Origin of the sequence: Rhodoferax fermentans (genome assembly GCF_002017865.1) — a bacterium.
Taxonomy (GTDB): Bacteria; Pseudomonadota; Gammaproteobacteria; order Burkholderiales; family Burkholderiaceae_C; genus Rhodoferax; species Rhodoferax fermentans.
The window spans coordinates 1,709,541-1,764,980 of record NZ_MTJN01000002.1; the positions used below are offsets into that span (position 1 = coordinate 1,709,541).

At 60.0% G+C, this 55,440-nt stretch carries 63 protein-coding genes and 1 tRNA gene (2 of these 64 running past the window's edge); 18 read left to right on the plus strand and 46 right to left on the minus strand.

What is annotated here, in order from left to right; translation table 11 throughout:
* The 5 genes from RF819_RS08145 to RF819_RS08165 all read right to left on the minus strand — a co-directional run.
* Positions 1–276 carry the beginning of a KilA-N domain-containing protein gene (locus RF819_RS08145; RefSeq protein ID WP_078364527.1) on the minus strand. Its footprint begins 567 nt before the window's first position, so 276 of the gene's 843 nt are visible here — the first part of the coding sequence; it begins with the start codon at positions 274–276; the stop codon falls past the left edge of the window.
* Positions 273–3,263 (minus strand): SNF2-related protein, encoded by a 2,991-nt coding sequence (locus RF819_RS08150; RefSeq protein ID WP_420853871.1) that lies wholly within the window; start codon positions 3,261–3,263, stop codon positions 273–275. Before RF819_RS08150 ends, RF819_RS08145 begins: the two co-directional genes overlap by 4 nt.
* A complete protein-coding gene (gene mads1 / locus RF819_RS08155) occupies positions 3,263–3,475 on the minus strand; it encodes a methylation-associated defense system helix-turn-helix domain-containing protein MAD1 (RefSeq protein WP_242472796.1) in 213 nt (70 codons plus the stop codon). The genes RF819_RS08150 and mads1 overlap by 1 nt, the downstream gene beginning before the upstream one ends.
* A gap of 194 nt (positions 3,476–3,669) precedes the next feature.
* Positions 3,670–4,410 carry an alpha/beta fold hydrolase gene (locus RF819_RS08160; protein ID WP_244899946.1) on the minus strand — a complete coding sequence of 247 codons (741 nt, stop codon included), beginning with the start codon at positions 4,408–4,410 and terminating at the stop codon, positions 3,670–3,672.
* Between the two features lie 66 nt (positions 4,411–4,476).
* Entirely contained in the window at positions 4,477–5,058 is a 582-nt protein-coding gene (locus RF819_RS08165; RefSeq protein WP_078364530.1) for a hypothetical protein, read from the minus strand.
* A 111-nt stretch (positions 5,059–5,169) separates the two neighbouring features.
* On the opposite strand from RF819_RS08165, the gene RF819_RS08170 reads away from it, so the two are divergent.
* A complete protein-coding gene (locus tag RF819_RS08170; protein ID WP_078364531.1) occupies positions 5,170–5,460 on the plus strand; it encodes a helix-turn-helix domain-containing protein in 291 nt (96 codons plus the stop codon).
* 6 nt (positions 5,461–5,466) lie between these two features.
* Here RF819_RS08170 and RF819_RS08175 read toward each other — a convergent pair whose 3' ends face one another.
* The 3 genes from RF819_RS08175 to RF819_RS08185 all read right to left on the minus strand — a co-directional run bounded on the left by RF819_RS08175 (position 5,467) and on the right by RF819_RS08185 (position 7,282).
* The gene (locus RF819_RS08175) at positions 5,467–6,288 is read right to left on the minus strand and encodes a hypothetical protein (RefSeq protein ID WP_078364532.1); all 822 of its coding nucleotides are present in this window, start codon (positions 6,286–6,288) and stop codon (positions 5,467–5,469) included.
* 3 nt (positions 6,289–6,291) lie between these two features.
* On the minus strand, positions 6,292–6,780 hold the full coding sequence (locus RF819_RS08180) for a hypothetical protein (protein WP_078364533.1): 489 nt from the start codon (positions 6,778–6,780) through the stop codon (positions 6,292–6,294).
* A gap of 412 nt (positions 6,781–7,192) precedes the next feature.
* Positions 7,193–7,282 (minus strand) — tRNA-Ser (locus RF819_RS08185).
* A gap of 119 nt (positions 7,283–7,401) precedes the next feature.
* Here RF819_RS08185 and RF819_RS08190 point away from each other — a divergent pair.
* Positions 7,402–7,785: a PilZ domain-containing protein gene (locus RF819_RS08190; RefSeq protein ID WP_158081247.1), complete on the plus strand. Its 384-nt coding sequence runs from the start codon at positions 7,402–7,404 to the stop codon at positions 7,783–7,785.
* Between the two features lie 24 nt (positions 7,786–7,809).
* Here RF819_RS08190 and RF819_RS08195 read toward each other — a convergent pair whose 3' ends face one another.
* From RF819_RS08195 to RF819_RS08210, 4 genes are read right to left on the minus strand one after another with little or no spacing between them, the layout of a single operon-like run.
* Positions 7,810–9,042 carry a hypothetical protein gene (locus RF819_RS08195; RefSeq protein ID WP_242472793.1) on the minus strand — a complete coding sequence of 411 codons (1,233 nt, stop codon included), beginning with the start codon at positions 9,040–9,042 and terminating at the stop codon, positions 7,810–7,812.
* 36 nt (positions 9,043–9,078) lie between these two features.
* Positions 9,079–9,822: a hypothetical protein gene (locus RF819_RS08200; RefSeq protein WP_078364536.1), complete on the minus strand. Its 744-nt coding sequence runs from the start codon at positions 9,820–9,822 to the stop codon at positions 9,079–9,081.
* Position 9,823: 1 nt separating this feature from the next.
* A complete protein-coding gene (locus RF819_RS08205; RefSeq protein WP_078366845.1) occupies positions 9,824–10,408 on the minus strand; it encodes a hypothetical protein in 585 nt (194 codons plus the stop codon).
* 25 nt (positions 10,409–10,433) lie between these two features.
* Positions 10,434–10,715: a DnaJ domain-containing protein gene (locus tag RF819_RS08210; RefSeq protein ID WP_078364537.1), complete on the minus strand. Its 282-nt coding sequence runs from the start codon at positions 10,713–10,715 to the stop codon at positions 10,434–10,436.
* Between the two features lie 408 nt (positions 10,716–11,123).
* Between RF819_RS08210 and RF819_RS08215 the strand changes: the two genes are divergently transcribed.
* Complete coding sequence (locus RF819_RS08215; protein ID WP_158081248.1) at positions 11,124–14,144, plus strand: EAL domain-containing protein; 3,021 nt, start codon at positions 11,124–11,126, stop codon at positions 14,142–14,144.
* A gap of 60 nt (positions 14,145–14,204) precedes the next feature.
* Here the strand turns inward: RF819_RS08215 and RF819_RS08220 are convergent, their stop codons facing one another.
* The 16 genes from RF819_RS08220 to RF819_RS08295 all read right to left on the minus strand — a co-directional run bounded on the left by RF819_RS08220 (position 14,205) and on the right by RF819_RS08295 (position 27,556).
* Positions 14,205–15,476 carry an FIST signal transduction protein gene (locus RF819_RS08220; protein WP_078364539.1) on the minus strand — a complete coding sequence of 424 codons (1,272 nt, stop codon included), beginning with the start codon at positions 15,474–15,476 and terminating at the stop codon, positions 14,205–14,207.
* Between the two features lie 43 nt (positions 15,477–15,519).
* Positions 15,520–16,263, minus strand: coding sequence for a PhaM family polyhydroxyalkanoate granule multifunctional regulatory protein (locus RF819_RS08225; protein ID WP_078364540.1), 744 nt, complete (start codon positions 16,261–16,263; stop codon positions 15,520–15,522).
* Positions 16,264–16,344: 81 nt separating this feature from the next.
* Entirely contained in the window at positions 16,345–16,974 is a 630-nt protein-coding gene (locus tag RF819_RS08230; RefSeq protein WP_143541639.1) for a cyclic nucleotide-binding domain-containing protein, read from the minus strand.
* Positions 16,975–17,012: 38 nt separating this feature from the next.
* Positions 17,013–17,807, minus strand: coding sequence for an ABC transporter ATP-binding protein (locus RF819_RS08235; RefSeq protein ID WP_078364542.1), 795 nt, complete (start codon positions 17,805–17,807; stop codon positions 17,013–17,015).
* A 4-nt stretch (positions 17,808–17,811) separates the two neighbouring features.
* Complete coding sequence (locus RF819_RS08240) at positions 17,812–18,876, minus strand: FecCD family ABC transporter permease (RefSeq protein WP_244899883.1); 1,065 nt, start codon at positions 18,874–18,876, stop codon at positions 17,812–17,814.
* A complete protein-coding gene (locus RF819_RS08245; protein WP_078364543.1) occupies positions 18,873–19,994 on the minus strand; it encodes an ABC transporter substrate-binding protein in 1,122 nt (373 codons plus the stop codon). The genes RF819_RS08240 and RF819_RS08245 overlap by 4 nt, the downstream gene beginning before the upstream one ends.
* A gap of 130 nt (positions 19,995–20,124) precedes the next feature.
* The gene (locus RF819_RS08250; RefSeq protein ID WP_143541640.1) at positions 20,125–20,646 is read right to left on the minus strand and encodes a copper chaperone PCu(A)C; all 522 of its coding nucleotides are present in this window, start codon (positions 20,644–20,646) and stop codon (positions 20,125–20,127) included.
* A 53-nt stretch (positions 20,647–20,699) separates the two neighbouring features.
* Positions 20,700–21,155 carry a DUF2946 family protein gene (locus tag RF819_RS08255; RefSeq protein ID WP_078364545.1) on the minus strand — a complete coding sequence of 152 codons (456 nt, stop codon included), beginning with the start codon at positions 21,153–21,155 and terminating at the stop codon, positions 20,700–20,702.
* Positions 21,156–21,183: 28 nt separating this feature from the next.
* Positions 21,184–21,681: a copper chaperone PCu(A)C gene (locus tag RF819_RS08260; RefSeq protein WP_078364546.1), complete on the minus strand. Its 498-nt coding sequence runs from the start codon at positions 21,679–21,681 to the stop codon at positions 21,184–21,186.
* Positions 21,682–21,852: 171 nt separating this feature from the next.
* Positions 21,853–22,218 (minus strand): DUF2946 family protein, encoded by a 366-nt coding sequence (locus RF819_RS08265; protein ID WP_143541641.1) that lies wholly within the window; start codon positions 22,216–22,218, stop codon positions 21,853–21,855.
* 64 nt (positions 22,219–22,282) lie between these two features.
* Positions 22,283–23,068: an amino acid ABC transporter ATP-binding protein gene (locus tag RF819_RS08270; RefSeq protein ID WP_078364547.1), complete on the minus strand. Its 786-nt coding sequence runs from the start codon at positions 23,066–23,068 to the stop codon at positions 22,283–22,285.
* A gap of 15 nt (positions 23,069–23,083) precedes the next feature.
* Complete coding sequence (locus RF819_RS08275) at positions 23,084–23,740, minus strand: amino acid ABC transporter permease (RefSeq protein ID WP_078364548.1); 657 nt, start codon at positions 23,738–23,740, stop codon at positions 23,084–23,086.
* A gap of 49 nt (positions 23,741–23,789) precedes the next feature.
* Positions 23,790–24,635 (minus strand): transporter substrate-binding domain-containing protein, encoded by an 846-nt coding sequence (locus RF819_RS08280; protein WP_078364549.1) that lies wholly within the window; start codon positions 24,633–24,635, stop codon positions 23,790–23,792.
* A gap of 41 nt (positions 24,636–24,676) precedes the next feature.
* Complete coding sequence (locus tag RF819_RS08285; RefSeq protein WP_078364550.1) at positions 24,677–26,002, minus strand: NAD(P)/FAD-dependent oxidoreductase; 1,326 nt, start codon at positions 26,000–26,002, stop codon at positions 24,677–24,679.
* Positions 25,999–26,289 carry a 2Fe-2S iron-sulfur cluster-binding protein gene (locus tag RF819_RS08290; protein WP_200224136.1) on the minus strand — a complete coding sequence of 97 codons (291 nt, stop codon included), beginning with the start codon at positions 26,287–26,289 and terminating at the stop codon, positions 25,999–26,001. Before RF819_RS08290 ends, RF819_RS08285 begins: the two co-directional genes overlap by 4 nt.
* An 82-nt stretch (positions 26,290–26,371) precedes the next feature.
* On the minus strand, positions 26,372–27,556 hold the full coding sequence (locus tag RF819_RS08295) for an NAD(P)/FAD-dependent oxidoreductase (protein ID WP_078364551.1): 1,185 nt from the start codon (positions 27,554–27,556) through the stop codon (positions 26,372–26,374).
* 90 nt (positions 27,557–27,646) lie between these two features.
* Between RF819_RS08295 and RF819_RS08300 the strand changes: the two genes are divergently transcribed.
* The 6 genes from RF819_RS08300 to RF819_RS08325 all read left to right on the plus strand — a co-directional run bounded on the left by RF819_RS08300 (position 27,647) and on the right by RF819_RS08325 (position 32,606).
* Positions 27,647–28,060: a VOC family protein gene (locus tag RF819_RS08300; protein ID WP_078364552.1), complete on the plus strand. Its 414-nt coding sequence runs from the start codon at positions 27,647–27,649 to the stop codon at positions 28,058–28,060.
* Entirely contained in the window at positions 28,057–28,659 is a 603-nt protein-coding gene (locus RF819_RS08305; RefSeq protein ID WP_078364553.1) for a MarC family protein, read from the plus strand. Before RF819_RS08300 ends, RF819_RS08305 begins: the two co-directional genes overlap by 4 nt.
* 28 nt (positions 28,660–28,687) lie before the next feature.
* Entirely contained in the window at positions 28,688–29,764 is a 1,077-nt protein-coding gene (locus RF819_RS08310) for a DUF3108 domain-containing protein (RefSeq protein ID WP_078364554.1), read from the plus strand.
* 81 nt (positions 29,765–29,845) lie between these two features.
* Entirely contained in the window at positions 29,846–30,154 is a 309-nt protein-coding gene (locus RF819_RS08315; RefSeq protein ID WP_078364555.1) for a BTH_I0359 family protein, read from the plus strand.
* 138 nt (positions 30,155–30,292) lie between these two features.
* The gene (purU, locus tag RF819_RS08320; protein WP_078364556.1) at positions 30,293–31,141 is read left to right on the plus strand and encodes a formyltetrahydrofolate deformylase; all 849 of its coding nucleotides are present in this window, start codon (positions 30,293–30,295) and stop codon (positions 31,139–31,141) included.
* Positions 31,142–31,247: 106 nt separating this feature from the next.
* Positions 31,248–32,606, plus strand: coding sequence for an esterase-like activity of phytase family protein (locus tag RF819_RS08325; RefSeq protein ID WP_078364557.1), 1,359 nt, complete (start codon positions 31,248–31,250; stop codon positions 32,604–32,606).
* Positions 32,607–32,695: 89 nt separating this feature from the next.
* Here the strand turns inward: RF819_RS08325 and asd are convergent, their stop codons facing one another.
* Entirely contained in the window at positions 32,696–33,559 is an 864-nt protein-coding gene (gene asd / locus RF819_RS08330; protein WP_078364558.1) for an archaetidylserine decarboxylase, read from the minus strand.
* A gap of 131 nt (positions 33,560–33,690) precedes the next feature.
* Here asd and RF819_RS08335 point away from each other — a divergent pair, with 131 nt between their 5' ends.
* The 8 genes from RF819_RS08335 to RF819_RS08370 all read left to right on the plus strand — a co-directional run bounded on the left by RF819_RS08335 (position 33,691) and on the right by RF819_RS08370 (position 45,253).
* Complete coding sequence (locus RF819_RS08335; RefSeq protein WP_078366849.1) at positions 33,691–35,175, plus strand: carboxypeptidase M32; 1,485 nt, start codon at positions 33,691–33,693, stop codon at positions 35,173–35,175.
* 114 nt (positions 35,176–35,289) lie between these two features.
* The gene (locus RF819_RS08340) at positions 35,290–35,820 is read left to right on the plus strand and encodes a putative pterin-binding protein (RefSeq protein WP_242472791.1); all 531 of its coding nucleotides are present in this window, start codon (positions 35,290–35,292) and stop codon (positions 35,818–35,820) included.
* Between the two features lie 15 nt (positions 35,821–35,835).
* Positions 35,836–40,332 (plus strand): response regulator, encoded by a 4,497-nt coding sequence (locus RF819_RS08345; RefSeq protein WP_078364559.1) that lies wholly within the window; start codon positions 35,836–35,838, stop codon positions 40,330–40,332.
* Between the two features lie 16 nt (positions 40,333–40,348).
* Positions 40,349–41,572 (plus strand): response regulator, encoded by a 1,224-nt coding sequence (locus RF819_RS08350; RefSeq protein WP_078364560.1) that lies wholly within the window; start codon positions 40,349–40,351, stop codon positions 41,570–41,572.
* Between the two features lie 52 nt (positions 41,573–41,624).
* Positions 41,625–42,512: a LysR substrate-binding domain-containing protein gene (locus RF819_RS08355; protein WP_078364561.1), complete on the plus strand. Its 888-nt coding sequence runs from the start codon at positions 41,625–41,627 to the stop codon at positions 42,510–42,512.
* Between the two features lie 163 nt (positions 42,513–42,675).
* Positions 42,676–44,178 (plus strand): FAD-linked oxidase C-terminal domain-containing protein, encoded by a 1,503-nt coding sequence (locus tag RF819_RS08360; RefSeq protein ID WP_078364562.1) that lies wholly within the window; start codon positions 42,676–42,678, stop codon positions 44,176–44,178.
* Positions 44,179–44,187: 9 nt separating this feature from the next.
* Positions 44,188–44,535, plus strand: coding sequence for a CidA/LrgA family protein (locus tag RF819_RS08365; RefSeq protein ID WP_078364563.1), 348 nt, complete (start codon positions 44,188–44,190; stop codon positions 44,533–44,535).
* Positions 44,528–45,253 (plus strand): LrgB family protein, encoded by a 726-nt coding sequence (locus RF819_RS08370; protein WP_078364564.1) that lies wholly within the window; start codon positions 44,528–44,530, stop codon positions 45,251–45,253. Before RF819_RS08365 ends, RF819_RS08370 begins: the two co-directional genes overlap by 8 nt.
* 3 nt (positions 45,254–45,256) lie before the next feature.
* Here RF819_RS08370 and ptsP read toward each other — a convergent pair whose 3' ends face one another.
* From ptsP to RF819_RS08395, 5 genes are all read right to left on the minus strand, one after another.
* Positions 45,257–47,035, minus strand: coding sequence for a phosphoenolpyruvate--protein phosphotransferase (gene ptsP, locus RF819_RS08375; RefSeq protein ID WP_078364565.1), 1,779 nt, complete (start codon positions 47,033–47,035; stop codon positions 45,257–45,259).
* A 20-nt stretch (positions 47,036–47,055) separates the two neighbouring features.
* Positions 47,056–47,325 (minus strand): HPr family phosphocarrier protein, encoded by a 270-nt coding sequence (locus RF819_RS08380; protein ID WP_078364566.1) that lies wholly within the window; start codon positions 47,323–47,325, stop codon positions 47,056–47,058.
* The gene (locus tag RF819_RS08385; RefSeq protein ID WP_078364567.1) at positions 47,294–47,740 is read right to left on the minus strand and encodes a PTS sugar transporter subunit IIA; all 447 of its coding nucleotides are present in this window, start codon (positions 47,738–47,740) and stop codon (positions 47,294–47,296) included. The genes RF819_RS08380 and RF819_RS08385 overlap by 32 nt, the downstream gene beginning before the upstream one ends.
* A 111-nt stretch (positions 47,741–47,851) precedes the next feature.
* Entirely contained in the window at positions 47,852–48,556 is a 705-nt protein-coding gene (locus RF819_RS08390) for a DUF4197 domain-containing protein (protein ID WP_078364568.1), read from the minus strand.
* A 90-nt stretch (positions 48,557–48,646) separates the two neighbouring features.
* Positions 48,647–49,099: a c-type cytochrome gene (locus tag RF819_RS08395; RefSeq protein WP_078364569.1), complete on the minus strand. Its 453-nt coding sequence runs from the start codon at positions 49,097–49,099 to the stop codon at positions 48,647–48,649.
* 86 nt (positions 49,100–49,185) lie between these two features.
* Here RF819_RS08395 and RF819_RS08400 point away from each other — a divergent pair, with 86 nt between their 5' ends.
* Entirely contained in the window at positions 49,186–49,857 is a 672-nt protein-coding gene (locus tag RF819_RS08400; protein ID WP_078364570.1) for a cytochrome b/b6 domain-containing protein, read from the plus strand.
* 133 nt (positions 49,858–49,990) lie between these two features.
* Here RF819_RS08400 and rpsQ read toward each other — a convergent pair whose 3' ends face one another.
* The 12 genes from rpsQ to tuf form a co-directional block, all read right to left on the minus strand.
* Positions 49,991–50,260 carry a 30S ribosomal protein S17 gene (rpsQ, locus tag RF819_RS08405; protein WP_078364571.1) on the minus strand — a complete coding sequence of 90 codons (270 nt, stop codon included), beginning with the start codon at positions 50,258–50,260 and terminating at the stop codon, positions 49,991–49,993.
* Positions 50,261–50,270: 10 nt separating this feature from the next.
* Positions 50,271–50,477, minus strand: a complete 207-nt coding sequence (gene rpmC / locus RF819_RS08410; protein ID WP_078364572.1) for a 50S ribosomal protein L29 — start codon at positions 50,475–50,477, stop codon at positions 50,271–50,273.
* A 15-nt stretch (positions 50,478–50,492) separates the two neighbouring features.
* The gene (rplP, locus tag RF819_RS08415; RefSeq protein WP_078364573.1) at positions 50,493–50,909 is read right to left on the minus strand and encodes a 50S ribosomal protein L16; all 417 of its coding nucleotides are present in this window, start codon (positions 50,907–50,909) and stop codon (positions 50,493–50,495) included.
* Between the two features lie 2 nt (positions 50,910–50,911).
* On the minus strand, positions 50,912–51,802 hold the full coding sequence (rpsC, locus tag RF819_RS08420; protein WP_078364574.1) for a 30S ribosomal protein S3: 891 nt from the start codon (positions 51,800–51,802) through the stop codon (positions 50,912–50,914).
* A gap of 16 nt (positions 51,803–51,818) precedes the next feature.
* The gene (gene rplV, locus RF819_RS08425; protein ID WP_075585605.1) at positions 51,819–52,148 is read right to left on the minus strand and encodes a 50S ribosomal protein L22; all 330 of its coding nucleotides are present in this window, start codon (positions 52,146–52,148) and stop codon (positions 51,819–51,821) included.
* Between the two features lie 10 nt (positions 52,149–52,158).
* Complete coding sequence (gene rpsS, locus RF819_RS08430) at positions 52,159–52,437, minus strand: 30S ribosomal protein S19 (protein ID WP_078364575.1); 279 nt, start codon at positions 52,435–52,437, stop codon at positions 52,159–52,161.
* Between the two features lie 10 nt (positions 52,438–52,447).
* Entirely contained in the window at positions 52,448–53,272 is an 825-nt protein-coding gene (rplB, locus tag RF819_RS08435) for a 50S ribosomal protein L2 (RefSeq protein WP_078364576.1), read from the minus strand.
* A gap of 2 nt (positions 53,273–53,274) precedes the next feature.
* Positions 53,275–53,604, minus strand: coding sequence for a 50S ribosomal protein L23 (rplW, locus tag RF819_RS08440; protein ID WP_078364577.1), 330 nt, complete (start codon positions 53,602–53,604; stop codon positions 53,275–53,277).
* A complete protein-coding gene (rplD, locus tag RF819_RS08445) occupies positions 53,601–54,221 on the minus strand; it encodes a 50S ribosomal protein L4 (RefSeq protein ID WP_078364578.1) in 621 nt (206 codons plus the stop codon). Before rplD ends, rplW begins: the two co-directional genes overlap by 4 nt.
* Complete coding sequence (rplC, locus tag RF819_RS08450; RefSeq protein ID WP_078366851.1) at positions 54,221–54,901, minus strand: 50S ribosomal protein L3; 681 nt, start codon at positions 54,899–54,901, stop codon at positions 54,221–54,223. Before rplC ends, rplD begins: the two co-directional genes overlap by 1 nt.
* 176 nt (positions 54,902–55,077) lie before the next feature.
* On the minus strand, positions 55,078–55,392 hold the full coding sequence (gene rpsJ / locus RF819_RS08455) for a 30S ribosomal protein S10 (RefSeq protein WP_028250951.1): 315 nt from the start codon (positions 55,390–55,392) through the stop codon (positions 55,078–55,080).
* Between the two features lie 12 nt (positions 55,393–55,404).
* Positions 55,405–55,440 carry the end of an elongation factor Tu gene (tuf, locus tag RF819_RS08460; RefSeq protein WP_078364579.1) on the minus strand. 1,155 nt of this gene lie beyond the right edge of the window, so only the last 36 of its 1,191 coding nucleotides appear in the window; its start codon lies beyond the right edge, outside the window; it ends in the stop codon at positions 55,405–55,407.

The window sequence follows — 55,440 nt, forward strand, 5'->3', positions numbered from 1 at the left end:
GGTGGCCTCGATCCACTTCTTGGCCGACAGGAAGAAGCTGTTGCGCCCAGCCTCATTTTTAATTCCCTCGAATTCGAGGGAATTAAATCCTGGGTTGTTGAGCTGCTCCCACACGCCCAAGAACAACACGGTGTCCTTGTTTTTGAGCCATTGCTCAATCAAGGCGCTGCCTCCGTCAAAGTTCCTCACCATGTCGGTGAGCGAGATGTAGTCCTGCTCGTGCCGGGTGGCGATGGTGACTTCGGCCCCTTTGACGTTGATAATGCGATTCTTCATGACACCTCCCATTCCGCAGCGAACAGCCGGGTAGCAATCACACGCTGCTTCAGTTGCTTTTCCAGTTCGTCGATCAGGCCGTCGCGCTTGGCTTGGATTTCGTCCTGGCGGTCGAAGAGTTCGCGCCGCCTGCGGTCACGCAAGGCTTCAAGATCGCGCTGATCTTTCTGCGCCACCAGCTTCTCGGCCAAGGTAGCAGCCCCTTTGCTCAGGGTGCGCGTTTCCTTGATACGGCGGTCGAGTTCCTTGATTTCGCGCTCAAGGCCGACCTTCAGGTCATCGGCCCATGTGTCGAGCTTGTCAGTCTCCTGCGTGAATGCAGCCAGGTTGCGCATCTCTAGCCCAGAGAGGACGATGGTCTTTTGCCGGTTGATTTCCTGTTCAAGCACAGGCGACAAAGGCACATAGGCGGCATTGAAATCTAGGCCCGGCTGTTCCACGCCAGCAACCGTATCGGCATTGGGCAGCGTGCTTGCCAGAGGCAAAGCATTGGCGACAGCAGGGATGGAAAGCAGCTTTTCGACCGTTTCTGCGTCATGGACTGCCCCCGTGTCGTCCTGCGCAGCCAACAGCAAATGGTCTTCTTTCGCACCCAGGGACTCAACAGTGAGAAGACTCACGGCCACGGTGCCGTAGCGGCCCACCAGTTGCTTGACCACTGCGACATGGGCACCGTAGCTGTTGTAGTGCATGCGGAGCTTTGCCGGGAAGAGCGGCAGGCCTTTGGCGTAGTCAAGCAGCGTTTGCGCCAACGGGTGTTGCAGCCGGTAGATGTGCGCTTCTTCGGTGCGACGCGGCAGTTCGTAGCGACCAAGCTGGATTTCCTGCCTTGCAGCATCACCGACAAATGACGGCGTGCTGTCCAGTTGGAAACCAGTCCCGTCTTCGTCGAAGCGGGCGCTTGCCCCCAGCGCGGCCTGTGTGAAGCGCATCAGCATGCGTTCGAGCTTGCCCAGCGAAGCGCGGGCGGCTTGATCGCGAAGGCGCAGCCGTTCCTGCACGTCTACGTCAAAGTTTTCAAGCAGCGCCTTGCGGGCGTTCAGCATGGCATCGCTGATCTCGCCAGCAAGATCGTCCTGCAACTGCTGGAAGGCCGATTGAATTTGCTCGGGGTGGCGGCAGGTTTGGTAAATCTCGGCGATGCGACGCTCGAAATCGACACCCGACTCAACTGCGCCAAGCACTTCATCGCTGGCCCCAAATACGCCATCGAACAGCCTGAACTTCAACGCCAGAAGTTCATACACGCGCCGGTCGGCCTCGTTTTCCTTGTTGAGGAAGTTCACCACCACCACGTCATGCTTCTGGCCGTAGCGGTGGCAACGTCCGATGCGCTGCTCCACCCGCTGTGGATTCCAAGGCAGGTCGTAGTTGATGACCATAGAGCAGAACTGAAGGTTGATGCCTTCCGCCCCGGCTTCCGTGGCAATCATGATGCTGCCTTGCTCTTTGAAGTACTCCACCAACGCGGCACGGGTATCGGCTGAACGTGACCCGCTGATGCGGTCTGTGCCCGCGTGCTTTTTCATCCAAGCGGCGTAAACCTCCTTGGAGCGAGCATCGTTGTTGGTTCCGTTGAACAGAACGACGCCCGGTGCGTAGGGCGTTTTTGCCAGCAAGCCGAGCAAGTAATCTTGCGTGCGACGCGATTCTGTGAAGATGATGGCTTTCTGGGCCGCGCCAAGCTCCAGCAACTTCTCGAATGCCACCTTGAGGGCTTGCAGCAAGGCCGAGCCCTTGGCGTTTTCGGTGATCGAAACGGCAAGGTCGCGGAACGACTCAAGCTCGATGATTTCAGCCTTGATGGCCAGAATTTCCTGTTCGGTCTTGGTTTTCTTTCCAGCTTGAGCTTCCTGCTCTTCGATGCGGTCGATTTCCTCGGCAATCTCGTCCAAGCCTTCAAAGTCCTGGTCAAGCTCCTCAGTCAGATCAAGGCTGGCCGACTTCTCGTCCAACGTCTGCCGCAGGCGTTTGGCGAGTGATTCCAGCGCCCCGGCAATGGCAAACGTGCTGGAGGCCAGCAGCTTGCGCAGCACCAGCGTAATGAGCTGCCGCTGGCTGTTGGGCAGTGCAAACAGAGAGTCGCGCTGGAGGTATTCCGACACGAGGTTGTAGAGGTCGGTTTCATCGGCACCCGGCACAAATTCCTGGAGCAGTGGAATCCGCTTGGTGTACTTGACGTAGGCCTCGACCTGACGCCGCAAGGTGCGTTTGCAGACCGGTTCGATACGACGCTTGAGGGCGTCGAAGCTGGCGGCATCCTTGATCGAGCCGAATTGACTGCGGAAGCTGTCCAGATCGCCGAAGACCTTTTCATCGACGAAGCTCACAAGGCCATACAACTCCAGCAGGGAGTTTTGCAGCGGCGTGGCAGTCAGAAGCACCTTCGGAGCAGAGACCAACGCATCCTTCAGCGTGCGGGCTGTTTTGTTGTCGGGCTTGTAGACGTTGCGCAATCGGTGCGCTTCGTCGATCACCACCAAGTCCCACGGCACGGCCTGAACTTCCTTGGCCTTGCCGCTGGCGAACTGGTAGGACGTGATGAGCACGCTAGGCGCTTCAAAGGGGTTGCTGGCACCGTCCTTGATGGCTTGCTTGTAAGACTTGGCCTCAAGCACTTCCGCCGAGATTCCGAACTTATCGGCCAGTTCTTGGTGCCACTGCTTGCGAAGATTGGCGGGAGCGATCACGAGGATACGGCGCTTGCGCTCAGCCCATCGTTGGGCGATGAGCAACCCAGCCTCGATGGTCTTACCAAGGCCAACTTCGTCGGCAAGGATAGAACCCTTGGACAGCGGGTTGCTCGTGGCGAAAAGTGCCGCATCAACTTGGTGTGGGTTCAGGTCAACTTGCGCGTCCAGCAACGCACCGGCCATGCGATCCATGGAATCCGAAGCGGCACGGCGGGTGAGTTGGTGCGCAAAGTAGGCGAGCTGGTGAGAGCTGTACGCTGGAGCGATGTCCTGAGCAGGCTGAATCGGTGGCATCAAACCTCGTCTCCCGTCTTGTTGTCGTTGGCACCACCAGACCTCACCCAAGCATCAACCTCTTCCCGTTGAAACTTCCAAGGACGACCGACGCGATGGGCTGGCATACCCTTCTTCGCAATCCACGCGTAGACGGTGTCTTTGCTCACGCCGAGATATTCGGCGATCTCTTCAACCGACAACCAACGGTCTGTCATGGCGGGCTTGTCCATCTTCTTTGTTATGCAGCTTGGTTACGCGCATGACCCCATGCATCGAAACACAAAATAACCAGGATAGTACTGAATAGTGATGAATAGGATTGATTATGACCGGAATTCTCGTAGTCATGACAAGCATGCCCCCTCCAAAAGACAGAGCCGACACGCTCCTCGCATAAAAGTGGGCGTGTCGGCTTGCAGTGGGCTCAGTTAGTAGGGGTGTCGATCCAGTCGGAGATCGCATGAACGGCTTCTTTCTCCATGCCAATAAAGCCGTGCCAGTGCTGGCCCGCACACACATCGCCTGTGGGGTTGGCCCCGCCGTCCACCACCATCAGCTTTTTGATCGGGGCGTTGATTAGCCCCTTGAGGATGTACGGCACTTCGCTGGCCTGACAGTGCTTGCAAGCATCCTTGGCATGGTGATAGACCAACACTGGAATCTTGATGGCTTTGAGGTCTTGGCGTGGTACAGCCCCCGGCGTGGCATAGCGGACGACGCTGGAGGTAAGCACCAGCCCGGCGATGGTCGGATCGGGCACATTGATCGCCATTGCGGTTGCAGACACCGTGCCGCGACTGGTGCCCACGATCCACACCGGCAGGCCGCTCTTCTGCTTCACGGACTCCAGCACCTTGGCAACGTCTGTCATATGTTTGGATTCGGTTCGCTCCGTCCAACCCAGCTCTTCCATGTCGTTGGGGCGACCGAAGATCGCGACATTGAAACCGTTGGCCAAGAAGTACGGTGCGGAGCGCACCAGGAAGTTGCCGCCAGTGGCCTTGCCGTCTTCGAACTTGCCAAAGCCCCCGCCGCCGCCTGGGAACAAAAACACGGTGGCTTTGGCGTCGGGTGCAGCCTCCCAGAACAACGTGGTCACGACACCATCGCGGGTCGGAACCTTGAACAATGATCCCTCTGCATGCGCGGCACAGGCGGCAAGCACGAGTGCCAATAGAACCAAGCATCTGCTAAGCATGTGTGTCCTCCCTTTCGATTCGACGTCAAAGGGCTACTCAAGCTCAGCCAGCATCTTTACTCTGGTACGCGACTTCAGCAGATAGATGCATTCATCGCGTCGGCGCTTGTCGCTGAACCGTAGCGAGTAGGAGCCGAACTCCCCGGCGATGTGCAGCTTGTTGCCGTCTTCGCGGGTGAGCTGGGCAATCTCTGCGAGCGGTACGGTTCTGAGTGCTGGGAAGAACGTCGGAAAGGTGATGGCACCTGCTTGCTGATCCACCACCACACCCAGCAGGCAAGCGGCCTGCGCAGCCAGTAGACGCTTGATGAGCAGCCAGACGGCGTAAGCCGCCAGCGCCGCGACTGGGGTGAATGCCGCGTGCCCTCGGAATGCCCACGCGGCAAATGCATAGAGGCCCCACAACGCAAACACGATGCCGAGTGTCGAGATCGCCAAAATGGGTGTCTGGGCCTCAAGGTCGTCAATGCGCTTGACCTGCGCGCCAGACAGGAACTGTTTCTTCAAGGCGCGGTACTGGAAATACGATAACAAGGCGGTCGCTGCTAATGCTGGGGCCAGCATCCCCACCAAGTCTGCGTTTTCGCGGGCTTCTTTTTCTGATCGCTTGGACACTTGAACTTCCTTCTGAAATAAACACTATCCGTTTGGTTGATGGCGCGAGTTTGCCAGAAACAAACTGATAGTTTGTGGACTGATAGAGTGTGAGTAGCAAAACTACCCGGCATGACCCGGGTACTTGTTAACAAACCGCAGCCGCTCGAAGCACGCTTCGCGCAAGAGCGCGACCGGGTGCAAGCAGTGTTTGGTTCCCGGCTGCGGGACTTCCGCGTGGCCAAGCAGTTGACGCTGGAAATGCTGGCCGAACGGGCCGACCTGCACGCCAACTACGTGGGTGCCGTGGAAAGAGGTGAGCGCAACCTGAGCCTGTACAACATCTGGCGGCTGGCTCATGGCCTGGGGCTGGATGCAGCAGACCTGATGCAGGAACTGCCTGCACGTAAGGGCAAGCACTGAAGATCGTCAGTTCCGGCTTTCCTGTCGTAGTTCCTCTGCCACCTCTTCGATCACGCCAGCAGGTATGCCCTGCACTTGCACGGGGTAACGCAGCTCGATCAATCGCCGCCGGTAGCTTGGTGGACACTGTTTGAAGTAGGCCCGTAAGGCATTGCGCCAAGTGTGGCGGAAGAAGCCTTGGGGGTCGGCGGACTCCCGGTTGGCCCGAAGCACCTGAATCGGCCAGACCTTGGCGCTTTCCCACAGTACCCCGTCCACCACGAACTTGCGCAGGCGCAAAGGGTGCAGCCAACCGAAGTCTTCCTCCGGCCCCATGATCTCAACGCGGTTCAGCGAGTAGCCAACTTCGACCGGAGCGAACTGGAGGCTGGCATCCATGTCGGGGCGGTACTGCAAGCGAAAGCACCTACCGGTGCGAAAGCGAAATTCCAATTGCCAAGGCCCGCTATCGCCGTCTCGCACCATCTGCGGCGCTTCGGCCAGTGCCTCTCCTGGCGTAGGCAGAACCGGACTGGCGCAGTGCGACCAGTGGGCACCGCCCGTGAGTGGCAACCAGTACTCCAAGTCCTCGGCTTCGCACAGGCTGGCCCGAAAAGGCAGTTCGGCAGTCCCGCCACCGTGCAAACCAATCTTGCTGCCTTGCGGGTTACCCAGGTGGCGGACTGGTGAATGGCACAGCAGTGCATGCCGGTTGCATCCAAGAACGATGGCACCGAACAAGGGTGCTGGGTCTTCGGTCGGCGGCAGCGCGGCCGCCCACGGTTCACAAACGCGAAAGGCCACGACGGTCTGGCCTGCCAGTGCGGGAAACAGAAAGGGGCCGCGCATGGCTTACTTCCCTGCGGTCTTCTGCATCTGCGTTACGCCGATGTACCAGCTTGGGATCAGTCCAGCCAGGTCAGTGGTAGCCGCAGGTTTGCCCGACGCAGAGTCCACGCAATAGGCTTGGATGGTTTTTCCGTCTGTTGAGCGCATGCGATGAAAGACCACACACCGTCCCACCTCCCAGTCAGCGTCGTAATCCACCATGGCAATCGCCACATCGGGCAAGTCCTTGAAATCTTTGGCCTCCTTCCAAACCGTCGCAACGAGACCATACGCGGCCAAAATTTTGGCGATCAGGTCGCCGTCGATATAGGGGTAGTACGGCCCTGCTTTGGGCACGCCCAGCGTTTCCGCCTGTTTACGGATGTCGTCCAACGTCTTGCCGTTGCCGACAAGGGAGGCGATGACGCAGTACACATCTGCATGCCGGTCTTCGCCTGCTGCGACGCGCTTGAAGTGGGGTTGAAAATTTGAGGAGGTAAGTGCTGTAGCCATGGATTGGTTCCTTGAAAGGTTGAAATCAACGCGCAGGGCAAAGCCAGCCCGAGTTGCCGATGGGCTCAGAGGTTCATGAATCAGGGGAGATTGGGCTTTGCGGCAGTGGGCTGGTGTCTGCCCTACGCGCTGGTCGGCGGCAAGCCTGCACTGAGTTGTGCTGTTGCCGTGACGTTTTCAGTGTAAGCGCCTACCAACAACCAACGCGAACACAATAACTTTGCCAGACAGCACGTCTTGCCAAGTGCCTCCGTGCAGAAGGCATCAGGAGGTTTGCAATCCAGAAAGAAAAACGCCACAGGGTTTGTACCGCTGTGGCGTTTGATAGTAGCTTTGATATTTGCTTGTTGATATGCGGGCTGCTAAAATGCGGTAAATCCCTTAAAAATCAACAACTTATCAAGTTGTGTTCTGGCGGAAGCTGTGAGATTCGAACTCACGGATGTCGTAAAACATCGCCGGTTTTCAAGACCGGTGCCTTAAACCGCTCGGCCAAGCTTCCATGCCTGAATTGTAGCTTGAGGTGCCGGGCAACTCCGTTGTAGAGTTGTCAACTTGGTCCTGCCTTATGATTTGCCCGGTGCGACACCCCCGGCTCTTGCCATGCTTCAAGGAAACCACATGAAAGCCTTCCCTGCCGAAAGTCACCGCCTGTTTTCGCGCATCCCCTTCAGTGCGGCTGTGACACTGCACCTGCCTGGCAAAACGCTGGAGGTCAGCTTGCTGGACCTGGCACTCAAAGGCGCCTTGGTGCAAACCGATGTGCCTGAAGACGTTCAGCTTCAGGCGCCGTGTCGCCTGTTGTTGCCACTGTCCAACGACGGTGAGACGATTGAGATGGCAGGCACGGTGGCCCATTTGAAAGGCTGTCACATCGGCATGCGCTGTGAGCACATTGACCTGACCAGCCTGACCTTGTTGCGTCGCCTGCTGGAGCTCAACACCGGGGACGCCGATTTGATGGACCGCGAACTGTCCCACCTTTTCTCCAGTCGGCAGGCCTGAGCCAAGCCAAGTAACGGCGCACGATCAGGCGAGGTTACATTCCCGCCGCAACAAAGACAGCGCGTCACTGAGCTTGCTGTCGTGGTCACTCAACAGGGTGGATTGCGCTTCGGCCACAAAGTCCGACCACAGCCGGGTGTAGTCGTCCTGATGCTGCTCCGGCGCGTGTTCCTGCACAAACTGCGTCGCCTTCTCCGGGAAAAAGCCGCTTTTGCGCATCTTGCGGATCAGGGTGGCGGCTGACTTGTCGGTCAACAAGGTTTTGGGCGGACTGCCAGCTGCCACACACACACACAGGGTCAGCAGGGTGCCGTCGTCACCATGGCCCTGGGTCAGCTTGTCCCAGGCCGCTGAACGCGCACGGTCATGCTGGCTGACTTCACTCAAGGCATCTTCAATCCAGAAGTAGCGCCCCATGAATGCGGGCGTCTGGTCAAACAGCTTGCGCACGCCCAAACGTGCATCGAGCAATTTGGGCAAATCAGACACCACACTGTCACGCACAGAGGCCACTACCTCGCAGTACTCGGCAGGCAGGTTCTTGGGCAATACCAAGGATAAAGTGACTGCAGCCCCTTCCTTACGCCGCAACATTGCTATCATTTTCTCGAACATCGGCCAATCAGGCAGCTCCTTGCGCCGCGTAGCGGCCACCAGCAGGGCGGTACGGATCACTGCCTCGGCATCGGGCTCGTAGTCTTGCAACTCATCAGCGGCCAGCCCCAACTGGTCCGCCATCCACAAGGCGGCGTCCACCACCCGCGCCACACGTTGACGCGCCGCCAGTTCGACTTGAACCTCGGCAAAACTTGCCAAGGACCAGCGCGCCAGTTGCGGGATGTGTCGGTCCGAAAAACCACCACGTTCGTTCATGCCGAAGTGGGTGTTTTGCGGCATCACGATCATCGCCTTGAGCAGGTCCGAGCCCGCTTTGGAGCGCGACAGGAACGAGTGTTCACGCAACAAGGTGGCCGCCACACGCAGGTCACCCTCGCTGGCCAACTGCAGGTGCAGGCTGACCAGATTGACGATGCGGTCACGTGCTTTTTCAAGTTCGGGGCGCAGGAACTCGCTGCCAAAGTAGCGGGCGATCTGCACCATGCCTTTGGGCGCTTCCTCACGGATGGCGTCGAGTTTGGCGGCATCGATCAGCCCATGCTGGACACCGTACAACAGCGCCTTCTCGAAAAAAGGGCGCCCGTCAAACAACGAAACGGCACCAGAAACGTCAGCGGCAGATGGGGTGGTGGTTGGCATGTTTGGCTGGGCGGGCATCAAGGCCGGCCCACAAGGCTAGATGGCGGATTCTTCGTCTGACTCGCGCGCTGCGGGTGTGGCTTTGCCCAGGTCGGTGTCACGGGTCTCCACCTTGCCATCGTCCTCGGGCAGGTCTTCGGCATCCAGCCCCAGCTCAAAAGCCCGCGCTTTGGCACGCAACACCAGCAGCATTTCAATGAACAGGTCGGGCAACTCGTGGCGCAGCAGCCAGGCCAGTTGCATCCAGTCCTGGTCAGCCACCTCGTCTTGGTCCACACGCGGGCGCGCCCACGCGTTGGCGCGCAGGTCGTCTTCGGAGACCATGTCGCCGTCATCCTCGACGGTGTCAAACACACCGGCACGGGCGAAAGCCTCCACACGGCTCCACTTTTCCTCAAAGTAGTCGGCCAGTGCCTCGCTGCCACCTTCCAGGTCACCAATCGCGGTCAAAAACGCCAGCGGGTCGGCACCATCACGGAAGATCACCGAGTTCATCATGCCGCGCAAATGGCCACGGGTCAGGTCGCGGTACTGCTTTTCAATGACCACGGCGCGGGCAAACTGCTCGGGCGTGAGCATCAGGTTGATGATGGATGACTTGGAGTTGTCGTACTCGCGGATCACCGCCAACACGTCTTTGGGAGGCAGCTCGGCGAGCACCTCCATCAGCGCGCCATCGCCCTGGGTATCGGCCAGTTCAACCAGCGCCGACTCGGCGCCCACGATGTCACCGGCGGCAATCAGGGATTGGGTTTTTTCGATCAGGGCCAAATGTTTCATGTCACTCCTTGCGGTCAAAACCCTGGCCTTCGAGCCAGTCAGCGCTGGCTTCGTCGTGGTCCTGGTCGGTCCTGTGGGCGTGGTCATCATCCGCGTCAAAGTCGTGACCATGGTCCAGATGGCGGGCCTGCGAACGGCTGCCGTGGTCGGTGTGTTCCGCGGGCTCCTCGTCGTTGGCATGGTCTTGCTGGTGCGGCGACGGCCTCTGGTACAGGTACTCCAGCGTGGCAGCCACCGTCATGAACCAATCACCCATCGGCTGCTTGAGCAACACGTCGGCCAGCTTGCTGGCCCACGGCGCCATCTGAACCGCATCCGCCAGACTGTCCCAGTCGGGGAACTCGTCGGACTCCAGGGTCAGCACATGTTCCATGACGGCTGGCAGCTTGAACTGGAAGCCACCATGAAAAACCACCGCCACCATTTCAGGTGCGGTTTCCATCATCTGGCTTAAAAAAGTGAGCTGGCTGCGCTTTTCCTGCAAGCGCTGGCGCAGCACATCCTTGCCCTCGGAGTCCGAGGTCAGGTCATCAATCTCCGCCTGGTAGGCGTTGTGCAAAGCACGAAAAAATGCAGACATGCTCATCGCAGTTCCTTCCAAACGGCCGGCCTCAAACCAGGCGGCCAAAATAGTCAAGCCAGATCGCGCGTGCCGTCTCCAGAGGGTTGTCTAGCAGGTTGCGCTGGCGATTGTCATCATAGGCTTTGCGCCGGTCCGGGTCCGACAGCACCTCATACGCCTCTTGCACCGCACGAAACCGCGCCGGCGCTTGGGGCGAGTCGTTGCGATCGGGGTGATGCACGGACGCCTGCTGGCGAAAAGCCTTCTTGATATCGGCAAGTGAGGCCGAGCTGGGCAAACCCAAGGCGGCGTAATGGTCTTTATGCTGCATGAGGCATGTTGCGTAAGTGGCGCGTGGGGTAGCCCCCGTTAGCCGGGGTACGGTGCTGGGCGCGACCTGCGGGTCTGAACCCAAACCCACCCATCGCATAACTCATTGATAACAAGGCTTTCAGAAGCCGCCTGGACACTTGTATACCCGTGTTTTGCAGGGCTTCCTCAGGGGATGAATTATGCACCACGCCTTCTTCACCAGCGATGACACCTGACGCAGAGGAAGCGCAGATGCCCCTTCGCTGGTCAGCTTGCGTCTTGTCGGCTGCAACCGATGCAACACGCACCCACAGCGCTGTGGCATCATGCACCGCACTCATGCAACACTGCCTGTGTCAGTGTCAGTACACGTCACAACCCGAACTTGCGAGGGCTGCCATCCGTGAGACAACACCGGACCATCTGGATGAGAAGACTGTTAGCGCTGGGCGCGGTTGTCTGCAACATGTTTGTTGCCCCGGCTTTGGCCGCAGGTACCCAGAGCAGTTTTCTGACGGCGCAGGAGCTTGAGTGGATCGATAGCCATCGCGATCAAATCCGTATCGCGCCAGAGGAAAACTACCCCCCTTTCAGCTTCTTGGAGTCGCAGGCTTGGCATGGCATCTCGGCGGACATGCTTGCGTTGCTTCAGAAGCGGCTGGGCACCCGTTTTCAGATCCTGCCAGCGCAAAACCTGCAAACCATTCTGGCGGGAGTTCAGCAGGGCCAGTCGGATGTGGTGACATCGCTGAAAGCAACCCCAGAACGCGCACAGTATCTGAATTTCACCCAGCCCTACCTCAGCGTTCCCACCGCGATCATCGTCAAGGCTGGCTTTCCACAAGGGGAATGGCCCGCCAGCTTTGTGAACAAACGCGTCGCGGTCGGCAAGGGTTATGGCGTCCAGAAATACCTGGAGAGCAAGTTCCCGACGATCCAGCTGACCCTGGTTCCCGATGACCTGGATGGCATGCGCAAACTGTCCTTTGGGGAGGTCGATGCGGTCATCATGGATGTGGCCAGCGCCTCTTTCTTTATTGAGCGCGAGAAGATTGCCAACCTTCGGCTGTTTGCCGCTTTTGATTTCACCTATGAGCTGAGCTTTGGTGTTCGCAAGGATTTGCCGGTTCTGCGCGATATTCTGTCCAAAGCACTGGCCTCGATCCCAGACCAGGAACGCCAGGCCGTGCTGGACCAATGGATCAGCATTCGGCCAGAGCCCTTGGCTGTGATTCAGGCCTGGATGCGCCGCTGGTTGTGGGTGGTCATCGCTGTGCTGGCGGCGCTGGTCGTGATCGGTGTCATCGCTTGGCGAGCCCAGCGCCAGCGCCGATTGATAGAGCAACAGGTGTCGCGGTACTCACGTAGCCTGCTCGAAGCCAGTCTGGACCCTCTGGTCACCATCAGTGCCGAAGGCAAGATCACCGACGTCAACACCGCAACCGAGCGCGTCACCGGGCTGGCCCGTGCGGAACTGGTCGGCAGTGATTTTGCGGACTATTTCACCGACCCGGTCCATGCCCGCGAAGGCTACCAGCAGGTCTTTGCCAAAGGTTTTGTCACCGACTATCCGCTGGTTGTCCGCCACATCAGCGGCAAACGCACGGATGTGCTCTACAACGCCAGCCTTTACCGCGACGAGCAGGGCAAGGTGCTGGGTGTGTTTGCCGCTGCGCGCGATGTGACCGAACAAAAAAAGGCCGAAAGTGCCATGCAGGCAGCCAGTGTTTTCACCTATGCCCGAGAGGGCATCATGATCACCAAGGCAGATGGCACCATTTTGAACGTCAATGGCGCGTTCACCCGCATCACAGGTTATGAGCGAGATGAGGTCTTGGGCAAGAACCCGAGTCTGTTGAGCTCGAAGCGCCAGAACAAAGCGTTTTATGTCGCCATGTGGAAAGACCTTCGCAGCAAAGGTCACTGGTATGGAGAACTCTGGAACCGCCGCAAAAGCGGCCAGCTCTACCTGGAAGCGCTGACGGTGACGGCCGTGCTGGGCACGGACGGATGTATTGAACACTACGTGGCCTTGTTCACAGACGTGACCGCCATCCGAGAGCACCAGAGTCAGCTGGAACACATGGCGCATTTTGATGCCCTCACCAACCTGCCCAATCGTTTGCTGCTGTCAGATCGTCTGAACCAAGGTCTGGCGCAAACCGAGCGCCGCGGCAAGATGATGGCGATCGGCTACCTTGACCTGGACGGTTTCAAAACCATCAACGACCAGTATGGTCATGAAGCCGGTGACCAGTTGTTGATACAAGTCGCTGATCGCATGAAGCAGGTCTTGCGCGAAGAGGACACGCTGGCCCGACTGGGTGGTGATGAGTTTGTGGCGGTGATGGCAGACCTCACACACGGCGAAGCCAGCCTGCCCATGTTGCGTCGACTGCTGGATGCGGCCTCACAAACACTCGTGGTTGCGGGTCAAAAACTCCAGGTGTCTGCCAGCATCGGCGTCACCTTTTACCCCCAAGCGCAGCCCATCGATGCCGACCAGTTGTTGCGCCAAGCCGATCAAGCGATGTACCAGGCCAAGCTGGCAGGAAAAAACCGCATCCATGTCTTTGATGCTGTTCTGGACAATGGCATCCGTCTGCGCAACGAAAGCCTGGAACGCATCAGTGCAGCGTTAAATGACCGTGAGTTTGTCTTGTATTACCAACCCAAGGTCAATATGCGAACCGGCACCGTGGTGGGTGTTGAAGCCCTGATACGTTGGCAACACCCCGAGCGGGGTCTGTTGGCACCCGCCGAGTTTCTGCCCTTGGTGGACGACCACCCGCTGTCGATCGACTTGGGAGAGTGGGTGATTAACACCGCATTGACCCAGATCGACGCTTGGCGGGCCCTTGGCCTGGATATGGCGGTCAGCGTCAACATCGGAGCGTGCCAGCTACAGCGACCCGACTTTGTGATGCGCCTGCGGGATATCTTGGCACACCACCCCTTGGTAAATCCATCTCACCTTGAACTGGAGATCCTCGAGACCAGCGCGCTGGCAGATATCAAACAGATCTCCGACCTGATTGAGGCCTGCGCACAGTTCAAAGTCGGTTTTGCCCTGGACGACTTTGGCACAGGTTACTCATCACTCACCTATTTGCGACGCTTGCCCGTCAAAATGATCAAGATCGATCAGAGTTTTGTGCGCAACATGCTCGAAGACCCGGAGGATCTGCCGATTTTGCAGAGTGTGATCAGCTTGGCTTCTGCCTTTAAACGCGAGGTGATTGCCGAGGGCGTGGAGACTGTCGGGCAGGGCAGCATGCTGATGATGCTGGGTTGTGACCTGGCACAGGGTTATGGCATTGCACGACCAATGCCCGCCAGCGATTTGCCGACCTGGGTGAGGTCCTGGAAACCCGACCCCGCCTGGTACAGCGCTTCGGGGCAGCATCCAGCCAGGGACAGTGTGAGGCTTGTGCATCCCGCAGTCTGACCCAGCGTGAACCACTGAAAGCGCTTTGGAGTTCACCCACCAAAGGGCAAGAGACAGACCTCACGTAAAAACGGTGAGCACCCCGGTGTAGCCATACAAATGGTTGCGGGCGATTTCGCCACCGGCAAAAAACCCCACCAGCGGCACGTCACCCAACGCGTGGCGGATGATCTGCAGCTCCGCACTCGGGCCGCCAAAATGTTCGCCGCCACGCCCGGAGCAACTCACATAAATCGCCCCGGCGATGCCACGTGCCGGATGGGGTGCGGCCTCGGCCTCACTCGCGGCCAGCGCGGTGGCGGACTCCAGCGCCAGCTCCTGCGGCTCCAGCTCCTCACGGATTTCAGCGCAAACCCGCCGCAGGTCGGCACGGGCGGCCTGCACATTGCGCTGGCAAAACGCCAGCTCCATACCTTCTTTGACCGGGGACGCCAGCGCAATGCCCAGACGCGCCGGGTCCAGGCCAATGATGTGGCGCACCAGCACATCGCTGCCAAAGTTGCCGGTGCGGGTGATGGTGGGGGCGTCGCCCGCCACACCGGCCTGTGCACCCCGTTCGGTCAGGCCCGCTAGCGTGGCACGCACCGCGTGCAGGGCCTCACGCGGTTTGTCGAGCGACACATCCAGCTCACGCAGCAGCACCTCCAGCGCGGGTTCACCGTCGAGCCCCAGCACCACGTTGTGCTGCGCGGCGGTGATCTGGTGCGCACCCGCCAGCGGCAGGCAGCCCTGGGTGACACGCGACACCAGGTTGATTCCCGGCCCAAAAGCCACACCACTGAGGCCCCCACTGAACACCCCGCTGGCGGCGCCCTGGCCCTTGACGTTGCCGTCCCCCGCCACCGCAAACTGCACCGTCTTGCCGCGACTGCTGGACAAACCACCAAACAGGTAACCCGAATCGGTGCGGGCCGCCATCTCGTCCACCAGTTCGGTCATGTCCACCGTGTGCGGATCGGCATGCACCAGGGCGGTATGTGCCTCAAACGCCATGCCCAGCGGCGCCACCCCCGAGAACACCCGGTATTGGTCACTGGGCAGCTCACACAACATGACCGCCATCGCGGGCTCGTCAAAGTACTCGACGTTGTTGGAGGCAATGCCCACCCCCACAGTGCCGGACCAGTCGGTCACCTCCGGCAACTCAGCACTCAGGTAGGCCAGGATCTCCTGCGCCTGCGGCACATAGGGGTCGGTGATGTAGAGCAGCGCCAGTGTCGGGTTGGCGGCGTAGCCATGCAAGCTCATCTGGGCGCGCAACTGCGCCAGCACCAGACCGGCGGCCATGTCCCAGCGCGGATGGGTGGCGTGTGCGTAAGGGAAAAGTTTCATGTCAGGGCCCGCAGGCTTTCAAATGGAAGGTTGGGCTGAAGTCTCACCGTCTGCGCACACCACGGGCGCTGGCCTCAGCGGTTTTCTTGGCGGCGACTTTGGCTGGGGCCTTGGCAGCAACCCGTTTGGCTACTGCCTTTTTGGCGGGTGGACTCACCACCGACGCTTTGCTGACCTGTTTTGCCACCCCCTTGGCGGCACCCTTGACCAGCTTCTTGCCAACGTCCTTGGCGCTGGCTTTGCCGACCTCGGCCATGGCGCTGGCGGCAATCGCCTGGAACTGGTGGGTCAGTGAATTCCACAACTGCAGCGGATCGACCAAGCCAGCCACCGCAGCGGCCGCAGCGGGTTTCGCGACGTCGCCCACCTTTCTGGCCATGTCCTCGGTTTTGCCCGCCACATCACTCACGGTTTGCACGGTCGCGGCAGCGGTGTCGCTGACTTTCTGCAGGCCCGAGGCCACGGTATCGGCGGCCTTGAGCTTGAAAGCGTTGGCCACATCGGTCATGTTGAAATTCATGCCCTTCAAGGTGGCAAGGGTCATTTTTTGCACCTCCAGCGCCTGCACGGTGGCGGCCAGAGCCTTGGAGTTCTGGTCCAGCCAGAAGTGCACCGCCTTGAGTTCGGAGATGCGTTTGTCGAGCTCTTCCACACTGAGGGTGGGCGCAATCCAGTTGGCCATGTTGGGCATCTGCGGAATGGCCTGCGAGGTGCTTTTGGCCAAGTTTTGCAAAAAGTCAAAGCCCGGAACAAACTGGCCAAATCCGGTGCTGGATGTGTCGCTCATGAAAGTCTCCTTGGTGGGTGCTGGGGTGGCCACAGCTTACCCCAATGCGGCCCAACCCAGTGACTGATCTGGGCACCTGGTCTAGGTGCCCGGCGCCAGCACCGTGGACAGGCCGGCCACCGCCTCCACCCCAAGCGCCACGGACCCACGCAACCGCGCTTTCTGGGGCCGACGCTCGGCCAGAAAGTCACCGCTGCGCATGCTGGTGAAGGCACGCGAGGCGGTCTCGGGGGCGATGTCCAGAATCGCGCTCAGGTCAGACAGATGCGGCACTGCAAAGTTCTGGGTGGCCAAGCCCTCATCCACCCCCTCAGCCACACCGCTTTGGGCAAAAATCAGCAGCAAGGCCTGAATACGCCGCGCCGCCGGACCGCTGCGCAGGCTGACCACCTCGCGGCAACGCTGGTGTGCCACCACCACGGTTTCCATCAGGATCTGCATCATCGCGTCGCCACTGGCGTCCACCGGTGTCAGACGGGCCGCGATCACCGCGCGCAGACGCAGGCTGTCGTTGCTGCCAACCCAACGCTCCACCCCCACCACATCACCGGGCAGCGCCAAGCGGACAAAACGCGCGGGCTCGCCTTTGGGTGCGCTGTCCACCCGCAACACACCTGAGACCACGCGCCAGGGCAGGCGCAGCTCATCAGGCACCAGCGCCTCGCGCGCTGCCAAGTTGCGGATGGGTGTGTCGGGAAGCTGCTTGTTCATGCCGTCCTCCATGGATTAAATCGACCTCTAGCCCTTACTCATAAAGCACACCTAGCTATGTCATCCATAGCATTTATGTGCTTCGGCACAGCCCGCTTGGGTACCAGCACACCGGTGCCATCTGCACAGCGCAGCGCCTCGGTCTCCACCCCAAAAGCCTGCGCCACATGGGCCACGGTGAGCACCTGGGCTGGGCTGCCACAGGCCAGCAGTTGGCCGTCTTTGAGCAGGACCACGTCGTCACAAAAGCGGGCAGCGGCATTGAGATCGTGCAACACCAGCAGCGTGGTCAGCATCTGCTGGCGGGTGGTCTGGTACACCACCTCCAGCACCTCCAGCTGGTGGCAGATATCAAGCGCGCTGATGGGTTCATCAAGCAACAGCAGCTTGGGCTGCGACACCAGCGCCTGAGCCAGAAACACCATTTGCCGCTGACCTCCGCTGAGTTCACGCACATCACGCCCGGCCAGCTCCTCGATACCCAGGCGCTGCAACACCTGGCGCACTGCGGCCAGGTCGTCAGGCTGCACCTTCAGGCGCAGCTGCTGCAAACGTCCAAGCAGCACCACCTCCAGCACACTGAGCGCCGCCAGGCTCAGCTGGTCCTGCGGCATGTAGGCAATGGATCCTGATGGCCGCTGTGCGCTGCCGTTGAACAGCAGCTGGCCGCTGGCCTTGACCTGTCCGGCGACCGCCTTGACCAGGGTGGACTTGCCCGATCCATTCGGCCCGACGATGCCCAGCACCCGACCCGGCTGCGCGCACAAATCAATCGGGTGCAACACCACACGTGAGCCATACGCAACGCTGAGAGATTGAAGGGAAATGTTCATGGCCTCACCAGTAACTCTTGCGGTTGCGCAAGACCATCCAGATAAAAAACGGCACACCAATCAAGGAGGTGACGATGCCGATCGGGAAAATCGCGCCCGGTGAAATGGTCTTGCTGGCCACCGAGGCCAGCGACAACAGCACAGCACCCAGCAAGCCCGAAGCGGGCAAAAAACCACGCTGGTCTTCACCAATGAGCATGCGCGCCAGATGCGGCGCCACCAGGCCGACAAAACCGATGGTGCCGACAAAAGCCACAGCGACACCGGTCAAGGCAGAAATCAGCACAAAGCTGCGGATGCGCAAGGCGCTGACATTGACGCCCAGCGCAGCCGCCCGGGCATCGCCCAGTTTGAGCGCGGTCAGGCCCCAGACATCCCGCGCCAGCCAGGGCACACACACGACCAGCACCGTCAGCATGGCCCAGAATTTGGGCCAGGTGGACTTTTGCAGGCTGCCAAACAACCAGAACACCACCTGCTGCAGCGACTCGGGTGAGGCCACCATCTGCAACAGGCTGGACAAGCCCTGAAACAAAAACAGCAGTGCAATCCCCGCCAGCACCAGACCTTCGGCAGACGCTTTGCGAGCGCCACCTATCCAGTACACCCCGGCACAGGCCACACCGGCGAACAAGATCGCATTGGAGGCAATGGCGTAGTTGTCAGGCACCGGCAGACTGATCCCCAGCACAATCACCAGTGAAGCGCCAAACCCGGCCCCGGCCGAGATGCCCAGCGTGTAGCTCGACGCCAGCGGGTTGTTCAAAATGGCCTGCATGATGGCACCCGACAAGCCCAGTGCGGCTCCAACCGCGATTGCCATCAGGGCCACCGGCAAACGGATCGACCAGACGATGGCCTGCACCGAGCTGTCGGCGGGGTAACCAAACACCGCGCATGCCACTTCCCCCACGGGCAGCATGGCCGGCCCGGTGGCGGCATCAAGCAGCACCCCCAGCAGCAACAGACCCAGCGCCATCAGCAGCACCAGCGCACGGCGTGCCATGCTGCGCCGGTATTCGGTGCTCACGGCATCCGCTGCCAGGGCGGGACAGATCACGGCACTCACGGCTTGAGCGGTAGCATCCAGGTACCGGCATAAGCGACTGGCAGGTACTTGGCGTGGTAGGCCTTGAACGAGGCCTCGGGGTCCACATCCTTGAAGGCGTCCGGGTACAGGCGCTTGGCGATGTACTGCATAGCGACAAAGTCAAACAAGGTGCGGCACAGGCCGTGTTCAATCGCATGCACCTCACCGTTTTTGACCGCCTTGATGTTGGCCCAGGCCGGGCGCTGGGCGTAGGGCAACAGGGTCTGACGGGTCATCTCGGGCGTGGCTTCGTACCCGGTTTTGACCGCCTTGGGTTTGTTGACCCAGCTGGAGCCCGCGATGAAGATCAAGTCGGGGTTGTCGGCAATCACCGCCTCGGGATTCAACGGGCCCCAGGGGCCGGGCAATTTGCCATCGGCCACATTGACCGCACCCAGAGTGGTCAACATCTTGCCCCACATGGTGCCGCTGTAGCTGTTGCCCACGGTGTCGGTGCCAGCCTGACCCAGCTCGACATAGACCTTTTTGTGGGATGGGCCACCGGCCTTGGCGATACGGGAGAGCACACCGTTGTACTCACGCTCGTAGAGTTTGGCCAGTTCCTCGGCACGGACCTCGGTGCCCATCACCTTGCCGATGGCGCGGGTGGAACTCAGGTGGCGCTCCAGCAGCTGGGCGTTGTAGTCGATCACCACAATCGGGATACCTGCGGCCTCGATCTGCTCACGTGCGGTCTGCAGTGACTTGTAGGTCCACTCGGCGATGAACAACACATCGGGCTTGAGCGCGATGACTTTCTCTGCGCTGAAGGTGCCATCGTCCGAGTGCCCGATATCAGGCATGGCCTGCAGGTTCGGAATGACCGCAGCGTAGCGGCTGAAGATCACCGGACGCCAGCCCTCAAACGGTGCGCGGGAAATGCCCACCACCTTGGCCCAGTTGTCCTTACCCGCCACGGCGGTGAACTCCTCAAAGTTGAAATTCAGCGCAACCCGCTGGACAGGGCTGCTGACCTTGACCTTGCGGCCAAGGGCATCGGTGACCTCCACCGTGGCCGGCCAGGCACACAGGGCAAAAACGGCCAGCCACACACCCAACAGGCGGCGCAGCACAGACTTGGTGACAAAAAAACGCATGGGTTCTCCAGGCTAAAAAATGCAACGTTGGCCATGGCAGCGCTGAAACTGCGCGCCGCCGCTTGGCAGGAAATAAAACTTGTCCAACAGGCTCTCGACACCCAAGTCGAGCCGTATCAGGGGGGCACGCTCAGTGTTCGGCATGGCTGACGGACAGAGCACGCGGGGTCTGCACCCACACCTGCACGGTCTGGCTGCCCGCGTGTTCAAAGTCCAGAGTGACATCAAAGCGGTCGCCCTCTTTGAGCGGCGACTTGAGGTCGAGCAGTGTGAGTTGGTAGTCACCGGTATGGCGCAGCCGGATGGTGGTTTTGGCGGGAAGCTCGATGGCCGAAACCGCTTCGGCGCGCAGGCCCTGGGCCTCGGGGATCAGGCGCGCCAACACCACCCGGGCGGCCTGGGGTGTGCTGGCGCCCAACAGACGGTCAGGCTGCGCACCCTTGTTCTGGATGCCCCGATAGTAGACCTGGCCCTGCGCTGCGCCCGGCACACTGGGCACCGCATAGGGGTGATCGATCAGCAAGTTACCTTTGCTGACACCATGCGCTGACACCCACAAGGGCAAGACAAGCAGCAGCGAGACCATCCAGCGGCGCCAACCCGTGGACCGCAGAGAAGAAGGCGCCCCCTGAAGGCGCAAAACTGACACCATGACACTCTCCTGACTAACCAATAAATATGCCTTCAGACCTTATCAGGACTGGATCAAGCACTATGAAATTGGATATTCAGGAAAGCAGGTGGACCGCGCGGTGGCGGTGTAACAACAAACGATAAAAGTGAAGCAAATAGCTGCCGACTTTGCGCTGGCACGGCCTGCCCAGCTAACACCAAGGGCACGAACGGGAGCGGTGGCGGGGTGCTGAGGCGCTCGGCGGACAACAAACAGAACGGGCAGTGCTTCATCAGCCCTTGGGCAGAGGCCGGGTCACCTGACGTGTCTGCTGTGCGCAAAGCCCCATCGGCCTGTGCTTGCTCCAGCACCACCCAGCGTTGTCCGGTGGTGGTGCAGATCTCCACCAGCGCCGCATCACCACGTGCCCACACCAGGGCATGCGACAGCGTCGGAACCAGCGCACCCAGCAAGGCAATCCACAGCGCCAGCCACACCACCCGAGGGCGGCGTAACGCGATCAGCAGCGGGCTGGGCACGGCGAACATGGTCAGTGGCAGGGGTGCTCAGACGGAATCAGGGCTTGGCAGCGGGCATGCCGTGTTTGGCATGGTCCATCCCAGCCATACCATCCGGCGCGGTGGTGGCCACCGGCAGCTTGAGTTCGAGCTTGCTCTCGACACCTTTGGCGTCTTTGAAGATGAGTGTCACAGGCACCGTGCTGTCTTTGACCAGTTGCTCTTTGAGGTCCATCAGCATGACGTGGTAGCCACCGGGTTTGAGCGCCACCGCCTTGCCTGCGGGCAGATCCAGGCCACCCTTGACCTCGTTCATCTTCATCACACCACCGTCCATTTTCATCTCGTGCACCTGTGCCACACCGGCCACAGGCGAGGCTGCGCCCACCAACTTGGCACCGTCTTTGGCAGTGAGGGTCATGAACGCACCGGAGGCCATCTGGCCTTTGACGGTGGCGCGCGCCCAGGCGTTCTGGACCTCGACGGCGCCCTCAGCAACCGCACTCAACGCCACACTGGCCAACACAGCAGCCATCATCAGAGACTTCAACTTCATGGGATTTCCTTCAGGTTAAGAATGGCACGCTGTGCCGGGAGACAAAGGCGTTTCAGCCGATGCAAACCACACCAAAGCCAGCCTGTGGGGCTGGGGTGTTTTGCGCAAATACTGATTAAATCAGCCTCTAGCCCTTATGCATAAAGGGCCGATAGCTATAGATGGGATAGCTTAGAGCAAGCTGGGCGGGCCACGCGAGGGTGGCGGTGCGGCCGTGAGCGCAGCAAGGCGCGCCGCAGGAATGCTTTGCAGCACCCGGCCCAGCGGCAAAAGTGGCTCAAACACCAGGCTGACAAAGCTGGTTGGCAAACCACCTGTCATACACAGCGGGCAGTGCGCCTGGTCTACCGGGCTGGTGGTCACCGAGCCGTCGTCATGCAACACCACCTTGGCCATGCCGGTCGAGGTGCAGATCAGCAGCTCCTGCTGCGGGTCCACCAGGGGGGATGCCACCGCCACACCCAACGTCAAGGCAAACCACAGCAGCGCCAGTTTGGCGAGCCAGGGGGTGTTGCGCAGGAAGTGCAGAAGGGACATGGTGGCGGATGATAACTTGACCTCAGTCAAGCTCGGCCAGCCATGAGCGATAGCTTGACCTCCGTCAAACCTGGGCGCCCGCGTGGTAACGCGCAAAAAACTGCTGGGTGGCGCTGTGCTGCGGGTTGTCGATCACCTCTTTGGCCGGGCCACTCTCCAACACCACACCGTCGCGCATAAAAACCACCTGGTCAGCCACCTCGCGGGCAAACGCCATTTCATGGGTCACCAGCACCATGGTCATGCCATCAAGCGCCAGTTCGCGGATCACACCCAGCACCTCGCCCACTAACTCAGGGTCGAGCGCCGAGGTCACCTCGTCAAACAACATCACCTGGGGCTGCATGGCCAGGGCGCGGGCAATCGCCACGCGCTGTTTTTGGCCGCCAGAGAGTTGCTCGGGGCGCTGGTCCACCTTGTCTTGCAGGCCCACTTTGGCCAGCAGCGCCTGCGCCCGTTCACGCGCCTGGGCCTTGGGCAAACGCAGCACGGTCAACGGGCCTTCCATCACGTTCTGCAGCACCGTCATGTGCGGAAACAGGTTGAAATGCTGGAACACCATGCCGGTGTTGGCCCGAAAACGTGCCAGCGCCCGGTCGCCGGGCAGGCGGGTGGCATCACCCGAATAGTGCATCTCGTGGCTACCGACCCGGATGCTGCCTTTGTCGGGAATGGTCAGCAGGTTGATACAACGCAGCAGCGTGGATTTGCCCGAACCAGAGGGGCCCAACAGCGCCACCACCGCCCCTTTGTTGATGTGCATATGGATGTCTTTGAGGACCATGTGGTCCCCAAAACTTTTCTGTAACCCGTGGATGTCGATCATGGCGTGGCGTCTGGCGTGTTTCATTGTCAGGTGGGTGGCTTACTTGGCGCGTTGCGACTCCAGCCGACGCACCAGCTTGCTCGCGGGCAACAAAATGGCGATGTACATCAGGGCAATCAGGGTGTAGGCCTCCAGCGGGCGATAGGTTTCGTGCGCCACCGCCTGGCCCTGGTACACCAGATCGGGCAGCGCCAGCACAGAAAGCAGCGAGGTGTTCTTGAGCTGCATGATCGACTGGTTCATCAGCGGTGGGGTCATACGCCGCAAGGCTTGTGGCAATACCACCCGGCGCATCACCTGAAACCGGGTCATGCCCAGCGCCCGTGCGGCATCACTCTGGCCCGCGTCGATCGAGACAATACCGCCCCGGATGATCTCGGAATAAAACGCCCCGCCGTAGAGTGACAACGCCAGGACCGCCGCCACCGAGGCCGTCATGGCCACCCCGATCAACACCGGCAGCGCGTAATAAAACCAGATGATCAACACCAGCACCGGCGTTGCGCGAAACAGCTCCACATACCATGTCAAAGGCAGCGCAAGCAAGCGGGTTTTGGCCAGGCCCCCGATGCCCGCGATCAGCCCGACCGCCATACCCAACACAATACACAGCAGGCTGTAGCCCACGGTGACCATCAGGCCGTTGGCAAACAGCTGGCGGTATTGCCAGAGGTAGCCAAAGTTCCACTCGTACATGCCCTCTCCTTGGTTCAGCGCTGTCTCAAACTTGCCATCAGGGTGCGCCTCAGAACCTCACGATGGCCGGAATCTCTTCACGTTTGATGTTCATGAGTTTGTCCAGATTGCCCAACACGATGGGGTTGATGGCATCGGTGCGACGCAACTCGGCGATCCACTCGTCCACATAGGCGCGCCAGCGCTGGTCTGGCTCCATCCGCAGACCCGCGTTGGTGGAGGTGCTCTTAACAGGTTCAGGCACCACCACCTGGCCAATACCCGGGTTCTTTTTGACAATCCCGGCCGACAGCGTTACCACCAGCGGCTGCACATCGGCACGCCCGGTTTGCACTGCCAGCGTGGCATCGGCCGACTTCTCAAAACGCAGGATCTTGGCCTTGGTGTACATCGTGGTCACCAGGTTGTCGTAGGACGAGCCCACATCCACCGCAATGGTCACCGCCGGTGTGTCCATCTCGGCCCAGGTTTTGGGACTGAAGCCCTTTTTGGCGATCAGGCTGTAGGCGTTGTTGAACAGCGGCTGAGAAAAAGCGATGACTTTCTCGCGCTGCGGCGTCGGGTTCAGACCAAAAAAGATATCGATCTTGTTGGACTGCAGGTCCAGCACCGCGTTGCCCCAGGTGGTCTCGGAAATCTCCAGCTTGGCCCCCAGTTTGGTCGCCAGGTTTTTGGCCAGGTCAATCATGATGCCGCTCCACTCCCCGGTGCCCAGGTCTTTCTGGTAGTTGGGGGCACCACCCGCCACAGCCGCAATGCGCAGGGTTTTGCTGTTGATGATGCGATCCCAGGTGGACAAATCAGCGCCTGCTTGCGCCCAGGCGGGTGCACTCAGCGCGGCCACGGTCAGTGCGGCGGCAGCCAGAACAAGTCGGCGGTGTGGGTGGGTTGTCATCACTTTTCTCCTTCAAAAAAAAGGCAGCTCCGTGCCGGGGGTCAAACAGATTCGTTGTCGGTATAGGCTGCCAGTGCGGTCAAGGCCACCGGGCGCATCGGCCAGCGTGGCACCTCACCGTTGAGCGCACCGGGCTCAAACAGCACCCCGTGCTCTTGTGCCAAGGCGCTGACAGCGTGGGTGCAATACCTTCCCTGGCAGTTGCCCATGCCAAACCGCCCGACCAAACGCAGTTCATGCGCAGACGCAGCCAGCGGCAGGCGTTCAAAATCAGCACGGCGCAAGCCCTCACAACGGCACACCACGGTGTTGGCCGTGGGCACGGAAGGGGGTGTCTGGAACAGCTGGGCCAAGGCGTTTTGCGTTCGCCGGGCGGCAGCGATGGCCTGGTCGAGTTGGGCGTTTTCTGCGCCGGGCTGCCCCAGGGACCGCAGCACCTGCCAGGCAGCGCGGCGACCATCGTCCACCGCCGCGGCCGCACCCAGCACCTCGCGGCAATCCCCGGCGTGCACGATACAGCCCGACTCGTTGTGGCCCGCCTTGGGCAGGCCGGTGGTGTTGGGGCGAAGACCATCGTGCAATGCCAGGTGCTGCACCTGAAACTGGCGTCGAATGCCGCTGTGGTGTTGCCCGGTGACCAGCAGCTGATCAGCCTCTGTGGTGACCGACACCACCTGCCAGCCCATCAGGTAGGGCACACGGGCGCGCCACAGCTCCCGGGCGTACAGCGCAGCTTCTTGCACCTGGGGCCAGCTGCGCAGCGCCTGGATCACCGCGCGGCCCTGCCACCACATCGCGGCCAGCGGCTGGGCATGTTCCAGTACCGCCAAAGGTGGGTTACCCGCCGCAGCCAGTTGGGCTGCCAGCGCCAGCAGCAGCGGGCCACTGCCCGCCAGCACCACCGAGCCAGTTGGCACGCGGCCCGTTTCCTTGAACTGCACCTGCATGCCACCCACCGTGACCACCCCCGGCAGCTCCCAGCCTTCACGCGGGGTCACCTGCTCGACCGCACCTACCGCCAGAATCACCGCCTTGGGCCGCACACTCTGCACCCGCCCCAGCGGCCGGTTGTCGATTAAAAAACGACCATCGCGGTCTACACCGATCAGCACCGATTGCATCTGGTGGGTGATATGTGCCCCTGCCTGCGCCACGGCTTGCATCAAGGCATCGCGTCGGCGGCGCTGGTGTTCTGGCATCACCCACTGGCTGGGGCCGGTACCCACATGGCGCCGGAAAATGGCCCCGCCAACTTGGTCGCGCTGCTCCACCAACAAACTGCTCACGCCATGGCGCGCCAGCTCAGTCGCCGCAGACAACCCCGCCGGGCCAGCCCCCACAACCAGGACATCGGGCAACTGGGTCATGACGTACCCCAAGGCGGGCTGCCCGCCTGCAAAGCGGGCGTCAGGCGCATACCCGGCTGCGCGGGCGTTAAACAAGCCTCCACCGGACTGCCACCGTCCACACACACCAGACAGGCCTGGCAATTGCCGATGCCGCAAAAATAGCGCCCCTGCAGACCACCCACAGCCGCGCCCAGCCGAAACACACCGCTACGCAGCAAGGCAGCGGCAATGCTTTCACCCGGGTCAAACGGAATGACCAATTGGTTCCAGAAAAACGTAGAGGGCTGCGTGTTTTGCATTTTCATTTGCACAAATGTATTTACAAGGATAACAGCTTGCGCATGCCCGTCATCAGGCCAAACCCTTGGGTGGCGCCGGGGCGCCTGCTCAGCTCAGGTCGGCCAGGGGCAAATCACCAAAGCGACCAGGGTCCAAGGCTGAGACATCAAGCTCCCCCACGTCTTCATCGAGCACCATCCTGGCCAGCGCAGAACCCATCACCGGCGCCAGGCAGATGCCATCCCCCTCCATGCCGGTGGCAATGAACAGGCCAGTCAGCGTGGGATGCCGCCCGACAATCGGCAGACCATCCTGGGTACCAATGCGAATGCCGGCAAAAGTGCGGATCACCCGCCTTTGGGCCAGCGCGGGCACCACCGCCAGAGCCTCTCGCAACAAGCTCGAGACGGTATGGATGTCGGTCTGGCGGTCGGCAAACCCGGTCTCGCGGCTGCTGCCAATCAGAAACTGGCCAGTCTCCAGCGGGTCAATCACCAGGCTGGCGCTGCGTTGGCCCAGCACCATCCGTCGTTTGGCCGCCAGGTACCCGGCAGACATCAAAGGCCCGGGCAAAGCCGGGCCCAACAAGGATGCGCGGTCGGTCACGATGAGTTGCCCCTTGCGCGGGATCAACACCTTGTCCAAGCCCACCAAGGCCCCTGTTCCGAGGCCTGCAGCGGCCACCACCATATCGGCTACCAACGCACCATTGGGTGTCACAACACCCACCACGCGCTCACCCGACAGGAGCAAGCGTTGCACCGGGGTAAAACGGTGAATGCTCGCGTTGGCCACGTGCAGCAAGCGATCCACCACACGGTACCCCAGCGCATGCCCATCGTCAGGCACCTTCATGCCCGCCAGCACATGGCGCCCCAGGCCCGGCACCCGTTGCATCAGCTCGGCATGTGTCAGCGGCAGAATGCGCTCACCCAGGTCCATCAAATCGGCACCCTGCTGGGCAATCACGGCCACTTCTTCGTCCGTTCGCGCAAACAGATAGGTGGGACGGGTGTGGTAGATATCGGTCAAGACACCCTGCTGCACCCACTGGTGATAGAGGGCACGCGACGCCTGGGCCAAGCTCATCATGGGGCCCGGGCGTTTGCTGGCCACCGACACCGCACCATCCGACGCGCCCGAAGCCCCTGCTGCGGGGGTATGCGCATCCAGCACCGTGACCCGTGCGCCAAAGCGGCTCAGGAAGAAGGCAATCGATGCGCCCACAATCCCCGCGCCGATGACGATGACATGCGGCGCACGCACAGAGCGGTGAACGTCAGCGTGAAACAAAGTGTTTGAAACCCTTGGCCATGACCAAGCTTAACCGCTGACGCCGCAGCCCGCGCCAGGAAACAAGCATGCCCTGATATCCTGTCGGCCATGAACAGCCTCTTTCACCTTGCCTTCAACGTCAACGACCTGGACCAGACGCGCGCCTTTTACGGCGGTGTGCTGGGCTGCCGCGAGGGCCGCAGCACCAGCACCTGGGTCGATTTCGACTTCTTTGGTCACCAGCTCTCGATGCATCTGGGCGAGCCGTTCAAGACGGCGGCCACAGGACATGTGGGTGAGCATTTGGTGCCGATGCCGCACTTTGGTGTGATCCTGGCCTTGCCCGACTGGCAGGCGTTGGCCGAGCGGCTGCAGGCTGCCCAACTTGACTTCATCCTGGCGCCGCAACTGCGTTTTGCCGGACAGCCCGGCGAGCAGTGGACCATGTTTTTCTGCGACCCGTTTGGCAACCCGATCGAGGTCAAGGGTTTTGCCTCGCTGGACACGGTCTACGCTGCATGAACTACACCTTTGTCTCGGCCACCATCCTGCTGATCCTGATCACCGATCCGATCGGCAACATCCCGATATTTGCCAATGCGCTGAAAAACGTCGCGCCCGAGCGCCGCGCACGGGTCATCCTGCGCGAGATCCTGATCGCCTTTGTGCTGCTGCTGAGTTTCATGTTCATCGGCGACAGTTTTCTGCGGGTGATGAACCTGAGCGAACTGTCCTTGCAGATTGGTGGTGGCGTGATCCTGTTCCTGATCGCGCTGCGCATGATTTTTCCGCCACCCAAGGTGGAGGGCGCCGAGCCGCAGGGTGAACCGCTGATCGTGCCGCTGGCCATCCCTGCCATCGCGGGGCCCTCTGCGCTGGCCACGGTGCTGCTGCTGGTGTCGCAGGCGCCCGAAAAACGCCTGGAGTGGATAGCCGCACTGTGTGTCACCATGACCGTGAGCGCGGTGGTGCTGGTGCTGGCCGAGCGCATCCAGCGTGTGGCAGGTGACCGCTTTGTGGTGGCGCTGGAGCGGCTGATGGGCCTGGTGCTGGTGGCGGTGTCGATCGAGATGCTGCTGCGTGGTGTGCGCACCTTCGCCAAACAGCTGGCAGGCGCCTGAAGCCCAACGCGGATAATCTCAGCGCATCATGCCCGCCCGCTCTGCCATCCAACGCTGGTTGTTGCTGACAGCCGCTGTTGTGCTGGCCCATCTGGCACTGATGGGTCTGGTCTCTGACACCCTGACACCACTGGACCAGGCCGCTCGCGCAGAAAACACGTTTGTGACGCGCACGGTGACCGAGTCCATACCCCTGCAGCCAATGGCTCCCACACCAGTGCAAGCAAGCAAGTCCAAGCCTCAAGCTAAAGCCCGGGTGGCACCGGCGCCTCCACCCCCGCCAGTCAGCTCAGAGTCCGTCATATCGGATACCAGTAACACGGAACTCACGCCCCCCGAAGCTTTGGCGCCAGCCCCGCAGGTGGCAGCCGCAGAACCAGAACCACCTGCGTCAGCGCCTGAATCGATGCCGCAACCCGACACCGCGCCCCCTTCTGCTGCCAAACCGCTGCAGTTCAATCCAGAGCGCCTGAGCGGATCCAAGCGGCTGACCTACACCCTGATGACCAGCAAATTCCCGTTCAGTCTGAATGCCGAGTTGCTGTGGCGCAACCTGGGCGACCACTACAGCGCACGGCTGCGTTACAGCGCCTTTGGCCGGTCACGCATGCAAACCAGCCAAGGGCAGATCACCAGCACCGGGCTGGCGCCAGACCGCTTTGCCGACAAATACCGCAGCGAACTCGCCACCCATTTCAACCGGACACAAGGCACGATCAGCTTCAGCGCCAACACGCCGGAGGCACCCTTGCTGGCTGGCGCACAAGACCGACTGAGTGTGTTGGTGCAACTGGGCGCCTTGGTGGCCAGTGACCCGGCGCACTTTGAACCCGGCACCACCCTGAGCCTGCAGACCGCCGGGCCACGCAATGCCATGGTCTGGCTGTTCACGGTGATGCCAACCGAGGCACTCGAACTGCCGGGGGGCTCACTCCAGACCGTGAAACTGGAGCGCCAGCCGCGTGAGCCCTATGAGCAAAAGATTGAGGTCTGGCTGGCACCCCAGCTGGACTACCTGCCAGCACGCATCCGCGTTACCGATGCCAATGGCGAAAGCGCTGACCAGCAATGGCGATCCACCGAATTGGCGACTGAAGCTGACTGATCAGGCCCAACGCGCTGGGGCTTGAAAAGCCGGGTTTGACACCCAACTGCAGCAACACCTTGAATCAAGCATAATTTGTCCATGCACACCCTTTACGACTCTGACACCTTTTCTGTGACACACATGCTGGCCAATGCCGTGGCCGCTGACGTGCCCACAGACGGCTTGGGGGAAGGTGAGCAACTGCTGATCGTGCCAAGACTGGCTCGCCACGGCTTCGAGATCGTGGACAAACGCAACGGCAAAGAGGTGTACCTCGACGGCTCCTGGGCCGAGCTGTTTCAACAGCATATTTCAGCCTGGCAGCTCAAGACTCCGACCCAGGAAGAAGTCGAAGACACACTTGAGCAATACGCCGAGCTGGCACAAAACCCGGTCATCTTGCATTGATGTCTCCGTCACACGGCGACTTGGTGCGTTCGCTGCTGGCAAATCCGGTCTGCTGATACCTTGTGAAGCCATCTTGGGGCTGACGGGGGCAAACCGTTGGGCAGCCACCCCTTGTTGGCCTGCGACAATATCGCCCCTATGAACCCCGTCTACATCCTCACCCTCTCCTGCCCGGACCGCCTTGGTCTGGTGCACGCGGTCTCCGGCTTTTTGCTGGAACGCAGCGGCAACATCGAAGAAGCCGCCCAGTACAACGACCAGAGCACTGGCTTGTTTTTCATGCGGGTGCAGTTTGCCTGCGCCAAACTCAGCTTTAGCGAGCTCAAGACCCAACTGACCGATTTTGCGGCACCATTTGAGATGCAGTGGCGATTACACGCGCAGGCCGAGCCGATGCGCACAGTGATCATGGTCAGCAAAGAAGGCCATTGCCTCAACGACCTGCTGTTTCGCTGGAAGAGTGGCCTGCTGCCGCTGGACATCCGCGCCATCATCTCCAACCACCGCGAGTTCTACCAGCTGGCGGCCAGTTACAACGTGCCGTTTCATCACCTGCCGGTCACCGCAGCCACCAAGGCGCAGGTCGAGGCCAAGCAGCTGGAGATCATTCAGAACGAAGATGCCGAACTGGTGGTGCTGGCGCGTTACATGCAGATCCTCAGCAACGATCTGTGCCGCGCTTTGTCTGGCCGCGCGATCAATATCCACCACTCGTTCCTGCCCAGTTTCAAAGGGGCCAAACCCTACTACCAGGCGCATGACCGCGGTGTGAAGCTGATTGGTGCCACAGCCCACTATGTGACCGCCGACCTGGACGAAGGTCCGATCATCGAGCAGGATGTGGCCCGTGTTGACCACAGCAAAACCGTGGAAGATTTGACTGCATTGGGCCGCGACACCGAGAGCCAGGTGCTGGCCCGTGCCGTCAAATGGCACAGCGAACACCGGGTGCTGCTCAACGGCCACAAAACCGTGATTTTCAAATAGTTGTGCGCTGTGGTTCAGGCCTGCGCCTCAGCGCCAGGCCTGTTTCACGCAACTGTCATGGCGGGCCGCCATAGTGGCGTTTTCATCAACGATGTCAACATCACCTATGACACCCACCACCAAACTTGGTTTGAACCTGGCTGCTGCCACACTGCTCACACTCCCGCTCTCGACGTGGGCACAACAGGCCTACCCGGCCACCCTGTCAGGTCATGCGGTGCTACCCGCAGCCAGTTTTGTTGCAGCCCCCAAGGACGCACCAACCGACCTGCTAACCAGCGGCAAATTCACCACTGGCGCCCGGGTGGACAAACTGGCCAGTATTGAAGGCCTCTCAGCGGGCCGCCCAACCGGCATCTCTCTGCCTTTCAAGGGCCAGCCGCTACAAGGGCATTCGGGCATCAAACACATGCCAGACGGCAGCTTCTGGATCCTGACGGACAACGGCGCCGGTTCCAAGGCCAACTCGCCTGACTTTGCGCTGTACCTGAACCACTACAAAGTGGACTTCAAAACAGGTCAATTCAAGCGCCTCGACACCATCTTCCTGCACGACCCGGACAAAAAAGTACCGTTTCGCATCGTGCACGAAGGCTCCAAGGCGCGTTACCTGACCGGCTCGGACTTCGACACCGAAAGTTTCCAGTTTGCGGGCGGCGCCTTGTGGATTGGTGACGAGCTGGGCCCGTTCCTGATCAAGGCCGACCTGAAAGGCAAAGTGCTGGCAGTGTTTGAAACCCAGGTTGATGGCAAAGTGGTGCGTTCCCCCGACCATCCCGCAGTCACCACACCCGGCGCGCCCAACCAGGAGGTCAAATTCCAGGTGCGCCGCTCCAAAGGCTTTGAGGGCATGGCAGCGTCCAAAGACGGCAGCAAGTTGTACGCGCTGCTTGAAGGTGCGCTGTGGGATGAAGCCAACAAAGCGCCCGAAGTGCTGGACGGCAAGCAGTATCTGCGCGTGCTCGAGTTCGACGTGAAGTCCGAGCAATGGACCGGGCGCCACTGGAAATATGTGCTCGAAGCCAACCACCACGCCATTGGTGACTTCAACATGGTCAACGACACCACCGGCCTGATCATCGAACGCGACAACGGCGAAGGCACGACTGACAAAGCCTGCCCTGAAGGCCAGAAGCGCAAAGACTGCTTCCACGACTTGGCCAAGTTCAAACGGGTCTACAAGATCGAACTGAGCGAAGCCAACGTGGGCGGCCCGCTGCGCAAGATCGGCTACATCGACCTGATGGCCATCGCCGACCCGCACAAGCTGGCACGCAAACCTCTGAACGACGGGGTGCTGACCTTCCCGTTCTTCACGATTGAGAACGTGGATGTGGTGGATGACACCCACATCGTGGTTGGCAATGACAACAACCTGCCGTTCTCCAGCAGCCGCGAGCCCAACAAGGCGGACGACAACGAGCTAGTGTTGCTGGAAGTAGGTGAATTCCTGCGCGCCAAGTGAAACACGGCCTCACGGCCGGATGGTGCTGAACAGCGCCAGCGGCTGACGCAGCAACAGGGAGTGAGGCCGCGCCGGGCAGCGGTCAGATGTCAGGCAAAGGGGGCAGACGGCGTGGTGTTGGCCATAACCTCGCCCAGCCGAATGGCACCACCCGGCTGCCAAGTCGGATTGAAGCTTAGCGGGCCCTCGGGGAACAACATCACCACCGTGGAACCAAGCAAAAACCGGCCCATCTCCTCGCCCTGCTTGAGGGAAATGCTATTATTTTCATAACTCCACTGCGTCAGCTGACCACTGCGCCTGGCGTTCACCACCCCATGCCAGACGGTGGCCATGCTGCCCACAATGGTGGCACCCACCAGCACCAGCACAAACGGCCCGCGCGGGCCATCAAACACACACACCACCCGTTCGTTGCGCGCAAACAGTCCCGGCACACCACGCGCCGTTGCCGGATTGACCGAAAACAGGTCCCCCGGCACATAAATCATGCGGCGCAACACCCCGTCACACGGCATATGAATGCGGTGGTAGTCGCGTGGACTGAGGTACAGCGTGGCAAAGTGGCCATCCTTGAACTGGGCGGCCAGACTGGCATCGCCGCCCACCAGGGCGGTACAGCTGTAGCTGTGGCCCTTGGCCTGAAAAATCTGCTGACCCTGGATCGGGCCAAACTGGCTGATGGCGCCGTCCACCGGACAAATCAGCTCGGCCTGCGCCAGCGGGCGTGCGCCGCTTTGTAATTCACGGGTGAAAAAGTCGTTGAAGCTGGCGTAACTGGCGATGTCCGGGTTCGCTGCCTCGGCCATGTTGACCCGGTAACGTTTCACAAACCAGGCGATCAGCGCGGTGGTCACCGAGCCGCCCTGCCAACTGGCCACCTTCCCTGCTAAGGCCGTGAGGGCCTGCTTGGGCAACAGGTACTGCGAAAGCACGGCAAGACGTTCAGACATGGGACAAGGTGGGGAGTGAATGGGGAAAGGCATTCTATCGGCCGGCCTGCCAGACAGATGGCAAGCCCAATGCCAAAATGCCAACCAGCCCGGCGCACCTGCGTAACGCCCAACCAGAGCACGACCCCACCATGAACACCCCCGCCTACACCGCCCTGACCCACACCTTTACCCGCCTGTACCGTTTGGGCCACCTGGGCGCCTTGGCTGGCTGGGACCAGGCGGCGATGATGCCGCCCAAAGGCAACGCCGCCCGGGGTGCGGCGCTGGCCGAATTACAGGTGGTGATGCACCAGATGCTGGCTGATGTGCGTTTGCCCGGTCTGCTGCAAAGTGCCAGCGCCGAGCCCCTGGATGCGCTGCAGCAGGCCAACCTGCACGAGATGCGGCGCGACTGGACCTTGAGCACCTGTTTACCCGAGCGCCTGGTGCAGGCCCAGAGTCTGGCCACATCCCGCTGTGAACATGCCTGGCGCAGCCAGCGTCAGAACAACGACTGGACCGGTTTTCTGGGTAACTTCCGCGAGGTGGTGAACAACGCGCGGGAAGAAGCACAGATCCTGTCCCAGGCCCAAGGCATCAGCCCCTTTGATGCCCTGATGGACAAGTACGAGCCCGGCAGCCGCAGCGCCGACATCGACACCTTGTTTGATGATGTCAAAACCTGGTTGCCCGATTTGGTGCAGCAGGTGTTGGCCAAACAAGCCAGCGAGCCCGTGTTGGCACCTGTTGGCCCCTTCCCCGTGGAACAACAGCGGGCGCTCGGGGTCGATCTCATGGGGCTGCTCGGTTTTGACTTTGAGGGTGGGCGGCTGGATGTGTCCGCCCACCCGTTTTGCGGCGGTGTGCCCGAGGATGTGCGCATCACCACCCGCTACACCGAGGCCGACTTCATGCGCAGCATGATGGGCGTTGTGCACGAAACCGGCCACGCGCGTTACGAGCAGAATCTGCCCGCAGACACCCGCCATCTGCCGGTTGGCCGGGCACGCTCGATGGGTCTCCACGAGAGCCAGAGTTTGCTGTTCGAGATGCAACTGGGCCGCAGTGCCGCGTTTCTGCAACTCATCGCACCCCGCATTGCCCTACACCTGGGCCACCAGGCCGCCTTCGAAGCCGACAACCTGGCTCGCCTCTATACCCGGGTGCAGCCCGGCTTGATCCGGGTGGACGCGGACGAGCTGACCTACCCGGCCCATGTCATCCTGCGTTATGAGATTGAGCGGGATCTGATCAATGGCCTGATGGCACCCGAGGACATTCCGGCCCAGTGGGATCAGAAAATGGGGCAATACCTCGGCCTGGACACACGAGGCAATGTCAAAGACGGCTGCCTGCAGGACATCCACTGGCCCAGTGGCAGCTTTGGTTATTTCCCGAGCTACACGCTCGGCGCCATGTATGCAGCACAGTTTTTTGCTTGCATCCGGCGCGCCCACCCCGACCTGGACACACGGGTAGCAACAGGCGATCTTTCTCCGATCTTTGACTGGCTGCAACAGCACATCTGGCAGCAGGCCAGCCGCAGGCCCACCCAGGACCTGGTGCTACAAGCCACCGGCGAAAAACTCAACCCACAGCACTTTCGCTCGCATCTGGAACAGCGTTATCTGTAGCGCGCAAGGCCCGTCCTGCCGCCCTCAAACGGGGGTGGAACGGCACAACAACCCAGCAGCATCCAGAACGGGTGAGCGATACACTTCCATCGACAAACTTCGATAGGGATGGCCATGAGTCTCTTGCGGATCTTCAAACAATTCACCCGTTCCATTGCGACTGTGTTGGGACTGATGTGTCTGATGGTGGATCTGTCCGGAGCCCAGGCACTTGAGAAACCGGGTGATAAGGTGGTGCTGACACTTTCCGGTCAGATCAACCGGGTGAACGAGGGCAAAACAGCGGCATTCAGCCTGCTGATGCTGAGCAGATTGCCGCAACACACCGTGTTCACCAAGTCGCCTTGGTACCCGGCGGGCGCCGAATTCACCGGCCCGTTGCTGCGCGATGTGCTGCGTGCTGTGGGTGGCCAAGGCAAAACCATCACAGCGTATGCACTGAACGACTACAAAACCGAGATCCCCTTGGAGGACGCCCTCAAGTACGACGTGATCCTGGCCCGTCTGATGAATGGCCAAGCCATGGCCGTGCGCGACAAAGGACCCTTGTTTGTGGTTTACCCGTTTGATGCCGTCGCCGAGTTGCGAACCCAGGTGTATTACAACCGCTCGGCCTGGCAAGTGAACCGCCTGCACATCCACTGAGGCAGCACAAGCACCATGGGCAGCGCACTGATGAAACGCAACAAGCTGCTTCTGCTCCTGGTGGCGGGCCTGGCGACGCTGTATGTCGCGATCGCGGTCTTGCAGGTGCGCCAGACCGACAGCCTGCAGCGTGTCATGCTGCGCAACGACCGTGAAGCCCTGTGGACCTTCCTGCAGTTGGAGAGTGAGTACCTGCGCTTCAGCAACGCCCTGGACCTGCGCCAGCTGGATCCGCAAAACCTGCCCGCCGACAGCTTGCAGCTGCGTTTTGACATCTTCGTCAGCCGGGTCAATGCGCTGGACGGCACCGGCATGCGTGAACTGATCGGGGATGCAGCCTCCTTCGACGAAGCCAAGACCCTGATCCGGCAATTTGTCCAACATGCCGACGCGGTGTTGTCGAGGTCACCGGCCAACACAGCTAAAGCACTGCCCGCGCTGCGGCGTGAGCTCGACACCCTCAAAACACCGATCCGGGAGTTGTCGATCCGTGCCGGCCAAACCTCGGCCTTGTTGGTGGATGCCCGCACCAAGGAGATCAAGACACAGCTGCAGGTGTCTGCGGCCTTGACGGCTTTTTTGTGTGTACTCACGCTGTTGTTTGCGCTGGCGATGCTGCGCCAGCACCGTCGCCGTATCGCGGCACAGGCGCTGAACCTGCAGGGTCAGATGGCACTGGCCAGTCTGACGGCACGCCAGGAGAAAGACGCAGCACTTCGGGTGGTGCAGGACGAGTTGCAGGAAATCACCGAGGCCCTGCCCCTGGCCATTTTCAGGGCGCGCCGCGACCCGGCGGGCCACCTGGTTTTGACCTACCTGAGCCATCAGATTGAGGCACTGTGGGGTGAGACCGCACAGGCCATGCTTGACGACGTCAGCTTGTTCATCCGCCGGGGTCACCCAGAGGACATGCGTGCGCTCAAGCGCTGCATTGACGCCTCGGCCGACACCATGGCACCCTGCAGCCAGGATATGCGCATCCAGCACGCACCCGATCAGTGGCACTGGGTCAACTTGGCAGCCTCGCCCAAGCGACAGGACGATGGCAGCATCCTCTGGACCGGCTTCATCCAGAGCATTGATGCCCTCAAACAACGTGACGACAAAGTGCAGGAGGTGCTGGCACAGCAAACTGTGCTGTTTGACAACATCCCTTCGGGCCTGGTGTTTTCTGCCGACGGTCTGATCCGGCAAATCAACACCGGTTTTGCGGGCATGGTTGGTGCCCCGCCCGCCGACCTGATCAACCACAGTGCGGCTTTCCTGTTTGGCAGCCGCGAGGCACAAGATGCTTTTAACGCCCGCGTGGTGCCGCAGCTCAATGAGGGGCTTCGAGTGGTCGAAGAAGGTGTTTACCACCGCTTTGACGGCACCCCGTTCCATGCCCGGCTGGCGGGTCGCCGGGTGACTGTCCGCGGCTTTGACCGCGCCACGATCTGGGTGGTCGAGGACATCAGCGAGCGCCAACAGATGGCGTCGCAGCTGGCCAACCAGGCCCGGTTCCAGAGTGCACTGATCGACACCATCCCCTACCCGGTGTTTTACAAAGGCGCCGATACCCGCTTTTTGGGGGTCAACCGTGCCTATGAGGAGTACATGGGTATCCAGCGCGAGAGCCTGCTGGGCAAACGCGTGCTGGATCTGGACTACTTGCCAGAAGCCGACCGCACCACCTACCAGGCCGAGGATGAAGCCACCATTGCCCAATGCAGCCGGGTGCAGCGCGAAATGCTGATCCCGTTTGCCGATGGCCGCCTGCACGAGACCCTGTATTTTGTGGCCGGTTTTGCAGATGCAAACGGCACACCGGCCGGACTGGTGGGCACCTTTGTTGACATGGCCGAGCAAAAGGCCGCCGAACGTGCCATCACCGAAGCCGCGCAGGAACAGAAGGTGATTTTTGAGGCCGTCAGCCTGGGCGTGCTGCTCACCGTCCAACGCCAGATCAAACGCTGCAACAGCGCGATGGAGACCATGTTTGGGTATGCGCCGGGTGCTCTGCTGGGGCAATCTACCGAAGTCCTCTACAGCGACTCCAGCGCCTTTGAGCAGATCGGCCAGTTGGCCTATGCCGCGATTGAACAGGGTGAGCTGGCGTTTTATGAGGCGCAGTACCGGCGCAATGACGGCAGCCTGTTCTGGGCCAGCGTCCATGGTCGGGCACTGGACATGGCACACCCGGACTGGGGTTGCGTCTGGGTTTTTGAAGACATCACCCCCAAGAAACTGGCGGCCCAGGAATTACAACGCGCCAAAGAGGCGGCCGACGCCGCCAGTCTGGCCAAGGGCAACTTCCTGGCCAACATGAGCCACGAAATCCGCACCCCGATGAACGCCATCATCGGCATGTCGCACCTGGCTTTGAAAACCGAGCTGACACCGCGCCAGCACGACTACGTCAGCAAAATCCAGCAAGCGGGCCAGCAACTGCTGGGCATCATCAACGACATCCTGGACTTCTCCAAGGTCGAGGCTGGCATGCTGACGGTGGAACAGATCCCGTTCGAGCTGGACAAGGTCTTGCAGAACGTGGCCACCGTCATCGTCGACCGCGCGAGTGCCAAAGGGCTGGAGATCATTTGTGATGTGGCAGCTGACGTGCCCCAGAACCTGATCGGCGACCCGCTGCGCCTGGGGCAGGTGCTGATCAACTACGCCAACAATGCGATCAAGTTCACAGAACACGGCGACATCAGCATTGTGGTGCGCCTGGCAGACGGGGCCTCCACGCCCGGCTTGCTGCGCTTTGAGGTGCGAGACACCGGCATTGGCCTGACCCAGGAGCAGATCGGTCGCCTGTTCCAAAGCTTCCAGCAGGCCGACAGCTCCACCACCCGCAAATATGGCGGCACCGGCCTGGGTCTGGCCATCAGCAAGAACCTGGCCGAGCTGATGGGTGGCACCGTGGGTGTGGACAGCACACCTGACGTGGGCTCCACCTTCTGGTTCACCGCCCGTTTGGGTCTGGGAGAGGCCAAACCGCGCCTGCATTTGTCGCGGCTCGACCTGCAGCGCCAACGCATCCTGGTGGTGGATGACAACGAACACGCAGCCCATGTGCTCAGTGATCTGCTGGGCTCATTTGGTTTTGTGGTCGAGACCGTCCTGAGTGGTGCTGCCGCCATCGAATACGTCACGCAGGAAGCCAGCCATCAACAAGGCTTTGACTTTGTTTTGCTCGACTGGCAGATGCCCGGCATGGACGGAGTGGAAACCGCCCGCCGCATCCAGAACCTGGGGCTGGCCACCCTGCCACACCTGGTGATCGTTACAGCGTATGGCCGCGAAGAGGTGATACGCAGCGCCCACGACGTGGGTATTGACGACATCCTGGTCAAACCGGTGGGTGCCTCGCTGTTGTTTGACACCATGCTGCGCCTGTTGGGTCACCACACCAACCAAGCCGGGCTGACGCCTGCGGCCCACGACAGTGCCGCCCTGGATGCCCAACCCGCTCCACTGCGCGGTGCACGCCTCCTTGTGGTGGAGGACAACGAACTGAACCAGCAGATTGCCTTGGAGTTGCTCGGTGATGCCGGTTTTGCGGTGGACCTGGCCGGAGACGGCCAAATCGCCCTGACCATGCTGGCCCAGATGCAGCAAGTCGGCAGCCCGTATGACCTGGTCCTGATGGACATGCAAATGCCGGTGATGGACGGCCTGCAGGCCACCCTTGAGATCCGAAAGAACCCTAGCCACGCCGATCTGCCCGTGGTGGCGATGACGGCCAATGCCATGGAAGACGACCGCCAGCGCTGCCTGGCTGCGGGCATGAACGACTTTGTCACCAAACCGATTGAGCCACTGGATCTGTGGCGGGCGCTGGTGCGCTGGATTCGCCCACGCGAGGGCCTGGGCCAGCCGGTGACCCAGCAGCGCCAGACCTGGACACCCACCGCGGAGGACGAAGACCTCCCGCCACAGATCCCCGGGATCGACCTGCGCCTGGGGCTGCGCCATACCATGGGCAAAAAACCCTTGTACCTGAGCCTGCTGCGCCGCTTTGTGCGTGGCCAGCAGGCTGGCCTGCGCCCGATTGAGCAGGCGCTTCAGGCCGGTGACACCCCCGCCGCCGAACGGCTGGCGCACACCCTCAAAGGACTGGCTGGCAACATTGGCGCCAGCGCCCTGCAGGCGGCCATGGAGAAGGTGGAAACCGCTGTTCGCGACAAAGCGCCGCAGACCACCGTGCACAGCCTGCTGGCCCCTGCAGCAGACCTGTTGACAGAACTTCTGAGCCAGATCCAAGCCCACCTGCCTGAGCCAGCCGCCCCACCCGCGAGCATCGTGGTGGACCCGGCACAAGGCCAGGTGATTTGCCAACAGCTGCAAGCCCTTCTGGCTTACGATGACCCGCAAGCGATGGAGCTGCTGCGGGACCACGCCCCTTTGCTGCAAGCGACATTGGGGGCCAGCTATCACAGCATCAGAACCGCTGTGGATGACTTCAATTTTGAAGAAGCTCTGCGCGAGCTGACATCTGCGACCACCCAGGCCAAGATTCCTCTTTGACACACAACCGCTGACCATGAACAAATCTGTCCACACAGGCAAATCCACCATTCTGGTGGTGGATGACACCCCCGAAAACCTGACGCTGATGTCCACCCTGTTGAAAGACAGCTACCAGGTGCGGGCTGCCAACCATGGTGAGCGGGCACTCAAGATTGCGTTCTCAGACCAGCCGCCAGACCTGATCCTGCTCGACATCATGATGCCCGACATCGACGGCTACGAAGTCTGCCGCCAGCTCAAGGCCCAGGCGGCTACCCGCGATATCCCGATCATTTTCCTGACCGCCCGCTCGGACATGGAGGACGAACAAAAGGGCCTGGCACTCGGTGCGGTCGACTACATCACCAAACCGATCAATCCGCCCATCGTGCTGGCGCGGGTGGCGGCGCAACTCTCGCTCAAGGCCCGCACCGATTTCCTGCGTGAAAGAAACGACTTCCTGCTGGAGAAAAACGACTTCCTGCTGGAGAAAAACGACTTCCTGCACGACAAGAATGCATTTCTGGAGCACGAGGTGGCCCGACGCACCGAAGAAGTCACCGCGATTCAGGATGTCACCATTCTGGCCATGGCCTCGTTGGCCGAAACCCGCGATTCAGAGACCGGCAACCACATCCGGCGCACCCAGAACTATGTCAAGGCCCTGGCTGAAAACCTCAAAACCCACCCGCGTTTTGCCCACTTTCTGAGCGACCACAACATCCAGATGTTGTTCAAGTCAGCGCCCTTGCACGACATTGGCAAGGTGGGTATCCCGGACCGCATCCTGCTCAAACCGGGCCGTTTCACGCCCGAAGAGTTCGAGATCATGAAAACCCATACCACCCTGGGGCGTGATGCCATCGCCCACGCCGAGGCCTCGCTCGGCACCCGGGTTGAGTTCCTCACCATGGCCAAGGACATCGCCCTGTTCCACCAGGAAAAATGGGACGGCAGCGGTTACCCGGCCGGTTTGCAGGGGGACGCCATTCCGATCTCGGCGCGCCTGATGGCCGTGGCCGATGTGTATGACGCCTTGATCAGCCGCCGCGTGTACAAGGAAGGTATGCCGCATGAGCGCGCGGTCGAGATCATCGAGCAAGGGCGGGGCAAACACTTCGACCCAGACCTGGTGGACTGCTTTCTGAGCATCCAGGGCGAATTCCAGGCCATTGCCTTGCGGTTTGCCGATTCTGACATCGACATGCACAAAAAATCGATCTACCTCAGCTTGGCATCAGCCAGCACGGCGAGCTGACAGAGGCCCTGTAGCGCCGTTTGGCTCACGCGGCGCCTGCCACAATGCAGGCATGTCTGCCGCCCGCATTCCCCCTGTCCAATGCCTGCTGACCTTTGAGGCGCTGGCGCGCCTGCGCAGTGTGACCCAGACCGCCGAGGAACTGTGTGTCACCCCCAGCGCAGTGAGCCACCGTGTCAAACAGCTCGAGCAGATCATCGGCACCAAGCTGTTTGGCCGCGCCGATTTTTCGCTGACCATCGAAGGGGTGGAGTACCTGGCGCATGTGCGCGAAGGGCTGGCGATGCTGCAGCGTTTTCCAAGCTCGGCCATGGCACCAGGCAAACGCAAGCTGCGCCTGGCGGTGACGCCCACTTTTGCCCGCTCGATCCTGATCCCGCGCCTGCGCCAGTTCACCGAGGCCTACCCCGAGATTGACCTGACGCTGCAGGTCTCGATCCCGCTGCTGGACGTGGTGGCTGAAGACGCCGACCTGACGATCCGTTTTGGCGCCGGCCGTTACGCCGACATGGAATACACCTGCCTGACCAAGGACGATGTCACCCCGCTGGCGTCCCCGGCCTATGTGCGTGAACACGGGCCGTTCGAGGTGGCGCAAGACCTGGCAGGTGAGACCCTGCTGCGCAGCCCACTGGAGCCCTGGCGCACCTGGTTTGCAGCGAACGGCCTGGACTGGCCCGAGCCGGTGGACGGCTCCCAGTTCAACGACATCGGCCTAATGTGTGACGGCGCCGCCGCTGGCATGGGCATTGGCCTGATCCGCCTGAAACTGGCCCAGCCCTGGCTCGACAACGGCTCCTTGGTGCGCCTGGGCCACAGCAGCGTGTTCAGCACCAACGTGCCCAGCCCCCACGCGCATTACCTGTGCTGGCGCACCGGCATGATGGACCGCTGGGAATGTGCCGCCTTTGCCGAATGGCTCAAAACCAGCCCGGCCTGAGTTGGATGTCAAAAGTGCTTCCAGCCCTTATTTTTAAAGGGGCAACAGCTATGTTTGTCAGAGTGTTTTTATTTCAAGCGCTGTTGCAAAAATCATCACACCCCAGGCGCGCACAAGGGTTTAGAGTCACCCCCTGACCACACAGCTCCGCCAAAGCACCGCCATGAACAGTCCCGTTGCTGCCATCAACACCACACCACTACAAAGATCAGAGCGACAAGCCCAGGTTGTCAAAGGGCTACAAGCCGATTTGCCACCACACGCCTTGCTCTGGCAGGCCGAAGACACCACCCCCTACGAATGTGACGGCCTGACCGCCTACCGCCAACGCCCGCTGGTGGTCGCCTTGCCCGAGAACGAAGCCCAGGTGCAAGCCGTGCTGCGCACCTGCCACCGCCTGGGTGTGCCGGTGGTCGCGCGTGGTGCAGGCACAGGCCTGTCCGGCGGCGCCTTGCCCCACGCATTGGGGGTCACCCTGTCGCTGGCCAGGTTCAACAAGATCCTCAAGATCGACCCCAAGGCCCGCACCGCCACCGTGCAATGCGGGGTGCGCAACCTGACCATCAGCGAAGCCGTGGCAGGGCTGGGTCTGTATTACGCGCCCGACCCGTCGAGCCAGATCGCCTGCACCATCGGCGGCAATGTGGCTGAAAACTCTGGGGGTGTGCATTGCCTCAAATATGGCCTGACACTGCACAACGTGCTCAAAGTCAAAGGTTTCACCGTGGCGGGTGAGGAGATAACCCTGGGTTCCGCTGCGCTGGACACACCCGGACTGGACCTGCTGAGTGTGGTGATTGGCTCCGAGGGCATGCTCGCGGTGGTGACCGAGGTCACCGTCAAACTCATCCACAAACCGCAGTTGGCGCGCTGCATCATGGCCAGTTTTGACGACATGCGCAAAGCCGGTGACGCGGTCGCCAGCCTGATTGGCGCGGGCATCATCCCGGCCGGGCTGGAGATGATGGACAAACCCATGACCGCTGCGGTGGAAGACTTTGTGCACGCCGGCTACGACCTGACGGCCGAGGCGATTCTGCTGTGTGAGAGCGACGGCACACCCGAAGAGGTCGAGGAAGACATTGGCCGCATGAGCGCCGTGCTGCGTGGCTGTGGTGCCACCGCGATTGCGGTCAGCCGGGACGAGGCCGAGCGCCTGCGCTTCTGGAGCGGGCGCAAAAACGCCTTTCCAGCGAGCGGGCGCATCAGCCCCGACTACATGTGTATGGACAGCACCATCCCCCGCAAACGCCTGGCCGATCTGCTGCTGGCGATCCAGGAGATGGAAAAACGCTACGGCCTGCGCTGTGCCAATGTCTTCCATGCCGGTGACGGCAACCTGCACCCACTCATCATGTTTGACGCCAACGACCCCGATCAGCTGAAACGTTGTGAGCTATTTGGTGCCGAGATTCTGGAGACCAGCGTCGCCATGGGTGGCACGGTGACCGGGGAGCACGGTGTCGGTGTCGAGAAACTCAACAGCATGTGTGTGCAGTTCAGCGCCGAAGAAAACGAGCAGATGTTTGGTGTCAAACGTGCGTTTGACCCGCCCGGCCTGCTCAACCCCGGCAAGGTCATCCCGACCCTGCAACGCTGTGCCGAGTACGGCAAGATGCTGGTGCGCAACGGCCAGCTCAGCCACCCCACCCTATCACGTTTTTAATAGCAAACTATGCAAGCAATACAAGGGCTAGCATGCCTTTTGGCCATGCAGTCTCTGGGTGAACTCCTGTCCCGCGGTTTCCATCTTCCCATTCCCGGTCCGGTGATCGGCATGCTGCTGTTGCTGCTGGCCCTGCGCTGGCCCAAGGTGCGCCAGCCGGTGGCCAGCTGCGCGGGCTTTTTGTTGTCGCACCTGTCGCTGCTGTTTGTGCCGGTGGGGGTGGGCGTCATGACCCACCTGGACCTGCTCGAACATTTTGGGGTACGCATGCTCGCGGTGGTGGTGCTGTCGACCTGGATCGGCCTGGGCACCACCGCACTGGTCTTGCGCGCCATCAGGAAAGCCAACGATGCCTAAATTTGTCGAACTCTGGATCTATTTGTCAGCCACGCCGCTGTTCGGGCTGACCGCCACCCTGGTGGTCTACGTGCTGGCCCAGGCGGCCTATGTTCGCCTGCACCAGGCGGCGTGGGCCAACCCGGTGTTGTGGTCGGTGATTGTGCTGGCCTGTCTGTTGGGGCTGACCGGGGAGGACTACCAGACCTATTTCTCAGGCGCGCAATTCATCCATTTCCTGCTGGGCCCGGCGGTGGTGGCACTGGCCTGGCCGCTGTGGGAGCGCCGCACCGAGCTGCTGCTGCGCTGGCGGGCGCTGTTGCTGGCGGCCCTGGTCGGTGGCGCGGCAGCCAGCAGTTCGGCGTTGGCTTTGGGCTGGGCCATGGGGCTGCCGCACGATGTGGTGTTGTCACTTGCGCCGAAGTCGGTGACCTCGCCGGTGGCGATGGGGATTGCCGACAAGATCGGTGGCATTCCTGCGCTGGCGGCGGTGTTTACCGTGATCACCGGCATGGTGGGTGCCCTGAGTGGCAAGGCGCTACTGAGCTGGCTCAAGGTGCCACCCACCGCACACGGCTGGATGTCGCAGGGCTTTGCCTTGGGAACAGCAGCACACGGCATTGGCGCTGCACGTGCTTTGCAGGTCAACGCCGATGCCGGCGCTTATGCCGGTCTGGCACTGGGCTTGCAAGCGGTGCTGGCGTCCCTGTTGATACCGCTGCTGTTCTGGCTGTTTTGAACCTCAGACGCGCTGGTTGAGGCGCCGGGCGGGTTCGTCATCCGCCAGAATTGCTTGCGCCCAAGGGGTGAGCTTGCTGGTGTCGGCACGCAACACCTCTTGCTTGACCGCCAGAATCTGCGCCGGATGCATCGAAAAACTGCGCAAGCCAAAACCCAGCAGCAACTTGGTCAGACTGATGTCTCCGGCCATTTCGCCACAGACGCTCACCGTCTTGCCCTGCAGCCGCCCCTCTTCGATGGTGCTGGCCACCAGCCGCAACACAGCCGGGTGCAAGGGGTCGTAGAGATGCGCCACCGACTCGTCGGCACGGTCGATCGCCAAGGTGTACTGGATCAGGTCGTTGGTGCCGATGGACAAGAAGTCAAAGTACTTCAAGAACACCTTGAGTGTCAAGGCGGCGGCCGGGATCTCGATCATGGCGCCAATTTTCACGTTGCCATAACTCACGCCCCGGTTGTCCAACTGCACCCGGGCATGGTCGATCAAGGACATGGTCTGGCGGATTTCGCTGGCATGCACCAGCATCGGAATCAGCAAATGCACCGGGCCATGCACTGCGGCCCGCAAAATGGCGCGCAGCTGGGTCAGGAACATGGCCGGTTCGGACAGGCTCCAACGGATGGCGCGTAAACCCAGCGCCGGATTGAGGTGACCGATGTCCCGCGCGGTGTCGTCCAGCGGCTTATCGGCACCAATGTCCACCGTGCGGATGGTGACCGGCAGGCCTTGCATGCCTTCGATGGCGCGCCGGTAGGCCTGGTACTGCTCCTCTTCATTGGGCAACTTGCCGTGACGCCCCATGAACAGGAATTCACTGCGAAACAGGCCCACCCCCATCGCCCCCGCCTGGACGGCGGCAGCCGCGTCGTCGGGCATCTCGATATTGGCCAGCAGCTCGACTTTCTGGCCATCCAGCGTGACAGCTGGGGTGTGTCGCAAACGTGCCAGGCGCCCCCGGGCCAATTCACCCTGGCGTTGTTTGAAGCCGTATTCAGCCAAGATGATGGGCGAGGGATCAATCACCGCCACACCGGCATCCCCGTCCACGATGACCCAGTCGTCCTGTCGGATCAACTGGCTCGACAACCTCGCGCCCACCACAGCGGGGATGTCCAGACTGCGCGCCACAATCGCGGTGTGTGATGTCTTACCCCCCACATCGGTGATGAACCCGGCAAAAATGCTCTGCTTGAACTGCAGCATGTCGGCCGGTGACAGGTCATGCGCGACCAAGATCAGGGGCACATCGACCGTGTCGTCCAGCAGCAGGTCTTGTTGCGAGGATTTGCGACCACCGCGCCCGAGCGGCTGGATCAGTGGGGAGGAAATGCCCCGCATGGCACGCAAGATACGCTCCGTGATCTGCTCCAGGTCGGACTTGCGCTCACGCAGGTACTCGTCCTCCATTTCGTCAAATTGGCGGCCCACCACCTCCAGCTGGCTGGTCAGCGCCCATTCGGCGTTGTAGAGCCGGTCTTTGATCCAGTGTTTGACACCTTGTGTCAGCTGCTCGTCCTGCAGCAGCATCAGGTGCACCTCCAGCAGGGCCGCCAACTCGTGTGGCGTGTCCTTGGGCCCCATTTGGCCAATGCTGGTCTGCAGCCGGTGGATTTCCGCAATCACCGCATCACGACCATCACGTACCCGGTTGATTTCAGCAGCGACCTGCGTTGGTTCGATGAAGTAATGGGCGACGTCCAGGCGGCTCGAGGCTACCAGCACCGCACGCCCGATGGCGATGCCCCGTGCGACTGGCAATCCATGGATGGCAAACGTCATAGGTGGGACACCTGGGTCATTTATTCACCCTCGCCAAATTTGTCATTGATCAGGGCCAACAGCGCGTCCATGGCCTCTTGCTCACGTTCCCCGCTGGTTTCTACGCCAACCTCCACCCCCTGCCCGGCCGCCAGCATCATGACACCCATGATGCTTTTTGCGTTGACACGGCGGTCACCGCGTGACATCCAGACTTCACACGGAAAGCTGCCAGCCAACTTGGTCAATTTGGCCGAGGCGCGGGCATGTAAACCCAGTTTATTGCTGATAGTCGTGGTCGTTTTGATCATGTGGTCTTCGTTTTTGATTCTGGGGTGCGGTCACGGCCACCTGCATCACACCTTGTGTCCCGCCAGCCAAAACCCGCGCCACCAAGGCATCCATGGCTTCCTGTCGGTAGGTCACGGCCCGCAACAACATGGGCAAATTGACACCGGTAATGAGTTTGGAGTTCACACCATCGGCCATTTTCTGAGCAATATTGCAGGGCGTGGCACCAAACAGGTCGGTCAGGATCAAGGTGCTCGGCGTGTTGAGCAGCGAGAGTGTCATCCGCGCCGCAGCCAATGTTTCATCCGTGGGCATGTTGGGCTGGACATCAAACACAGCCAGCGACGTCGCCGCATCTGGAAACACATGCAACACACATTGACGCAAGGCACTTGCCAAGGGCGCATGGGCAATGATGAAGATACCGTTGTTCATAAGGTGAAAGAGGCGCCGGGTGTGCAGCGATGTGCGATGTGGGTCCTGCTGAGAACAGTATGGGTGTGATTATGGCGTTGTCGGTGGGGTGTCGGGGTGAGCTGCACAAGGCTATTTCATCGCACCGAACACCCTCTGCAACACGGCGCTGCCGGTGCCAACGGGGTCTTGGCGGATTTTCTTCTCTTCTTCCCCGATCATGAAATAGAGACCATCCAGCGCTTTGCCCGTGACATACCGCTCCAGACTGACGTCCTCCCCCTTGAGCAAACCGATGTTGGCAGCTTGACTGGCAATGCGGTTGTATTTGTCGGCCAGTCTGACCTGCTGTGTGGTTTTCTTGACTATCGGTAAAAACTTGTCGGCCAATTGGACCCTGGTCTTGTCGGCAAAAAACTGCGTTACCGATGTCTCGCCACCCACCAGAATGTTCTTGGCGTCCTGCACACCCATCGACTTGACGGCGCCGACCAACACCTCACGCGCCAAGGGCACGGCGGCCTCTGCTGCGTGGTTCATGGCCGCAACGAGTTCATCCAGCCTGGCGCCCTGCCCCAGGCGGCGCAACAAACCAGCGGCGTCCTCCAGGTACCCAGGCAAAGGAATGCGGACCTTGTCATTGCCCAAAAACCCGTTGTTCCGCCCCAGCGAGTCGACGGCAAAACGGACGCCTTTCTCAAGCGCAGCCTTCACCCCCTGAGTAGCTTGTGAACTGCTGACATCGTTCAAGGTCAACGCTTGGCTCCTCAAGGGAAGCGCACACCCCATGGCAGCGGTGTACGCCACACTGAGGCGGCCGAAATGACGACGATTCATCGGCTCATCCCTACAAAAGAGGTAGCAGGAGGACACAATCCATCCCCACAGCAAACCAGCCCGGGCTGCAGGCCGTGCCTTTTGAGTGCATCACTTATTCTTGAAATCGTCGTGGCAGGACTTGCAGGTGCCGCCCGTGCTATTGACAGCTGCTTTGATGCTGTCCAAGTTGCCAGATTTGGCTGCCACATTCAGTTTGGCCATTTCTGTCTGCATCTTGTTGGCGTAGTCATCAAATTTTGTTTTGTTGGACCAGATCTCTGGTTTGGCCTTGCTCTCGCCTTTGTCCATGCCAGGCCCAAAACCCGCCCAGGGCAACTTGGCCACGAAGTCAGCCACAGCAGCGCTGTCCGCAGCCAGTTTGGCGTCAAACGGGATTTTTCCGGCCGCCATACCTGCAACACGACCAAAGTTCTGCTGCATGACGAAGAAAGAACTCTGGCGGTATTTGATCGCGTCCTCCACCTTGGCAAACTGTGCCGAGGCCGGGACCATCACACAGGCAGCGACGGCTGCCAGAACAAAAGTACGTAGCTTTTTCATTCCATTGCTCCAAGAGTTAAACTGAATCTGACCATCTTCATTCTAGGGTTTTTCCTAGCTGAATCGCATCAACAAGGATTGCTGACATGTCTCAGAAATATGTAGTTCGCGTATGGGATGCGCCCACCCGCTTGTTCCATTGGGCACTGACCGTGTGTGTTGTCGCAGCGGTGATCACCGCACAAGTGGGGGGAGCGGCGATGGATTGGCACTTCCGGCTTGGTTACGCCATTCTGACCTTGCTGATGTTCAGGCTGATTTGGGGCTTGGTTGGTGGCCATTGGTCCCGTTTCCGTGCCTTTATGTACCGGCCAGGACAGGTTTTGGCACACCTCAAGGGCCAAACTGACCCACAGCAAACTGTAGGACACAACCCTGTGGGCGCACTGTCCGTCTTTGCATTGATGGGATTTTTGGCACTGCAACTGGTCTCTGGCCTGTTCAGTGACGACGAAATTTCGGCAACCGGCCCCTTGGCGTCCTTGGCCTCGTCAACCTGGGTTGCCAACGCTACCTATTACCATGCCGAAGTCGGCAAACTGATCTTGATCGCCCTAGTCACACTTCATGTGCTCGCAATTGCCCTGTATTTTCTGAAGAAACGGGAGAATCTGGTGCGCCCCATGGTCACTGGGGACAAAACCCTGGAATTTGCTGCCCCTGACTCAGAAGACAACGCCCAAAGTCGAATCAAAGCGGCACTCATCACAAGCGCTTGTGCTCTGCTCGTGTGGGCCTTGGTACGCTGGCTGGGGTGACCACAGATTCCGCTCCGAGCAGCAAACTACTGCCACGGACCAGATCCCTGCCAATTTCTCAGACAAAAAGAAAAGGCCCACAAAGTGGGCCTTTTCTTGTGCGGCGCGTCAACAGACGCGCTTGTGAGAGAAATTAAACGATAGCGGCTTTTTGAACCAGGCGGGTTGCAACCCAGTTCTTGGTTTTTGAAATTGGCCGGCTTTCGGTGATCTCAATCGTATCGCCCAATTTGAACTCACCCTTTTCATCGTGGGCGTGGTATTTGCTGGACTTGCCAACAATCTTGCCATACAGCTCATGCTTGACGCGGCGTTCAATCAGAACGGTCACGGTCTTGGCACGTTTGTCGCTAACGACCTTGCCAATCAAGGTGCGTTTGAGGGATGTTTTAGCTTCCGTCATTTATCGCTCCTTATTTGGCGGATGTGTCAGCAGCCAGCTTCTCAACCAAAATGGTCTTGGCGCGGGCAATGTCACGGCGCGCAGTGCGGATCGTGGCTGTGTTGGTAAGTTGTTGCGTGGCCTTTTGCATACGAAGACCAAAGTGCGCTTTTTGCAGCTCTTTGACTTCCGCTTTCAAACCGGCAACATCTTTTTGGCGTAATTCAGTCGTTTTCATATCATTTGCTCCTGATTACTGACCGATCATGCGGGCCACAAAAGTGGTGCGCAAAGGCAGCTTGGCCGCAGCCAAACGAAACGCTTCACGAGCCAACTCTTCTGTCACACCGACAATTTCAAAAACGATCTTGCCAGGCTGAATTTCAGCCACGTAGTACTCGGGGTTACCTTTACCGTTACCCATACGCACTTCAGCAGGCTTCTGGGAAATTGGCTTGTCAGGAAACACCCGAATCCAGATGCGTCCACCACGCTTCACGTGACGAGAAATCGCACGGCGGGCGGCTTCAATCTGACGCGCTGTCAAACGGCCACGATCAGTACATTTCAGACCAAAGTCACCAAATGCGACCGAGCTGCCTCGGGTCGCAATACCGGTGTTACGGCCTTTTTGCTCTTTGCGGTACTTGCGACGAGCGGGTTGCAACATAGTTATTCTCCTTTACCGTCAGCTGCTGCAGCTGGCGCGGCTACCTTGCGGACGCGCTGAACGGCGGGTTTGTTGGCGTCGGCACCAGCGGCCTCGGCGGGTTTGTCACTGCCATCGGCAGGTGCGTTGTTGCCACCAAGCGGACGACGTGCGCCACGAGATGCCGGGCGGTCGGCGCCTGGACGACCGGAACGGTCATCGCGACGGGGGCCACGAGGACGACGTTCTTCTTCCGTGCGTTGTTCCGTTGCCGGCAAATCATTGCGACCCAGGTTATCACCCTTGTAGACCCACACCTTCACACCAATCACACCATAGGTGGTCTTGGCTTCAGAGGTACCGTAGTCGATGTCTGCACGCAAGGTGTGAAGTGGAACGCGACCTTCGCGATACCACTCGCAACGAGCAATTTCAATACCATTCAGACGGCCAGACGACATGATCTTGATGCCCAAGGCACCCAAGCGCATGGCATTTTGCATGGCGCGCTTCATGGCCCGACGGAACATGATGCGTTTTTCGAGCTGTTGCGTGATCGAGTCAGCAATCAATTTGGCATCGATTTCAGGCTTGCGCACTTCTTCGATGTTGACCGCCACTGGAACACCCAATTGACGACCGAGGTCGCGCTTCAGGTTTTCAATGTCCTCACCCTTTTTACCGATCACCACACCCGGACGTGCCGAGAAAATGGTGATGCGGGCGTTCTTGGCAGGACGCTCGATCAGAACGCGAGAAACAGAGGCGTTCTTGAGTTTGGCTTTCAGGTACTCGCGCACCTTGATATCTTCAGCCAGCATGCCCGCGAAATCGCGGTCATTGGCGTACCAGCGAGATGACCAGTTGCGGCTAACCGACAGCCGAAAGCCGGTTGGATGGATTTTTTGTCCCATAACTTCCTGGCCTCTTTCAGTTACCAACCGTCACGTACACATGGCACGTGGGTTTTCTGATTTGGTTGCCACGGCCTTTTGCGCGGGCCGTGAAGCGCCTGAGCGAAGCACCTTGTTCGACGTAGATGGTTTTCACCTTCAATTCGTCAATGTCGGCGCCGTCGTTGTGTTCAGCGTTGGCGATGGCAGATTCCAGAACCTTCTTGATGATCACAGCAGCTTTTTTCTGTGTGAACTGCAAAATGTTCAGAGCCTGATCCACCTTCTTGCCGCGAATCAAGTCCGCGACCAGACGACCTTTGTCTACCGACAAACGGACGCCACGAAGGGTTGCACGTGTTTCCATGGTCGCCTCCTTATTTCTTCTGGACTTTTTTGTCCGCAGGGTGGCCCTTGAAAGTCCGGGTCAGAGCGAACTCACCCAACTTGTGGCCAACCATTTGGTCAGTGATATAGACAGGCACATGCTGCTTGCCGTTGTGCACAGCAATGGTCAAGCCGATGAACTCGGGCAAAACCATTGAGCGACGCGACCAGGTCTTGATCGGCTTTTTGTCTTTGGTAGCAACCGCTTTTTCGGTTTTGGCTACCAGATGATGGTCAACAAAGGGACCTTTTTTGAGAGAACGAGTCATTGCCTACCCCTTACTTCTTGCGACGCGACACGATCATGACCTGCGTGCGCTTGTTGTTTCGGGTACGGTAGCCCTTGGTCAGATTACCCCAAGGATCCACTGGATGACGGCCTTCACCGGTCTTACCTTCACCACCACCATGCGGGTGATCCACAGGATTCATCACCACACCACGGACTGTCGGGCGAATACCCATCCAGCGCTTGACGCCAGCTTTACCGAGTTGACGCAGGCTGTGCTCTTCGTTGGCAACCTGACCCAAAGTGGCGCGGCATTCGATGTGGATCTTGCGAACCTCACCGGAGCGCATACGCACCTGAGCATAAGTACCTTCGCGCGCCAGCAAGGTAGCCGAAGCACCTGCCGAACGAACAACCTGGGCACCCTTGCCAACTTGCAGCTCAATGCAGTGAACCACTGAACCCACCGGAATGTTCCGAATAGGCAAAGTGTTACCCACACGAATTGGCGCTTCAGCACCACTCATGATGGACGCACCCACTTCCAGGCCACGTGGCGCAATGATGTAACGACGTTCACCGTCTGCGTAACACACCAAAGCGATGTGCGCGGAGCGGTTCGGGTCGTATTCAATGCGCTCAACCTTGGCTGCGATGCCATCCTTGTTACGCAAAAAGTCCACAACGCGGTAATGATGCTTGTGACCGCCACCCTTGTGACGGGTCGTGATGTGGCCATTGTTGTTACGGCCAGCGTGCTGGAACTGAGGCTCCAACAAAGCTGCGTGTGGTGCACCCTTGTGCAGGTGATCACGCGAAATCTTCACCACGCCACGACGGCCTGGAGAAGTTGGTTTCATTTTGATAACAGCCATGATTACGCAGCCTCCCCACCAAGGTTAATTTCTTGACCCGGCTTGAGCATCACGTAGGCTTTGCGAACATTGTCGCGACGCCCAACAGATTTGCCAAAACGCTTGGTCTTACCTTTGGTGTTCACCACAGACACGCCCTTGACCTCTACCTTGAACATCAATTCCACAGCGGCCTTGATCTCGTACTTGGTAGCGTCTTGGAGCACCTTGAAGGTCACAGCATTGCTCTTTTCTGCAGCCATCGTCGCCTTTTCGGACACGATCGGCGCAACAAGAACCTGCATCAAACGACCTTCGTCAAATTTTTGATTGGGGTTATTAGCATGGCTCATGCGAACATCTCCTGCAATTTACCCATAGCGGCCTTGGTCACCAGCACCTTGCGATAGTGAACCAGCGACACCGGATCAGCATAACGAGGCTCAACCACCAAGACATTCACCAGATTGCGCGAAGCAAGGTAAAGGTTTTCATCAACTTCGTCAGCAATCACCAACACAGAATCAAGGTTCATCGCCTTGAATTTGGCAGCCAACACCTTGGTCTTGGGAGACTCAACTGTCAGCGAGTCAACCACAGCCAAACGGCCTTCACGCGCCAACTGAGACAAGATGGACGCCATGCCGGCGCGATACATCTTCTTGTTGATCTTCTGGGCAAAGTTTTCATCAGGCATGTTCGGGAAAATCCGACCACCGCCACGCCACAGAGGCGAAGACGTCATACCAGCGCGCGCACGACCTGTTCCCTTTTGTTTAAAGGGCTTCTTGGTGGAGTGACGAACTTGTTCGCGATCCTTCTGTGCGCGGGTACCTTGACGGGCGTTGGCTTGGAAAGCAACAACAACCTGGTGAACCAGATCTTCGTTGTATGCACGACCAAACACAGTTTCCGGCGCATCCACAGTGGAAGCCACTTGACCTTGATCATTAAGGAGTTCGATCTGCATCAGTTCGCCCCTTTCGATTCAACGGCCTTTGCCTTGATGGCGGGACGCACGGTCACAAAACCACCAGCAGAGCCAGGGATAGCACCCTTGATCAGCAACAATTGACGAGACTCATCAACCCGGACGATATCCAGATTTTGCGTCGTCACCAGATCCACCCCAAGGTGACCCGTCATGCGCTTACCAGGAAACACCCGACCCGGATCTTGAGCCATACCAATGGACCCCGGGACATTGTGCGAACGGCTATTACCGTGAGACGCGCGCTGCGAGCTCATGTGATGCCGCTTGATGGTACCGGCATAACCTTTACCAATCGTGGTGCCCTGGATATCCACTTTTTGACCGACCGCAAAAACAGCGGAAACAGGAACAACCGCACCAGCCTGATAGGCTGCCGCAGCCTCAGAGGTCACACGGAATTCGCGAATGATTTCGCCAGCCTCAACACCCGCCTTGGCCAGGTGCCCAGCGATCGGCTTATTGACACGAGAGGCTTTTCTCGCACCGAATGTCACTTGCAAAGCAACATAGCCATCGTTCTCTTGGGTTTTGACTTGAGTCACCCGGTTGTTAGACACATCAATCACAGTGACGGGAATTGCATTCCCATCATCTGTAAACAGACGCATCATGCCAACCTTGCGACCAAGCAATCCTAAGTGATTGCTTAGACTCATTGTTTTCTCCATAACTCTCACCAGACCCACTTCAATTGGCGAGTCTGTTTGTTCGTGAAAGAGGGTTGATAAAAATCTGCAGGATGAGCTCTTGCAAGCCCACCCCAACAGAACCAGCGAGTATAACCACAGATTACCGCTTACGCAAGCAAATCCGCCCTCGCCGGAAATTGCAGTTATTGCAATTTGATCTCGACATCCACACCTGCTGGCAAATCCAGCTTCATCAAGGCATCAACCGTCTTGTCCGTCGGATCCACAATATCCATCAGGCGTTGATGGGTGCGGATTTCGAACTGGTCACGACTGGTTTTGTTGACGTGAGGTGAACGCAAAATATCGAAACGCTTCATGCGTGTTGGAAGAGGCACGGGGCCCTTGACAATCGCACCGGTGCGTTTGGCGGTGTCCACAATTTCAGCAGCCGATTGATCAATCAGCTTGTAATCAAACGCCTTCAGGCGGATGCGGATTTTTTGTTTCGTTGCCATGATGTTCCCTTATTAAGCAAGAATCTTGGCAACCACACCGGCACCAAC

Coding starts and splice junctions, on each gene's coding strand:
- RF819_RS08150 (WP_420853871.1), bottom strand. CDS start 3,263: ATGCCACCGATTCAGCCTGCTCAGGACATCGCTCCAGCGTACAGCTCT.
- mads1 (WP_242472796.1), bottom strand. CDS start 3,475: ATGGACAAGCCCGCCATGACAGACCGTTGGTTGTCGGTTGAAGAGATC.
- RF819_RS08170 (WP_078364531.1), top strand. CDS start 5,170: ATGACCCGGGTACTTGTTAACAAACCGCAGCCGCTCGAAGCACGCTTC.
- RF819_RS08175 (WP_078364532.1), bottom strand. CDS start 6,288: ATGCGCGGCCCCTTTCTGTTTCCCGCACTGGCAGGCCAGACCGTCGTG.
- RF819_RS08180 (WP_078364533.1), bottom strand. CDS start 6,780: ATGGCTACAGCACTTACCTCCTCAAATTTTCAACCCCACTTCAAGCGC.
- RF819_RS08190 (WP_158081247.1), top strand. CDS start 7,402: ATGAAAGCCTTCCCTGCCGAAAGTCACCGCCTGTTTTCGCGCATCCCC.
- RF819_RS08195 (WP_242472793.1), bottom strand. CDS start 9,042: ATGCCAACCACCACCCCATCTGCCGCTGACGTTTCTGGTGCCGTTTCG.
- RF819_RS08200 (WP_078364536.1), bottom strand. CDS start 9,822: ATGAAACATTTGGCCCTGATCGAAAAAACCCAATCCCTGATTGCCGCC.
- RF819_RS08205 (WP_078366845.1), bottom strand. CDS start 10,408: ATGAGCATGTCTGCATTTTTTCGTGCTTTGCACAACGCCTACCAGGCG.
- RF819_RS08210 (WP_078364537.1), bottom strand. CDS start 10,715: ATGCAGCATAAAGACCATTACGCCGCCTTGGGTTTGCCCAGCTCGGCC.
- RF819_RS08215 (WP_158081248.1), top strand. CDS start 11,124: ATGAGAAGACTGTTAGCGCTGGGCGCGGTTGTCTGCAACATGTTTGTT.
- RF819_RS08220 (WP_078364539.1), bottom strand. CDS start 15,476: ATGAAACTTTTCCCTTACGCACACGCCACCCATCCGCGCTGGGACATG.
- RF819_RS08225 (WP_078364540.1), bottom strand. CDS start 16,263: ATGAGCGACACATCCAGCACCGGATTTGGCCAGTTTGTTCCGGGCTTT.
- RF819_RS08230 (WP_143541639.1), bottom strand. CDS start 16,974: ATGAACAAGCAGCTTCCCGACACACCCATCCGCAACTTGGCAGCGCGC.
- RF819_RS08235 (WP_078364542.1), bottom strand. CDS start 17,807: ATGAACATTTCCCTTCAATCTCTCAGCGTTGCGTATGGCTCACGTGTG.
- RF819_RS08245 (WP_078364543.1), bottom strand. CDS start 19,994: ATGCGTTTTTTTGTCACCAAGTCTGTGCTGCGCCGCCTGTTGGGTGTG.
- RF819_RS08250 (WP_143541640.1), bottom strand. CDS start 20,646: ATGGTGTCAGTTTTGCGCCTTCAGGGGGCGCCTTCTTCTCTGCGGTCC.
- RF819_RS08255 (WP_078364545.1), bottom strand. CDS start 21,155: ATGTTCGCCGTGCCCAGCCCGCTGCTGATCGCGTTACGCCGCCCTCGG.
- RF819_RS08260 (WP_078364546.1), bottom strand. CDS start 21,681: ATGAAGTTGAAGTCTCTGATGATGGCTGCTGTGTTGGCCAGTGTGGCG.
- RF819_RS08265 (WP_143541641.1), bottom strand. CDS start 22,218: ATGTCCCTTCTGCACTTCCTGCGCAACACCCCCTGGCTCGCCAAACTG.
- RF819_RS08270 (WP_078364547.1), bottom strand. CDS start 23,068: ATGAAACACGCCAGACGCCACGCCATGATCGACATCCACGGGTTACAG.
- RF819_RS08275 (WP_078364548.1), bottom strand. CDS start 23,740: ATGTACGAGTGGAACTTTGGCTACCTCTGGCAATACCGCCAGCTGTTT.
- RF819_RS08280 (WP_078364549.1), bottom strand. CDS start 24,635: ATGACAACCCACCCACACCGCCGACTTGTTCTGGCTGCCGCCGCACTG.
- RF819_RS08285 (WP_078364550.1), bottom strand. CDS start 26,002: ATGACCCAGTTGCCCGATGTCCTGGTTGTGGGGGCTGGCCCGGCGGGG.
- RF819_RS08290 (WP_200224136.1), bottom strand. CDS start 26,289: ATGAAAATGCAAAACACGCAGCCCTCTACGTTTTTCTGGAACCAATTG.
- RF819_RS08300 (WP_078364552.1), top strand. CDS start 27,647: ATGAACAGCCTCTTTCACCTTGCCTTCAACGTCAACGACCTGGACCAG.
- RF819_RS08305 (WP_078364553.1), top strand. CDS start 28,057: ATGAACTACACCTTTGTCTCGGCCACCATCCTGCTGATCCTGATCACC.
- RF819_RS08310 (WP_078364554.1), top strand. CDS start 28,688: ATGCCCGCCCGCTCTGCCATCCAACGCTGGTTGTTGCTGACAGCCGCT.
- RF819_RS08315 (WP_078364555.1), top strand. CDS start 29,846: ATGCACACCCTTTACGACTCTGACACCTTTTCTGTGACACACATGCTG.
- purU (WP_078364556.1), top strand. CDS start 30,293: ATGAACCCCGTCTACATCCTCACCCTCTCCTGCCCGGACCGCCTTGGT.
- RF819_RS08325 (WP_078364557.1), top strand. CDS start 31,248: ATGACACCCACCACCAAACTTGGTTTGAACCTGGCTGCTGCCACACTG.
- asd (WP_078364558.1), bottom strand. CDS start 33,559: ATGTCTGAACGTCTTGCCGTGCTTTCGCAGTACCTGTTGCCCAAGCAG.
- RF819_RS08335 (WP_078366849.1), top strand. CDS start 33,691: ATGAACACCCCCGCCTACACCGCCCTGACCCACACCTTTACCCGCCTG.
- RF819_RS08340 (WP_242472791.1), top strand. CDS start 35,290: ATGAGTCTCTTGCGGATCTTCAAACAATTCACCCGTTCCATTGCGACT.
- RF819_RS08345 (WP_078364559.1), top strand. CDS start 35,836: ATGGGCAGCGCACTGATGAAACGCAACAAGCTGCTTCTGCTCCTGGTG.
- RF819_RS08350 (WP_078364560.1), top strand. CDS start 40,349: ATGAACAAATCTGTCCACACAGGCAAATCCACCATTCTGGTGGTGGAT.
- RF819_RS08355 (WP_078364561.1), top strand. CDS start 41,625: ATGTCTGCCGCCCGCATTCCCCCTGTCCAATGCCTGCTGACCTTTGAG.
- RF819_RS08360 (WP_078364562.1), top strand. CDS start 42,676: ATGAACAGTCCCGTTGCTGCCATCAACACCACACCACTACAAAGATCA.
- RF819_RS08365 (WP_078364563.1), top strand. CDS start 44,188: ATGCAAGCAATACAAGGGCTAGCATGCCTTTTGGCCATGCAGTCTCTG.
- RF819_RS08370 (WP_078364564.1), top strand. CDS start 44,528: ATGCCTAAATTTGTCGAACTCTGGATCTATTTGTCAGCCACGCCGCTG.
- ptsP (WP_078364565.1), bottom strand. CDS start 47,035: ATGACGTTTGCCATCCATGGATTGCCAGTCGCACGGGGCATCGCCATC.
- RF819_RS08380 (WP_078364566.1), bottom strand. CDS start 47,325: ATGATCAAAACGACCACGACTATCAGCAATAAACTGGGTTTACATGCC.
- RF819_RS08385 (WP_078364567.1), bottom strand. CDS start 47,740: ATGAACAACGGTATCTTCATCATTGCCCATGCGCCCTTGGCAAGTGCC.
- RF819_RS08390 (WP_078364568.1), bottom strand. CDS start 48,556: ATGAATCGTCGTCATTTCGGCCGCCTCAGTGTGGCGTACACCGCTGCC.
- RF819_RS08395 (WP_078364569.1), bottom strand. CDS start 49,099: ATGAAAAAGCTACGTACTTTTGTTCTGGCAGCCGTCGCTGCCTGTGTG.
- RF819_RS08400 (WP_078364570.1), top strand. CDS start 49,186: ATGTCTCAGAAATATGTAGTTCGCGTATGGGATGCGCCCACCCGCTTG.
- rpsQ (WP_078364571.1), bottom strand. CDS start 50,260: ATGACGGAAGCTAAAACATCCCTCAAACGCACCTTGATTGGCAAGGTC.
- rpmC (WP_078364572.1), bottom strand. CDS start 50,477: ATGAAAACGACTGAATTACGCCAAAAAGATGTTGCCGGTTTGAAAGCG.
- rplP (WP_078364573.1), bottom strand. CDS start 50,909: ATGTTGCAACCCGCTCGTCGCAAGTACCGCAAAGAGCAAAAAGGCCGT.
- rpsC (WP_078364574.1), bottom strand. CDS start 51,802: ATGGGACAAAAAATCCATCCAACCGGCTTTCGGCTGTCGGTTAGCCGC.
- rplV (WP_075585605.1), bottom strand. CDS start 52,148: ATGGAAACACGTGCAACCCTTCGTGGCGTCCGTTTGTCGGTAGACAAA.
- rpsS (WP_078364575.1), bottom strand. CDS start 52,437: ATGACTCGTTCTCTCAAAAAAGGTCCCTTTGTTGACCATCATCTGGTA.
- rplB (WP_078364576.1), bottom strand. CDS start 53,272: ATGGCTGTTATCAAAATGAAACCAACTTCTCCAGGCCGTCGTGGCGTG.
- rplW (WP_078364577.1), bottom strand. CDS start 53,604: ATGAGCCATGCTAATAACCCCAATCAAAAATTTGACGAAGGTCGTTTG.
- rplD (WP_078364578.1), bottom strand. CDS start 54,221: ATGCAGATCGAACTCCTTAATGATCAAGGTCAAGTGGCTTCCACTGTG.
- rplC (WP_078366851.1), bottom strand. CDS start 54,901: ATGAGTCTAAGCAATCACTTAGGATTGCTTGGTCGCAAGGTTGGCATG.
- rpsJ (WP_028250951.1), bottom strand. CDS start 55,392: ATGGCAACGAAACAAAAAATCCGCATCCGCCTGAAGGCGTTTGATTAC.